The sequence below is a fragment of the Rhodococcus ruitaii genome (genome assembly GCF_055230935.1).
In genome coordinates this window covers 1-57,671 of record NZ_JBUYWC010000006.1, presented here as the reverse complement: position 1 = coordinate 57,671, position 57,671 = coordinate 1, and the positions used below count along the sequence as shown (strand labels likewise).

54 protein-coding genes (1 of these 54 running past the window's edge) are annotated in these 57,671 nt (G+C 67.0%); 37 read left to right on the top strand and 17 right to left on the bottom strand.

The window, feature by feature from the left end; all coding sequences use genetic code 11:
* The 13 genes from ribH to ACZI8W_RS08810 form a co-directional block, all read left to right on the top strand.
* Positions 1 to 10, top strand: partial view of a 6,7-dimethyl-8-ribityllumazine synthase gene (gene ribH / locus ACZI8W_RS08870; protein ID WP_463368129.1) — the final stretch only. The gene continues 473 nt to the left of window position 1, outside the view; only the last 10 of its 483 coding nucleotides appear in the window; its start codon lies beyond the left edge, outside the window; it ends in the stop codon at positions 8 to 10.
* Positions 7 to 480, top strand: coding sequence for a PH domain-containing protein (locus ACZI8W_RS08865; protein WP_463368128.1), 474 nt, complete (start codon positions 7 to 9; stop codon positions 478 to 480). The genes ribH and ACZI8W_RS08865 overlap by 4 nt, the downstream gene beginning before the upstream one ends.
* Before the next feature lie 10 nt (positions 481 to 490).
* Complete coding sequence (gene uvrC / locus ACZI8W_RS08860) at positions 491 to 2,650, top strand: excinuclease ABC subunit UvrC (RefSeq protein WP_463368127.1); 2,160 nt, start codon at positions 491 to 493, stop codon at positions 2,648 to 2,650.
* Complete coding sequence (gene rapZ, locus ACZI8W_RS08855) at positions 2,647 to 3,570, top strand: RNase adapter RapZ (RefSeq protein ID WP_463368126.1); 924 nt, start codon at positions 2,647 to 2,649, stop codon at positions 3,568 to 3,570. The genes uvrC and rapZ overlap by 4 nt, the downstream gene beginning before the upstream one ends.
* Positions 3,567 to 4,592 carry a gluconeogenesis factor YvcK family protein gene (locus ACZI8W_RS08850; protein WP_463368125.1) on the top strand — a complete coding sequence of 342 codons (1,026 nt, stop codon included), beginning with the start codon at positions 3,567 to 3,569 and terminating at the stop codon, positions 4,590 to 4,592. The genes rapZ and ACZI8W_RS08850 overlap by 4 nt, the downstream gene beginning before the upstream one ends.
* On the top strand, positions 4,589 to 5,566 hold the full coding sequence (gene whiA / locus ACZI8W_RS08845) for a DNA-binding protein WhiA (protein ID WP_463368278.1): 978 nt from the start codon (positions 4,589 to 4,591) through the stop codon (positions 5,564 to 5,566). Before ACZI8W_RS08850 ends, whiA begins: the two co-directional genes overlap by 4 nt.
* A 122-nt stretch (positions 5,567 to 5,688) precedes the next feature.
* Positions 5,689 to 6,705, top strand: a complete 1,017-nt coding sequence (gene gap / locus ACZI8W_RS08840) for a type I glyceraldehyde-3-phosphate dehydrogenase (RefSeq protein ID WP_463368124.1) — start codon at positions 5,689 to 5,691, stop codon at positions 6,703 to 6,705.
* A 29-nt stretch (positions 6,706 to 6,734) separates the two neighbouring features.
* Positions 6,735 to 7,946, top strand: a complete 1,212-nt coding sequence (locus tag ACZI8W_RS08835; protein WP_463368123.1) for a phosphoglycerate kinase — start codon at positions 6,735 to 6,737, stop codon at positions 7,944 to 7,946.
* Positions 7,947 to 7,948: 2 nt separating this feature from the next.
* Complete coding sequence (gene tpiA, locus ACZI8W_RS08830) at positions 7,949 to 8,734, top strand: triose-phosphate isomerase (RefSeq protein ID WP_463368122.1); 786 nt, start codon at positions 7,949 to 7,951, stop codon at positions 8,732 to 8,734.
* A 148-nt stretch (positions 8,735 to 8,882) separates the two neighbouring features.
* Positions 8,883 to 9,116, top strand: a complete 234-nt coding sequence (gene secG, locus ACZI8W_RS08825) for a preprotein translocase subunit SecG (RefSeq protein WP_463368121.1) — start codon at positions 8,883 to 8,885, stop codon at positions 9,114 to 9,116.
* Positions 9,117 to 9,162: 46 nt separating this feature from the next.
* On the top strand, positions 9,163 to 11,919 hold the full coding sequence (gene ppc, locus ACZI8W_RS08820; RefSeq protein WP_463368120.1) for a phosphoenolpyruvate carboxylase: 2,757 nt from the start codon (positions 9,163 to 9,165) through the stop codon (positions 11,917 to 11,919).
* 106 nt (positions 11,920 to 12,025) lie between these two features.
* Complete coding sequence (locus tag ACZI8W_RS08815) at positions 12,026 to 12,370, top strand: YciI family protein (protein ID WP_463368119.1); 345 nt, start codon at positions 12,026 to 12,028, stop codon at positions 12,368 to 12,370.
* A 4-nt stretch (positions 12,371 to 12,374) separates the two neighbouring features.
* Entirely contained in the window at positions 12,375 to 13,634 is a 1,260-nt protein-coding gene (locus ACZI8W_RS08810) for an RNA polymerase sigma factor (RefSeq protein ID WP_463368118.1), read from the top strand.
* Between the two features lie 52 nt (positions 13,635 to 13,686).
* Here the strand turns inward: ACZI8W_RS08810 and ACZI8W_RS08805 are convergent, their stop codons facing one another.
* The 6 genes from ACZI8W_RS08805 to tkt form a co-directional block, all read right to left on the bottom strand.
* A complete protein-coding gene (locus ACZI8W_RS08805; protein WP_463368117.1) occupies positions 13,687 to 14,175 on the bottom strand; it encodes an SRPBCC domain-containing protein in 489 nt (162 codons plus the stop codon).
* A gap of 408 nt (positions 14,176 to 14,583) precedes the next feature.
* The gene (pgl, locus tag ACZI8W_RS08800) at positions 14,584 to 15,339 is read right to left on the bottom strand and encodes a 6-phosphogluconolactonase (RefSeq protein WP_463368116.1); all 756 of its coding nucleotides are present in this window, start codon (positions 15,337 to 15,339) and stop codon (positions 14,584 to 14,586) included.
* The gene (gene opcA, locus ACZI8W_RS08795) at positions 15,332 to 16,240 is read right to left on the bottom strand and encodes a glucose-6-phosphate dehydrogenase assembly protein OpcA (RefSeq protein WP_463368115.1); all 909 of its coding nucleotides are present in this window, start codon (positions 16,238 to 16,240) and stop codon (positions 15,332 to 15,334) included. Before opcA ends, pgl begins: the two co-directional genes overlap by 8 nt.
* A complete protein-coding gene (gene zwf, locus ACZI8W_RS08790) occupies positions 16,237 to 17,778 on the bottom strand; it encodes a glucose-6-phosphate dehydrogenase (RefSeq protein ID WP_463368114.1) in 1,542 nt (513 codons plus the stop codon). Before zwf ends, opcA begins: the two co-directional genes overlap by 4 nt.
* Before the next feature lie 2 nt (positions 17,779 to 17,780).
* Positions 17,781 to 18,926 carry a transaldolase gene (gene tal / locus ACZI8W_RS08785; protein WP_463368113.1) on the bottom strand — a complete coding sequence of 382 codons (1,146 nt, stop codon included), beginning with the start codon at positions 18,924 to 18,926 and terminating at the stop codon, positions 17,781 to 17,783.
* A gap of 5 nt (positions 18,927 to 18,931) precedes the next feature.
* Positions 18,932 to 21,034, bottom strand: a complete 2,103-nt coding sequence (gene tkt / locus ACZI8W_RS08780) for a transketolase (protein WP_463368112.1) — start codon at positions 21,032 to 21,034, stop codon at positions 18,932 to 18,934.
* A 212-nt stretch (positions 21,035 to 21,246) separates the two neighbouring features.
* On the opposite strand from tkt, the gene ACZI8W_RS08775 reads away from it, so the two are divergent.
* Positions 21,247 to 22,224, top strand: coding sequence for a heme o synthase (locus ACZI8W_RS08775; protein ID WP_463368111.1), 978 nt, complete (start codon positions 21,247 to 21,249; stop codon positions 22,222 to 22,224).
* A 10-nt stretch (positions 22,225 to 22,234) separates the two neighbouring features.
* On the opposite strand, the gene ACZI8W_RS08770 is transcribed toward ACZI8W_RS08775, so the two are convergent.
* On the bottom strand, positions 22,235 to 23,200 hold the full coding sequence (locus ACZI8W_RS08770) for a quinone oxidoreductase family protein (RefSeq protein ID WP_463368110.1): 966 nt from the start codon (positions 23,198 to 23,200) through the stop codon (positions 22,235 to 22,237).
* A gap of 22 nt (positions 23,201 to 23,222) precedes the next feature.
* On the opposite strand from ACZI8W_RS08770, the gene ACZI8W_RS08765 reads away from it, so the two are divergent.
* Positions 23,223 to 23,564 carry a hypothetical protein gene (locus ACZI8W_RS08765; protein ID WP_463368109.1) on the top strand — a complete coding sequence of 114 codons (342 nt, stop codon included), beginning with the start codon at positions 23,223 to 23,225 and terminating at the stop codon, positions 23,562 to 23,564.
* A 72-nt stretch (positions 23,565 to 23,636) separates the two neighbouring features.
* Here the strand turns inward: ACZI8W_RS08765 and ACZI8W_RS08760 are convergent, their stop codons facing one another.
* The 4 genes from ACZI8W_RS08760 to mptB are packed head-to-tail and all read right to left on the bottom strand — an operon-like array spanning position 23,637 to position 28,079.
* On the bottom strand, positions 23,637 to 24,602 hold the full coding sequence (locus ACZI8W_RS08760; protein ID WP_463368108.1) for a COX15/CtaA family protein: 966 nt from the start codon (positions 24,600 to 24,602) through the stop codon (positions 23,637 to 23,639).
* 59 nt (positions 24,603 to 24,661) lie between these two features.
* The gene (locus tag ACZI8W_RS08755; RefSeq protein ID WP_463368107.1) at positions 24,662 to 25,462 is read right to left on the bottom strand and encodes an ABC transporter permease; all 801 of its coding nucleotides are present in this window, start codon (positions 25,460 to 25,462) and stop codon (positions 24,662 to 24,664) included.
* Positions 25,459 to 26,403 (bottom strand): ABC transporter ATP-binding protein, encoded by a 945-nt coding sequence (locus tag ACZI8W_RS08750; protein ID WP_463368106.1) that lies wholly within the window; start codon positions 26,401 to 26,403, stop codon positions 25,459 to 25,461. Before ACZI8W_RS08750 ends, ACZI8W_RS08755 begins: the two co-directional genes overlap by 4 nt.
* Entirely contained in the window at positions 26,400 to 28,079 is a 1,680-nt protein-coding gene (gene mptB, locus ACZI8W_RS08745) for a polyprenol phosphomannose-dependent alpha 1,6 mannosyltransferase MptB (RefSeq protein WP_463368277.1), read from the bottom strand. Before mptB ends, ACZI8W_RS08750 begins: the two co-directional genes overlap by 4 nt.
* Before the next feature lie 178 nt (positions 28,080 to 28,257).
* On the opposite strand from mptB, the gene ACZI8W_RS08740 reads away from it, so the two are divergent.
* The 8 genes from ACZI8W_RS08740 to ACZI8W_RS08705 all read left to right on the top strand — a co-directional run bounded on the left by ACZI8W_RS08740 (position 28,258) and on the right by ACZI8W_RS08705 (position 35,287).
* Complete coding sequence (locus ACZI8W_RS08740) at positions 28,258 to 29,031, top strand: helix-turn-helix transcriptional regulator (RefSeq protein ID WP_463368105.1); 774 nt, start codon at positions 28,258 to 28,260, stop codon at positions 29,029 to 29,031.
* A gap of 91 nt (positions 29,032 to 29,122) precedes the next feature.
* Positions 29,123 to 30,571 carry a Fe-S cluster assembly protein SufB gene (gene sufB, locus ACZI8W_RS08735; RefSeq protein WP_463368104.1) on the top strand — a complete coding sequence of 483 codons (1,449 nt, stop codon included), beginning with the start codon at positions 29,123 to 29,125 and terminating at the stop codon, positions 30,569 to 30,571.
* Entirely contained in the window at positions 30,572 to 31,774 is a 1,203-nt protein-coding gene (gene sufD, locus ACZI8W_RS08730) for a Fe-S cluster assembly protein SufD (protein ID WP_463368103.1), read from the top strand.
* 50 nt (positions 31,775 to 31,824) lie between these two features.
* Positions 31,825 to 32,625: a Fe-S cluster assembly ATPase SufC gene (sufC, locus tag ACZI8W_RS08725; protein WP_463368102.1), complete on the top strand. Its 801-nt coding sequence runs from the start codon at positions 31,825 to 31,827 to the stop codon at positions 32,623 to 32,625.
* Between the two features lie 4 nt (positions 32,626 to 32,629).
* Complete coding sequence (locus ACZI8W_RS08720; protein WP_463368101.1) at positions 32,630 to 33,886, top strand: cysteine desulfurase; 1,257 nt, start codon at positions 32,630 to 32,632, stop codon at positions 33,884 to 33,886.
* Positions 33,886 to 34,365 (top strand): Fe-S cluster assembly sulfur transfer protein SufU, encoded by a 480-nt coding sequence (sufU, locus tag ACZI8W_RS08715; RefSeq protein ID WP_463368100.1) that lies wholly within the window; start codon positions 33,886 to 33,888, stop codon positions 34,363 to 34,365. Before ACZI8W_RS08720 ends, sufU begins: the two co-directional genes overlap by 1 nt.
* A complete protein-coding gene (locus ACZI8W_RS08710) occupies positions 34,362 to 34,772 on the top strand; it encodes a metal-sulfur cluster assembly factor (protein WP_463368099.1) in 411 nt (136 codons plus the stop codon). The genes sufU and ACZI8W_RS08710 overlap by 4 nt, the downstream gene beginning before the upstream one ends.
* On the top strand, positions 34,769 to 35,287 hold the full coding sequence (locus ACZI8W_RS08705) for a MarR family winged helix-turn-helix transcriptional regulator (protein ID WP_463368098.1): 519 nt from the start codon (positions 34,769 to 34,771) through the stop codon (positions 35,285 to 35,287). Before ACZI8W_RS08710 ends, ACZI8W_RS08705 begins: the two co-directional genes overlap by 4 nt.
* A 25-nt stretch (positions 35,288 to 35,312) precedes the next feature.
* Here ACZI8W_RS08705 and ku read toward each other — a convergent pair whose 3' ends face one another.
* On the bottom strand, positions 35,313 to 36,257 hold the full coding sequence (gene ku, locus ACZI8W_RS08700) for a non-homologous end joining protein Ku (protein WP_463368097.1): 945 nt from the start codon (positions 36,255 to 36,257) through the stop codon (positions 35,313 to 35,315).
* A gap of 40 nt (positions 36,258 to 36,297) precedes the next feature.
* Positions 36,298 to 37,431, bottom strand: coding sequence for a lycopene cyclase family protein (locus tag ACZI8W_RS08695; protein WP_463368096.1), 1,134 nt, complete (start codon positions 37,429 to 37,431; stop codon positions 36,298 to 36,300).
* 164 nt (positions 37,432 to 37,595) lie between these two features.
* Between ACZI8W_RS08695 and ACZI8W_RS08690 the strand changes: the two genes are divergently transcribed.
* Together ACZI8W_RS08690 and ACZI8W_RS08685 are read left to right on the top strand one after the other, a co-directional pair.
* Positions 37,596 to 39,227, top strand: coding sequence for an ABC-F family ATP-binding cassette domain-containing protein (locus tag ACZI8W_RS08690; protein ID WP_463368095.1), 1,632 nt, complete (start codon positions 37,596 to 37,598; stop codon positions 39,225 to 39,227).
* Between the two features lie 139 nt (positions 39,228 to 39,366).
* Positions 39,367 to 39,621 (top strand): helix-turn-helix domain-containing protein, encoded by a 255-nt coding sequence (locus ACZI8W_RS08685; protein ID WP_463368094.1) that lies wholly within the window; start codon positions 39,367 to 39,369, stop codon positions 39,619 to 39,621.
* A 32-nt stretch (positions 39,622 to 39,653) separates the two neighbouring features.
* On the opposite strand, the gene ACZI8W_RS08680 is transcribed toward ACZI8W_RS08685, so the two are convergent.
* Positions 39,654 to 40,220, bottom strand: a complete 567-nt coding sequence (locus tag ACZI8W_RS08680; protein WP_463368093.1) for a TetR/AcrR family transcriptional regulator — start codon at positions 40,218 to 40,220, stop codon at positions 39,654 to 39,656.
* A 132-nt stretch (positions 40,221 to 40,352) separates the two neighbouring features.
* Entirely contained in the window at positions 40,353 to 43,154 is a 2,802-nt protein-coding gene (acnA, locus tag ACZI8W_RS08675; protein ID WP_463368092.1) for an aconitate hydratase AcnA, read from the bottom strand.
* Positions 43,155 to 43,487: 333 nt separating this feature from the next.
* Here acnA and ACZI8W_RS08670 point away from each other — a divergent pair, with 333 nt between their 5' ends.
* The 8 genes from ACZI8W_RS08670 (at position 43,488) to ACZI8W_RS08635 (ending at position 52,226) form a co-directional block, all read left to right on the top strand.
* Entirely contained in the window at positions 43,488 to 44,063 is a 576-nt protein-coding gene (locus ACZI8W_RS08670; RefSeq protein WP_463368091.1) for an Rv1476 family membrane protein, read from the top strand.
* A gap of 443 nt (positions 44,064 to 44,506) precedes the next feature.
* The gene (locus ACZI8W_RS08665; RefSeq protein WP_463368090.1) at positions 44,507 to 46,114 is read left to right on the top strand and encodes an NlpC/P60 family protein; all 1,608 of its coding nucleotides are present in this window, start codon (positions 44,507 to 44,509) and stop codon (positions 46,112 to 46,114) included.
* A gap of 250 nt (positions 46,115 to 46,364) precedes the next feature.
* On the top strand, positions 46,365 to 47,540 hold the full coding sequence (locus tag ACZI8W_RS08660) for an AAA family ATPase (protein ID WP_463368276.1): 1,176 nt from the start codon (positions 46,365 to 46,367) through the stop codon (positions 47,538 to 47,540).
* Positions 47,537 to 48,487: a DUF58 domain-containing protein gene (locus tag ACZI8W_RS08655; protein ID WP_463368089.1), complete on the top strand. Its 951-nt coding sequence runs from the start codon at positions 47,537 to 47,539 to the stop codon at positions 48,485 to 48,487. Before ACZI8W_RS08660 ends, ACZI8W_RS08655 begins: the two co-directional genes overlap by 4 nt.
* A complete protein-coding gene (locus ACZI8W_RS08650) occupies positions 48,484 to 49,464 on the top strand; it encodes a VWA domain-containing protein (protein ID WP_463368088.1) in 981 nt (326 codons plus the stop codon). The genes ACZI8W_RS08655 and ACZI8W_RS08650 overlap by 4 nt, the downstream gene beginning before the upstream one ends.
* 64 nt (positions 49,465 to 49,528) lie before the next feature.
* On the top strand, positions 49,529 to 50,275 hold the full coding sequence (gene fabG1 / locus ACZI8W_RS08645; RefSeq protein ID WP_463368087.1) for a 3-oxoacyl-ACP reductase FabG1: 747 nt from the start codon (positions 49,529 to 49,531) through the stop codon (positions 50,273 to 50,275).
* A 51-nt stretch (positions 50,276 to 50,326) separates the two neighbouring features.
* A complete protein-coding gene (inhA, locus tag ACZI8W_RS08640; RefSeq protein ID WP_463368086.1) occupies positions 50,327 to 51,133 on the top strand; it encodes an NADH-dependent enoyl-ACP reductase InhA in 807 nt (268 codons plus the stop codon).
* A 34-nt stretch (positions 51,134 to 51,167) separates the two neighbouring features.
* On the top strand, positions 51,168 to 52,226 hold the full coding sequence (locus tag ACZI8W_RS08635) for a ferrochelatase (RefSeq protein WP_463368085.1): 1,059 nt from the start codon (positions 51,168 to 51,170) through the stop codon (positions 52,224 to 52,226).
* On the opposite strand, the gene ACZI8W_RS08630 is transcribed toward ACZI8W_RS08635, so the two are convergent.
* On the bottom strand, positions 52,215 to 52,910 hold the full coding sequence (locus ACZI8W_RS08630; protein ID WP_463368084.1) for a winged helix-turn-helix transcriptional regulator: 696 nt from the start codon (positions 52,908 to 52,910) through the stop codon (positions 52,215 to 52,217). The genes ACZI8W_RS08635 and ACZI8W_RS08630 overlap by 12 nt on opposite strands.
* 305 nt (positions 52,911 to 53,215) lie before the next feature.
* On the opposite strand from ACZI8W_RS08630, the gene ACZI8W_RS08625 reads away from it, so the two are divergent.
* On the top strand, positions 53,216 to 54,046 hold the full coding sequence (locus ACZI8W_RS08625; RefSeq protein ID WP_463368083.1) for a class I SAM-dependent methyltransferase: 831 nt from the start codon (positions 53,216 to 53,218) through the stop codon (positions 54,044 to 54,046).
* Between the two features lie 43 nt (positions 54,047 to 54,089).
* Here the strand turns inward: ACZI8W_RS08625 and ACZI8W_RS08620 are convergent, their stop codons facing one another.
* Positions 54,090 to 54,902 carry a hypothetical protein gene (locus ACZI8W_RS08620; RefSeq protein ID WP_463368082.1) on the bottom strand — a complete coding sequence of 271 codons (813 nt, stop codon included), beginning with the start codon at positions 54,900 to 54,902 and terminating at the stop codon, positions 54,090 to 54,092.
* Between the two features lie 115 nt (positions 54,903 to 55,017).
* On the opposite strand from ACZI8W_RS08620, the gene ACZI8W_RS08615 reads away from it, so the two are divergent.
* From ACZI8W_RS08615 to ACZI8W_RS08605, 3 genes are all read left to right on the top strand, one after another.
* Positions 55,018 to 55,836: a DUF3097 domain-containing protein gene (locus tag ACZI8W_RS08615; protein WP_463368275.1), complete on the top strand. Its 819-nt coding sequence runs from the start codon at positions 55,018 to 55,020 to the stop codon at positions 55,834 to 55,836.
* Between the two features lie 69 nt (positions 55,837 to 55,905).
* On the top strand, positions 55,906 to 56,337 hold the full coding sequence (locus ACZI8W_RS08610) for an NfeD family protein (RefSeq protein WP_463368081.1): 432 nt from the start codon (positions 55,906 to 55,908) through the stop codon (positions 56,335 to 56,337).
* Entirely contained in the window at positions 56,338 to 57,594 is a 1,257-nt protein-coding gene (locus tag ACZI8W_RS08605) for an SPFH domain-containing protein (RefSeq protein WP_463368080.1), read from the top strand. It abuts the gene before it with no gap.
* Positions 57,595 to 57,671: the final 77 nt, after the last annotated feature.

Here is a 57,671-nt window from a genome sequence, read left to right as displayed (position 1 = left end):
AACGCCGTGACTGCAGCAACCGAGACCGTGTGGGAACTCGACGTCCGCGCTCGCAAGATGACCGTGGCGGCGCAGGTTGTTGCCGGACTCCTGGTGGTCGCGCACATCGGCGCTGCCCTCGTCCTGCGGTCGGGCGGCGACACCGGTGTGCACCTGCGCGTCGCCGACCAGATCGCGATGGTCATGATCGGGTTCGTGGTCGCGGCGGGGGTCCTGCTCTTCGCCCGACCGCGACTGCGCGCCGGTGCGAGCGGGGTGGCACTTCGGAACATGTTCCAGGAGAAGCACTTCGAGTGGAGTCAGGTGCGCGGCATCTCGTTCCCGCATGACGCGCCCTGGGCGCACCTCGAGCTTCCCGACGACGAGTATCTGGCCGTGGTCGCGGTGCAGGCCCGCGACGGTGCGCATGCTGTCGACGCCCTGGAACGCTTCCGCGAGATCGAAGCACGCTACGGCCGGGGTGTCGGAACAGCCGACTAGTCTGGACGGCGTGCCCGACCCCTCGACATACCGCCCCGCCCCCGGCACCATCCCCACGGAGCCGGGGGTGTACAAATTCCGCGACCCGCACGGCCGGGTCGTCTACGTCGGCAAAGCCAAGAGCTTGCGTTCACGACTGAACTCGTATTTCGCCGACGTCTCTTCTCTGCACCCACGTACTCGGCAGATGGTCACCACTGCCGGCAGCGTCGAGTGGACGGTGGTCCGCACCGAAGTCGAGGCGCTGCAACTCGAGTACAACTGGATCAAGGAATTCGATCCGCGCTTCAATGTGCGCTATCGCGACGACAAGACGTATCCGATGCTCGCCGTCAGCGTGGGGGAGAGGTTCCCGCGCCTGTTCGTCTACCGCGGTCCCCGGCGCAAGGGCGTGCGCTACTTCGGCCCCTACTCCCACGCGTGGGCCATCCGGGAAACCCTCGACCTACTGCTGCGGGTGTTCCCGGCCCGAACCTGCTCGGCCGGTGTCTTCAAACGACACGAGCAGATCGGACGGCCGTGCCTGCTCGGTTACATCGACAAGTGCTCGGCCCCCTGCATCGGTCGCGTCGACGTCGACGACCACCGCCGGATCGTCGACGATTTCTGCGACTTCCTCGCCGGTCGCACCGACCGACTCGTCCGCGATGTCGAGGCACGCATGCACGCCGCATCCGAGGAACTCGACTTCGAGCTCGCGGCTCGCTTGCGCGACGATCTCGGCGCGCTTCGCAAGGCACTCGAGAAACAAGCGGTGGTACTCGGCGACGGCACGGACGCTGATCTCGTCGCGTTCGCGGGGGACGAGCTCGAGGTCGCTGTCCAGGTATTCCACGTGCGCGGCGGCCGCGTCCGCGGTCAACGAGGCTGGGTCGTCGAGAAGTCCGGCGACGTCATCGACCGTCCCGCCGACCGCGACACACGACCGGCCGAATCCGACGACGCCGACCGCGACGAAGAGCTGTCGCTGCTCGTCGAACAATTCCTCACCCAGTTCTACGGGGAGGAAGTCGCACTCACCACCGCTTCGGACGGCGACCGCGCCGCAAGCGTGGTGCCGCGCGAGGTACTCGTGCCGGTGCTACCCCCGGATCCGGACGAAATGAGCAGGTGGCTGTCGGGACTCCGCGGCGGACCGGTAAGACTGCGCGTGCCGCAGCGCGGCGACAAGAAGGCGCTGGCCGAAACGGTGCTGCGCAACGCCGGGGAGGCGTTGACCCAGCACAAGCTGCGGCGGGCGGGGGATTTCACCGCACGCTCGGCGGCGTTGCAGGGTATCCAGGAAGCTCTAGACCTGGACTCGGCGCCCCTGCGCATCGAGTGCGTCGACATCAGTCACGTGCAGGGCACGGATGTGGTCGCGTCACTGGTCGTGTTCGAAGACGGACTGCCCCGCAAATCCGACTATCGGCGCTATGCGATCAAGGAGGCTGCCGGGGACGGACGATCCGATGATGTCGGTTCGATTGCCGAGGTCACCCGTCGCCGGTTCCTGCGGCACAACCGCGACGCTGCGCACACCGCGCTCGGTGCCGATGGCTCCGACGGCGGCGATGCCGCCCCGGAAGCTGCGCTCGATCCGGCCACCGGCAGGCCGCGTCGCTTCGCGTACCCACCGAACCTGTATGTGGTGGACGGTGGTGCGCCGCAGGTGGCGGCGGCCACCGAGGTCCTCGACGACCTCGGTATCACCGATGTCGCCGTGATCGGTCTCGCCAAGCGCCTCGAGGAAGTGTGGGTGCCCGGCGAGGACGACCCGGTAATTCTGCCGAGGGCGAGCGAATCGCTGTACCTGCTGCAGCGAGTACGCGACGAGGCGCACCGGTTCGCCATCGCCTTCCACCGCAGCAAACGCTCGCAGCGGATGACGGCGTCAGCGCTCGACGGGATCCGGGGTCTGGGCAACACCCGCCGCAAGGCGCTCGTGACGCATTTCGGCTCGGTCGCGAAACTGCGCGAGGCCACCGTCGAAGAGATCACGGCGGTGCCGGGCATCGGCCGCGCAACCGCGCGGACCGTACGCGACGCACTCCGCGGCGAGGCGGCGAACGACCCGTCGGCATCTGCACCCGACCCGACTTCGGAATCCGTCCCGGATGCAGGGGACACGCCGGTGGGCGATGATGACACGGTCGGCGTGTCGGAAGTACGAGCGGAGTCGCAGCAATGACGGTTGAGGGTCGAGGCAGCAGCGAAACGAGGCGAGACGGTGCCACTCGCCGGGCCGAGGTGATCATCATCACCGGATTGTCCGGAGCCGGGATGAGTACCGCGGCCACCGCACTCGAAGACCTCGGGTGGTTCGTCGCCGACAACCTCCCGCCGCAGTTGGTCATCTCGATGATCGATCTGGCCGTGCGCGCCGATCCGCCGCTCGAACGCCTTGCCATCGTCATGGATGTGCGTAGCCGATTGTTCACCGGCGATCTCGGACAGGTCGTCAACGAACTGGCTGCACGGCCCGTCCAGACCCGCGTACTGTTCCTCGAGGCCTCCGACGCCGTGCTCGTCCGACGATTCGAGCAGGTCCGCCGCAGTCACCCGCTACAGGCCGACACCGCCGACCGCACCCTCATCGACGGGATCGCAGCCGAGCGCGAACAGCTCGCACCGGTGAAGGGTGCGGCCGATCTCGTGGTCGACACCTCCGCGCTCACCGGCCCGGAACTGCGCCGCAAGATCGAAACTGCTTTCGGAGATGCGACGTCCGACACCATCCAGGTGACCGTCGAATCGTTCGGTTTCAAGTACGGTCTGCCGATGGACTCCGACCTCGTGTGCGACGTGCGCTTTCTCCCCAACCCCCACTGGGTTCCCGAATTGCGTCCGCAGACCGGCCGCGATGCGGCGGTGCGCGACTACGTACTGGCCCATGAGAGCGCGCCGGAATTCCTCGACAGCTATCAGCGGATGCTCGAACTGACGACGGCCGGCTACCGGCGGGAGGGCAAGCGCTACATGACGATCGCCGTGGGCTGTACCGGTGGTAAGCACCGCAGCGTCGCCATGACCGAAGCCCTGGCGGGTCGGCTGACCGGTGAACCCGGACTCGACGTGCATGTCGTGCACCGTGATCTGGGGCGCGAGTGAGCACCTATCTCGGAGAGTCTCCGACGGGTCCGGCGATCACGGCGCTCGGCGGGGGGCACGGCCTGTTCGCGACGCTGCGCGCCGTACGCCGGCTCACGGATCGAGTCACCGCCGTCGTCACTGTCGCCGACGACGGCGGATCGTCGGGTCGGCTGCGCGCCGAACTCGGCGTGATTCCTCCCGGTGACCTACGTATGGCACTCGCCGCGATGTCCGCAGACGACCCCGAGGTGGGTGTCTGGACGGAGACCGTGCAGCACCGTTTCGGCGGTACCGGCGCCCTTGCCGGACACTCGGTGGGCAACCTGATCCTCGCGGGCCTCACCGAGGTGCTGGGCGACACCGTCGCCGCCCTCGACACCGTCGGCCGCCTGCTGCAGGTGCGCGGGAGGGTCCTGCCGATGTCACCGATTGCCCTCGACATCGAGGCGGACGTCTCCGGGCTCGAAGCAGATCCGCGCGCGAGCCGATGCATCCGCGGACAGGTCGCGGTCGCGACCACGCCCGGGAAGGTACGGCGTGTTCGGCTGATCCCGGCCAATCCGCCGGCCGGCCCCGATACGCTGGATGCGGTGTGTGACGCCGAACTGGTGGTGCTCGGACCGGGCTCGTGGTTTTCGAGTGTCATACCGCACGTGTTGGTTCCGGAACTGAACGATGCACTGATCCACACGAGCGCCCGCAAGGTGCTGGTTCTCAATCTGGCTGCCGAGCCGGGGGAGACCGCCGGGTTCTCCGCGGAACGGCACCTGCACGTTCTGGCCCAGCATGCGCCGGACTTCCGTGTCGACAACGTCGTCGTCGACGCTGCGTCGGTACCCGCCGGGCGCGAACGTGAGCATCTTCGTCGTGCCGCGACCGGATTCGGTGCCGCCGTCGACTTCGTCGACGTCGCCGAAACCGGAACTCATCGGCACGACCCCGTCAAGTTGGCGAGGGCGCTCGGACAATATCTGACCAGGCCGCACGGACACATCAGTTCCGTGGGCGGTGGCGGAAGGGAGATCGTCTCGTGGCAATGACAGCGGAGGTCAAGGACGAGCTGAGCAGGCTCGTCGTCACCCGCACCAGCAACCGCAAGGCCGAGGTGTCGTCGTTGTTGCGGTTCGCGGGCGGTCTGCACATCGTCGCGGGTCGGGTCGTCGTCGAAGCGGAGGCCGACCTCGGGTCGATAGCGCGGCGGCTGCGTAAGGAGATCTTCGAGCTGTACGGCTACCAGGTGGAGGTGCTCGTTCTCGGTGCCGGTGGGCTCCGCAAGAGTTCGCGCTACGTGGTGCGGGTCGGTAAGGACGGTGAGGCACTTGCTCGGCAGACCGGGCTGCTCGACAGCCGTGGCCGGCCGGTGCGGGGTCTGCCGGCGCAGGTGGTCGGCGGCAGCGTGTCGGATGCCGCCGCAGCGTGGCGCGGTGCGTTCCTGGCGCATGGTTCGCTCACCGAACCGGGACGCTCGTCGGCACTCGAGGTCAGCTGCCCAGGGCCGGAAGCCGCGCTGGCCCTGGTGGGTGCTGCCCGCCGTCTCGGGATCACCGCGAAGGCACGCGAAGTACGCGGTGCCGACCGCGTCGTGATCCGGGACGGTGAGGCCATCGGTGCGCTGTTGACCCAGATGGGCGCCCAGGATACCCGCCTGACCTGGGAAGAACGTCGTATGCGCCGCGAGGTGCGCGCGACGGCCAACCGCCTGGCCAACTTCGACGATGCGAACCTGCGCCGGTCGGCGCGAGCCGCGGTCGCGGCGGCCGCCCGGGTCGAGCGGGCACTGGCGATCCTCGGCGCCGATGTTCCGGACCATCTCGCGGCGGCCGGCTCGCTGCGGGTGCAACATCGGCAGGCCTCGCTCGAAGAACTCGGTCAGCTCGCGGATCCGCAGATGACCAAGGACGCTGTCGCCGGTCGGATCAGGCGGCTGTTGTCCATGGCCGATCGCCGCGCGAAGGAACTCGGCGTCCCCGACACCGAATCGGCGGTGACCGCGGAGTTGCTCGAAGAGGCGTAGCGCGTCACCCTGAAGTGGTGATCCGTGCCACCGAAGGGCGGATCCCACGCGGTGAACCACGCACATTAGTGTGGTGGTCACACCAGCACAATCATCTGAGATCTGGGCAAAGGAGCTTCACTGTGACTGTCCGCGTAGGCGTGAACGGCTTCGGTCGTATCGGACGTAATTTCTTTCGTGCTGTGGAGGCGCAGAAGGCGCTCGGCACCACGGACATCGAGATCGTCGCGGTCAACGACCTCACCGACAACGACACTCTCGCGACGCTCCTGAAGTACGACTCGATCCTGGGTCGCCTCGACAAGGACGTCCGTGTCGAGGGCGACTTCATCGTCGTCGGCGACCAGAAGATCAAGGCGCTCTCCATCAAGGAAGGCCCTGCTGCGCTTCCGTGGGGCGATCTCGGTGTCGACGTCGTCGTCGAGTCCACCGGGATCTTCACCAACGCAGCCAAGGCGAAGGGTCACCTCGACGCCGGCGCCAAGAAGGTCATCATCTCTGCGCCAGCCACCGACGAGGACATCACCATCGTCATGGGCGTCAACGACGACAAGTACGACGGCAGCCAGAACATCATCTCGAATGCCTCGTGCACCACCAACTGCCTCGGCCCGATTGCCAAGGTTCTCGATGACGAGTTCGGCATCGAGAGGGGCCTGATGACGACCGTGCACGCCTACACGCAGGATCAGAACCTGCAGGACGCGCCGCACAAGGACCTGCGTCGTGCCCGCGCCGCCGCCCTCAATGTCGTGCCCACCGGTACGGGTGCGGCCAAGGCCATCGGCCTGGTTCTCCCGCAGCTGCTCGGCAAGCTCGACGGGTACGCGCTGCGCGTGCCGATCCCGACCGGTTCGGTCACCGACCTCACCGCCAATCTGCGCAAGTCCGCGTCGATCGACGAGATCAACGCTGCGATGAAGGCTGCAGCTGAGGGGCCGCTCGAGGGCATCCTGAAGTACAACACCGACCCGATCGTGTCCTCGGACATCGTCACCGATCCGCATTCGTCGATCTTCGACGCGCCGCTGACCAAGGTCATCGACGATCAGGTCAAGATCGTGTCCTGGTACGACAACGAGTGGGGTTACTCCAACCGCTTGGCCGATCTCATCGGTCTCGTTGCCAAGTCGCTCTGATACCTCACATCGAACAGGACATCCGAACAGTGGCAGTTCAGACGCTGAAGGATCTGCTCGACGCAGGGGTGGAGGGTCGTGGCGTGCTGGTGCGCTCCGACCTCAATGTTCCCCTGGACGGCGAGACGATCACCGATCCCGGCCGCATCCTCGCGTCCGCGCCCACGATCAGGGCGCTCGCCGAGGCAGGCGCCAAGGTCGTCGTGACCGCGCACTTGGGCCGACCCAAGGGCGAACCCGACCCGAAGTTCTCGCTGGCGCCTGTCGCCGCGAAACTCGGCGACGTGCTCGGCCGTAACGTCCAGCTTGCCGGCGACGTCGTCGGGCAGGACGCCCTGGCCCGCTCCGAAGGCCTGACCGACGGCGACATCCTCCTGCTCGAGAACATCCGTTTCGATCCGCGCGAAACCAGCAAGGACGACGCGGAGCGGCAGGCGCTCGCCCGCGAACTCGTCGAACTTGTCGGCGACGACGGCGCGTTCGTCTCCGACGGTTTCGGTGTGGTGCACCGTGCGCAGGCGTCGGTGTACGACGTGGCGACGTTGCTACCGCACTATGCGGGCGGTCTCGTCGCCACGGAGGTCGAGGTGCTGGCCAGGCTCACCACCGACACCGAACGCCCGTACGCGGTGGTGCTCGGCGGTTCCAAGGTCTCCGACAAGCTCGCCGTGATCGAGGCCCTCGCGCCGAAGGTCGACACCCTCGTCATCGGCGGCGGAATGTGTTTCACATTCCTTGCTGCACAGGGCCTTTCGGTGGGGAATTCCTTGCTCGAGGAGTCGATGATCGACACCTGCAAGAGCCTGCTCGACCGCTACGCCGACGTTCTGCACATCCCGCAGGACGTGGTGGTGGCCGACAGCTTCTCCGCGGAAGCCGAAGCGAAGACGGTCCCGGCGTCCGAGATCCCGGACGGCTGGATGGGACTGGATATCGGACCGGAGTCGGTGCAGCGCTTCACCTCGCTGCTCACCTCCGCGAAGACGGTGTTCTGGAACGGCCCGATGGGCGTGTTCGAGTTCGCGAAGTTCGCCGCGGGCACCAAGGGTGTCGCCGAGGCCATCGTCGAAGCCACCGGCAAGGGCGCATTCAGCGTTGTCGGCGGCGGCGACTCGGCCGCGGCAGTGCGTCAGCTCGGTCTGCCCGACGACGGGTTCTCGCACATCTCCACCGGTGGTGGCGCTTCCCTCGAATACCTCGAAGGCAAGGAACTTCCCGGCATCGCAGCTCTGGAGGCGTGAGAATGGCACGGAAACCGCTGATCGCGGGCAACTGGAAGATGAACCTCAACCATTTCGAGGCCATCGCCCTGGTGCAGAAGATCGCGTTCACCCTTCCCGGCAAGTACCTCGAGAAGGTCGACGTGACGGTGATACCGCCGTTCACCGACATCCGCTCGGTGCAGACGCTGATCGAGGGCGACAAGATCGGGCTCACCTACGGTGCACAGGACGTGTCGGCCCACGAGTCCGGTGCCTACACCGGCGAGATCTCGGGTGCGATGCTCGCCAAGCTCGGCTGCACGTTCGCGGTTGTCGGGCACTCCGAGCGTCGCACACTGCACGGGGAGACGAACGAAGTCGTCAGGGACAAGGCGAAGGCCGCGCTCGCGCACGGCCTCACCCCGATCGTGTGCATCGGCGAAGGCCTCGACATCCGCGAGGCCGGCACGCACGTCGAGTACAACGTGGGGCAGCTGAAGAGTTCGCTCGCCGGTCTGTCGGCCGAGGACATCGCGAAGACGGTGATCGCGTACGAGCCCGTGTGGGCCATCGGCACGGGCAAGGTGGCCTCGGCCACCGACGCTCAGGAAGTATGTGCCGCGGTGCGTGCCACCCTCGCCGAGCTCGCCTCCCCCGAGATTGCGGCCGCTGTTCGGGTCCTCTACGGCGGTTCCGTCAACGCCAAGAACGTCGGTGAGCTCATCGCTCAGCCCGACGTCGACGGTGGTCTCGTGGGCGGTGCGTCACTCAAGGCCGACGAGTTCGCGCAACTGTCGGCGATCGCTGCCGGCGGTCCGCTGCTGTAAGGCGCCGCCGATTCGAGCCGGAACGGTTGTGGGAGTCTCGAGGCGCCCACAGCCGTTCCGGCTTCGGACGCGCAACCGATCAGTCGACACCCACGAGGTAAGCTGACGGCCGACGTCACCCACCAGCTGAAGGACACTGAACACAGACATGGCACTGTTCCTGGACATCCTGCTGATCGCCACCAGCCTCCTGTTGATCCTGCTGGTGCTGCTGCACCGCGCCAAGGGTGGCGGCCTGTCGAGCCTGTTCGGCGGCGGAGTCCAGTCGAGCCTGTCCGGCTCGACCGTCGCGGAGAAGAACCTCGACCGGGTGACCCTGTTCGTCGGCATGATCTGGGTCATCTCGATCCTCGGTATCGGGCTGCAGATCAAGTTCAGCTGACGCCGTAGCGGTCGCGGAGCGGCAATCGCCCGCGGATACTGTCCCCATGACCGACACCGCTCCGGCTTCGGCCACCGAACCGCTCCGCGACGACATTCGACTGCTCGGCGGCATGCTCGGCACCGTCGTCCGAGAACACGCGGGCGACGAGATCTTCGACCTCGTAGAAGCTGCGCGCGTCGCCAGCTTCCAGATCCGGCGTTCCGAACTGGAGCGCCCCGAACTGGCCGCGCGCCTCGCCGCGGTCCCCACCGCCGATGCCATACCGGTGGTGCGCGCATTCAGCCACTTCGCGCTCCTGGCGAACCTTGCCGAAGACCTCCACCGCGGGCGTCGACGGGCCGTCCACGTGCGCGCCGGCGACCCGGCTCCGGCCAGTTCCCTCGCCGCAACCTACACCCGACTCGACGCAGCGCATCTCGACCGCGACGCCGTCGCTGATGCACTCGCTGCCGCGCTCGTCGCACCCGTCATCACCGCGCATCCGACCGAAACCCGGCGCCGCACCGTCTTCGATGTGCAGACCGCGGTTGCCGACCTCATGCGTCGCCGCGAATACACCGTCGACCCGCGGGCTCGTACGGCACTCGAGAAAGACCTACACCGACAGATCCTGACGTTGTGGCAGACGGCGCTGATCCGGTTGTCCCGGCTGCGGATCAGTGACGAGATCGAGAACGGTCTGCGGTACTACGAGCTTGCGCTGTTCGACGTCGTCCCCGAACTCAATGCCGAGGTCCGCCGCGAACTGCGACGCCGCTGGCCCGGTGCGGCGATCCTCACCCAGCCACTCGTGCGGCCCGGATCGTGGATCGGCGGCGATCGCGACGGCAACCCCAACGTCGACGCCGACGTCGTGGTGACGGCCTGCGACCGGGCGAGTGCCACGGCGCTGCGCCACCACCTCGGTGAGCTCGCGGCGCTCGAACGCGAGCTGTCGATGTCCGGCCGGATCACCCCGGTCACCGAACAGCTTGGTGCGCTTGCAGACCGCTCCGGCGACGACGATCCCGCCCACAGCGACGAACCGTATCGTCGCGCGGTCCACGGGATCCGCGGTCGGCTCTCCACGACGGCGGCGCAGCTGCACCCGGGGATCGAACTGCCGAACACCGTCGATACCGCACGCGGCGGCTACGACACGCCGGCGCAGCTGCTCGCCGACCTCGGAGTCCTCGACGCATCACTGCGCAGCGCGGGCAGTGCCGTGATTGCCGACGACCGCCTGGCCCGGCTCCGCGGCGCTGTCGAGGTGTTCGGATTCCACCTCGCCCCGCTGGACCTCCGCCAGAACTCGGAGGTCCATGAACGCGTAGTCGCTGAATTGCTGGCCTGGGCGGGGGTGACCGACCGTTACAGCGAACTCGACGAGGACGCCCGCGTTGCCCTGCTCATCGCGGAACTGCGCGTTCGTCGCCCGTTGACCACACCGCAGGCGAATCTGAGCGAGGAGACCGCGAAGGAACTCGCCATTCTGCGTGCCGCCGCGGGCGCGGTACGACGCATCGGGCCTGCAGCAATCGAACATTACATCATCAGCATGTGCACCTCCGTGTCGGACCTGCTCGAAGTGGAGGTGCTGCTCAAGGAGGTCGGCCTGCTCGACCTCGACGCCGGGTATCCTCGATGTACGGTGCAGGTCATCCCCCTGTTCGAGACGATCGAGGACCTGCGCGGGGGCGCCGCGACCCTGACCGCAGCGCTCGCCGTCCCGGAGTTCCGCAGCCTCGTCGACGCCCACGACGGCGTGCAGGAAATCATGCTCGGATACTCGGATTCGAACAAGGACGGCGGCTATCTCGCCGCGAACTGGGCGCTGTACCGGGCCGAACTCGACCTGGTGGACGCGGCGCGCGCCACCGGAATCCGGCTCCGCCTGTTCCACGGACGCGGCGGCACCGTCGGCCGTGGCGGCGGGCCGAGCTACGATGCGATCCTCGCGCAGCCGCCGGGTGCGGTGAACGGGTCGCTACGCCTGACCGAACAGGGTGAGGTGATCTCGGCGAAGTACCGCGACCCCGTGCTGGCCCGCCGCAACCTCGAAGCGCTCGTCGCCGCCACGCTCGAATCCACGCTCCTCGACGTGGAAGGGCTCGGCGCCGACGCACCCGAGGCGTACCGGGTCTTCGATGAGCTGGCCCGCCTCGCGCACCTCGCCTACCGGGATCTCGTGCACGACACTCCGGGCTTCGTCGAGTACTTCACCACCTCGACCCCCGTCGCGGAGATCGGTGATCTGAACATCGGGAGTCGCCCGGCGTCCCGCAAACCGACGAAGGCGATCGCCGACCTGCGCGCCATTCCGTGGGTGCTCGCCTGGACCCAATCGCGCGTCATGCTGCCCGGTTGGTACGGCACGGGAAGTGCCGTCACGGAATGGATCGGCGACGACCCCGACCGGCTGTCGACGCTGCAGGAGCTCTACCGTCGGTGGCCCTTCTTCCGGTCCGTGCTGTCGAACATGGCGCAGGTCATGGCCAAGTCGGATCTCGGGTTGGCTGCCCGGTACTCGGAACTCGTGGAAGACGAAGCGCTACGCGCGCGAGTGTTCGGCCGGATCGTCGCCGAACACGAACGCACCGTCCGGGTGTACCTGCAGATCACCGGGTACGACTCGCTGGTCGCCGACAATCCTGCCCTGGAACGGTCGCTGCACAACCGATTCCCGTACCTCGAACCGCTCAACCACCTGCAGGTCGAACTGCTGCGGCGATATCGTGGCGGTGAAGACACCGATCAGGTCAGGCGCGGAATCCAACTCACCATGAACGGACTGGCCACCGCCCTGCGCAACAGCGGCTGAGATTCCCGCGAGAAAGTTTTCCGGTGGTGTGTCGATTCGAGATGGGTCCGTTCGTCGTCATCATGTACGGCAACCCGGCCGCACATTCCCACACAGGAGGACCACCATGAAGTACATGTTGATGATCTACGCAGATACCGGCTCCGACATCGAGCCCACCTGCGACTTCGAGGATTGGCAGCGATACGACAAGGAGTTGAAGGAGGCGGGAGTCTTCGTCTCCGGACATGCCCTCGACGACCTCGTCACCGCCACCTCCGTTCAGGTGGACGCCGACGGCCGCCGCAGCGTCACCGACGGGCCGTTCGCGGAGAGCCGCGAGGTGCTCGGAGGATACGACGTCATCGATGTCCCGAACCTCGACGTCGCACTCGACTGGGCAGCACGCTGCCCGGGGTCACGCGGCGGTGGCCGGGTTGTGGTGCGACCCATCGCGGAGTTCGGGGCGTAGAACCGTGACCGACCCGGACACCTCTGCCGACACCGCGCTACGGGTCGAGGCGGTGTTCCGGGAGGAACACGGTCGGCTGCTCGCGGCGCTCGTCCACCGGTTCGGTGATCTCGACCTCGCAGAGGAAGTCGCGTCCGAATCTGTTGAAGCGGCATTGAGGCACTGGCCGGTGGACGGCGTCCCGGACCGACCCGGCGCCTGGTTGCTCACCACCGCGCGGAGACGCGCTCTCGATCGCCTCCGCCGTGATCGCACCTACACCGATCGGCTGGCGATCCTCGCGGTGGAAGCCGAGAGATTCGAATCCGCGCAGGCTCCCGTCGGCGATGACCTGCCCGACGACCGGCTCGAGCTTTTCTTCGCGTGCGCGCATCCGGCCTTGTCGCCGGACGACCGCATCGCGTTGATCCTGCGGTGCCTCGCCGGACTGAGTACCGGCGAGGTTGCGCGTGCCTTCCTCGTCCCGCACAAGACCATGGCCCAGCGGATCGTGCGGGCCAAGAAGAAGATTCGTGGTGCACGCATCCCGTTCCGTGTACCGCGATGCGACGAGCTTCCCGAGCGGTTGCCGGTGGTCCTCGGCGCCGTGTACTCGATCTTCACCGAAGGATACGCAGCGAGCTCCGGAGACGCACTGCAGCGCCTCGACCTCGCGGAGGAAGCGATCCGCCTGGCCCGGATCCTGCACCGGCTGATGCCCTCGGAGCGCGAGGTGACCGGGCTTCTCGCGCTCATCCTGCTCGTGCACGCCCGTCACGAAGCACGCACCGACCCTTCGGGTGCGCTGGTGCTGCTGGACGACCAGGACCGCACACGATGGGACAGAGCGATGATCCGCGAAGGCACAGGTCTCGTCGGCGAGGCATTGACCGGGGGACACCCTGGCCCGTACGCCGTGCAGGCGGCGATCGCGGCGGTGCACGACGAATCGGAGCGAGCCGGTGATACCGACTGGCCGCAGATCGTCGCGCTCTACGACGTACTGGTCGCCCTGACGCCGTCGCCGATCGTGGCGTTGAATCGCGCGGTGGCCGTTGCGATGCGCGACGGTCCCGCAGCGGGACTCTCTCAGCTCGACGAGCTGGCCGGGGAGCCGACCCTGCGCGAGCACCACCCGTATGTCGCGGCCCGGGCCGAGCTGCTGCACCTCCTCGGACGCCACGGCGAAGCTGCCGAGTTGTACCGGCGCGCGCTGGACCTCGCCGGTACCGAGCCGGAACGTCGGTACCTCGCGATGAAGCTCAGCGAGATCACCCGGCAGTGAGATCTCAGCAGCGAACCCCGGCAGGGACTGTGCAGAAGGGGTGCCTGGAACATCACCGGTACTCGTCGGCGAGATCCGGATACTCGTCCCACCGTGGGAGCTGTGCCCCGGCCAGCGCGGCCTCGAATCGGTCGAGATAGTACTGCCAGCCGGGGCCGATCTCCCCGGCCTGAGACCGGGGCACGTGTCGATGGGCGAACTCGACTGTGGTGACCTGACCGATCGAGTGCAACGCGACGTCGAGCAACCATCCGTCGATGTCGACGACGAAACCCGTCGGTGGAGTACATTTCAGCACCCGCACATCGGTGGTGCTGGTGTCGTGCTGGTCGGTCGTCGTCAGGCGAATCCATCCGGTCATCGGATCGCCGGTGTACGTGCCGTACCAGCGCGAGAGGGATTCGGGGTCGGTCAGGGCCGTCCACACCTCACCGAGCGGGCGGACGACCACACGCTGGTACTGCAACGTGACCAAGGACGAGCCGACCGGGCAATCCTGCTCGGGGCGAATCGCTCCGGGGGTGGTCGTCGGGGTGCTCATCGCGACACTCCTCTCCCGCGTTCTGTGCCTGTGCTCTACCCATTGTCGCGCAGCACGCGGACGATCCGATGACGTAATCGCCGCGAAAGGGAACCGTTCGGACATTCGCCGCGTCGAACTTGACGAGAGGGAAATCACGCGGCGACACGCCGCGGCAACCACGTGAGGAGCCCGCCGCATGGATCCACGCACGGCGCGATGCGTACCGACCAGGTCACCACTGAGGGCGCTGCGCGCGACGAGTGGTCCGCGTTCGCTGACGCGGATACGGTGCGTGCACGTGGGCGGGGCCACGCCGCAGCAACGGCCGGGTCAGGACGATCCGGATCGGAACGGACCGGAGGAGTGACTGCGGTGGGCGCGGCGACTACCGGATGAGCGTCTGCGGAGCGCAGATCGGTAGGACGATCAGGACTTCGGAAGGTCCTCTGCCGCAGCAGGATCGACGAACCACACGGTACGTTCGGTGCCACGGGCGCCTGCCGCGGGCCAGTCCTGCGGGTCGGCGCCACCGACCGCGGCGGCGACCGCTTCGGCTTTGGTGTCGCCGGTGACGAGCAGCCACACCTGTCGCGCCCGCTGAATCGCGGGCAACGTCAACGTCACCCGCGCAGGCGGGGGCTTCGGGGAATCGTCGAGGCCGACCACGAACCGGGTATTCTCCCGCACCGCATCCGTGTGCGGGAACAACGAATTGATGTGCCCTTCACCGCCCATGCCGAGCAGATGCACATCGAAGGCGGGCACGGTGCCGTCGGGGGAGTGCTGCGCGAGCATCTCCGTATACCGCTTGGCAGACTCCTGCGGGGTGGCGCATTCGTCTTCGCCGAGCGCCGGCATCGTGTGGATGCGGGACGGATCGATCGGCACGAGATCGAGCAACGCCGCGCGGGCCTGCACCTCGTTGCGGTCGGGGTGGCCGGGGGGGAGGAATCGTTCGTCGCCGAAGAACACATTCACCGCCGACCAATCGATGCCGCCCTGAGCGCGGCGGACATGGTCGAGCATCGCGATACCGGTACCCCCGCCGGTCAAAACCACAGATGCCTGCACACGTTCGCGTTGCGCGGTGACGATCGCCTCGACGAATTCCGCGGCAGCAGCTTTCGCCACCGCATCGGCATCAGCGAGCTTCGCGATCTCCACGGTACCGAACTCAGACATATTCCACCTTCGACAGTTCGGCCAGCGCGGCCTCGTAGATTTCGTCGGGATCGAGGCGTCGCAGTTCCTCGGCGAGACACTCGGCAGAATCGCGGCGTGCCAGCGTGATCAGCGCGTCGGGCTTGTCGGTGCGCTGCAACGTCGCGACTCGACCGTCCTGCGGCCGATCGAGCACGATCGTCTGGGTTTCGGTGTGCAGTTCGACGCGCAGTTCGCCGACTGCGCGCTGCACCGGGCAATCGAGCCGGCTCGCGAGCCATCCGGCCAGCAAATCGACCGCGACCTCCCCGTGAAGGCCCGACACTTTCGCCGAGAGCACCTTCTCGTGGGGCGGTTGATCCAACGCGGAGACGAGCAGTGCACGCCAGTACGTGATCCGGGCCCAGGCAAGGTCGGTGTCGCCGGGCCGGTACCCGGTGAGCCGTCCCACGATGTCGGCCCGCGGATCGATCGCGTTGGTGGCGTCGGTGATACGCCGCACCGCGAGCTTCCCCACCGGATCCCGCGCCGGAACTGGAGGTGCCTGATTCGGCCACCATGCAACCACCGGTGTATCCGGAAGCAGGAACGGCACGACGACCGATTCCTGATGGTCGCCGAGTTCGCCGTGCAACGCGAGGATCAGCACCTCGGAGGCACCGGCCTCACCGGCGACCCGGATCTCGGCATCGAGTCGGGGTGGGCCGTCGGCGCGCCCCCGGCCGATCACGACGACGCGACACGGATGTTCGCGGGACGCATCGGTCGCCGCCGAGATCGACGCCTCGAGGCGGCGTGCGTCGCCGGCGCACACGATCAGGGTCAGCACGCGGCCCTGGGTGACAACACCACCCGTGCGCCGCAGTTCCACGATCTTCTTGCTGACATCGACGGCGGAGGTGTCGCGCAACTGGACCCTCACGGTCGCCTCCATTCGCGACCGGACCGGCGCAGCATCTCATCGGCGGCCGCCGGACCCCACGTGCCCGATTCGTATCCCTCGGGGCGACCCGACTCCGCCCAGTGCTCGAGCACCGGATCGAGGATGCGCCAGGACAATTCGACCTCCTCATTCACCGGGAACAGTGACGGTTCGCCGAGTAGTACGTCGAGCAGCAGACGTTCGTATGCCTCGGGGGACGATACCGTGAAGGCCTGACCGTAGCTGAAGTCCATGTTCACGTCACGGACCTCCATCTCGGAGCCGGGCACCTTGGAGCCGAAGCGCATCGTGACACCTTCGTCGGGTTGGACCCGGATGACGAGAGCATTCTGGCCGAGTTCCTCGGTCATCGTGGTGTCGAACGGTAGGTGCGGTGCGCGCTTGAACACCACCGCGATTTCGGTGACGCGGCGACCGAGCCGTTTGCCGGTGCGGAGGTAGAACGGCACGCCCGCCCACCGGCGGGTATCGACCTCGAGGGTGATCGCGGCGTAGGTCTCGGTCGCCGAATCGGATGCGAAGCCCTTCTCCTCGAGCAACCCCACCACGGGCTCGCCGCCCTGCCAGCCCGCGGTGTACTGGCCGCGTGCCGTGGTCGCGTCGAGAGGCTCGGCGAGGCGGGTCGCGGAGAGCACCTTGATCCTCTCGGCGCGCAACTCGGTCGGCGCGAAACTGACCGGTTCCTCCATCGCTGTGAAGGCAAGCAGCTGCAGCAGGTGGTTCTGGATGACGTCGCGGGCTGCGCCGATCCCGTCGTAGTACCCCGCACGACCGCCGAGGCCGATGTCCTCGGCCATCGTGATCTGCACGTGGTCGACATAGTGTGCGTTCCAGATCGGATCGAACAGCTGGTTCGCGAAACGCAGCGCCAGGATGTTCTGGACGGTTTCCTTCCCGAGATAGTGGTCGATGCGGAACACCGAATCTTCGGAGAACACCTCGCCGACGACGGAATTGAGTTCGCGGGCACTTTCCTGGTCGTGCCCGAAGGGCTTCTCGATCACCACGCGGCTCCACGCCCCGTTCTCCGGTTCGGCGAGCCCGGAGCGGGACAACTGCCCGCACACCACCGGGAACGCCACCGGCGGCACCGAAAGATAGAACGCGTGGTTTCCGCCGGTACCGCGTTCACGATCGAGTTTTTCGAGTGTCGCGGCCAATTCCTCGAAGGCGCTGTCGTCGTCGAAGGAGCCCTGTACGAAGCGAATTCCCTCCGAGAGGCGCTGCCACACCTCTTCGCGGAACGGAGTACGCGAATGGTCGCGCACCGCGTCGTGGACGAGTTGACCGAAGTCCTCGTCGGCCCAGTCTCGCCGGGCGAAACCGACCAGCGCGAATCCGGGCGGCAGCAGACCTCGATTGGCCAGGTCGTATACCGCGGGCATCAGCTTCCGTCGGGCCAGGTCGCCGGTGACCCCGAAGATCACCAAGGCGCATGGCCCCGCGATGCGGGGAAGTCGACGGTCTCTGGCATCCCGCAGCGGATTGACCCACGCCGCCGCGCCGGATTCGCGCACGCTCAGCCCTCCGCGCCCGGAGCGTGGGCAGCCAACTGCTCAGAGGTGGCCGTCAGCAACTCGTTCCACGACACCTCGAACTTCTCGACGCCTTCGTCCTCGAGCTTGCGGAAGACGTCGGGCAGATCGACGCCGATCTTGGTGAGCGCATCGAAGACTTGCTGGGCGGCCGAAACGGTGCCGGTGACCGTATCGCCGGTGATCTCGCCGTGGTCGGCGACGGCCTCGAGGGTCTTCTCCGGCATCGTGTTGACCGTGTTCGGCGCCACCAGTTCTGTGACGTACAGGGTGTCGGGGTAATCGGGGTTCTTCACACCCGTCGACGCCCACAGCGCGCGCTGCGGGTGGGCACCCGCGGACTCGAGCGACGGGAATCGTGCACCACCTTCGAACGCCGCGCGGTACGCCGCGTAGGCGAGACGAGCGTTGGCGACCCCGGCCTTGCCGCGAAGAGCGAGCGCGGCATCGGTGCCGATGTTCTCGAGACGAGGATCGATCTCGGTATCGACGCGGGAGACGAAAAACGACGCCACCGACCGGATCTGCGACAGGTCGTGACCGGCCGCCTTCGCCGCGGTGAGACCGTCGAGGTAGGACTCGATCACCCGTTCGTAGCGAGCGACCGAGAAGATCAGCGTCACGTTCACGCTGATGCCCTCACCGATCACACGCGCGATGGCCGGCAGGCCGGCCACCGTCGCCGGGATCTTGATGAAGAGATTCGGGCGGTCGACGATCTTCCACAGCTCGATCGCCTGCTGAACCGTCTCCTCGGTCTTGTGCGCCAGCCGGGGGTCGACCTCGATGGACACACGGCCGTCGAGTCCACCGGATGCCTCGAAGACCGGGGTGAGCACATCGCACGCCGCACGCACGTCGTCCGTGGTAGCGGCAAGGATCGTGGCGTCGACGTCGGCTCCGGACGCAGCGAGCTCCCGGATCTGCGCGTCGTACGCGTGCCCCTTCGACAACGCGGCCTGGAAAATCGATGGATTGGTGGTGACGCCGACGATGCTGCGGGTGGCGACGAGTTCGGCGAGATTACCGGACTCGATGCGCTCACGCGACAGGTCGTCGAGCCACACCGACACGCCCTGGGCGGAAAGTTGCGCCAACTTCTCGTTCTGGGTGGAAGTCTGCTGGGTCATCGGGTTCATCCCTTCACACGGGTGAGCGAGCGGCGGGCGGCGTCGACGACGGCCTCGGCGGTGATGCCGAACTCGCGGTACAGGGTCTTGTAGTCGGCGGAGGCGCCGTAGTGCTCGAGCGAGACCGGCTCGCCGGCCTCACCGAGGAGCCGGTACCACGGCATTGCGAGGCCGGCCTCGACCGAGACGCGAGCCTTGACCGTCGGGGGCAGCACCTCGTCGCGGTAGGCCGGATCTTGTTCGAGGAACCAGTCGAGGACCGGAACCGACACCACTCGCGTGGGGACGCCGTCGGCTTCGAGCGTGGTGCGGGCAGCGACGGCAAGCTCGACCTCGGAACCGGTTGCGAGCAGCACGACCTCGGGGGTGCCGTTCGACGCCTCGGCAAGCACGTACGCGCCACGGGAGACGCCCTCGGCGCCCTTCTCGCGGGTCCCCTCGAGTACCGGCACATTCTGGCGGGTCAAGGCGAGCGCGGTGGGCCCGGTGCGGTTCTCGAGCGCCGCCTTCCACGCGAACGAGGTTTCGTTGGCATCCGCCGGGCGGATCACCGCGAGGTTCGGGATGGCCCGCAGCGCGGTGAGGTGCTCCACCGGCTGGTGGGTCGGACCGTCCTCACCGAGACCGATCGAATCGTGGGTCCACACGTAGATCGCCGGAGTCTGCATCAGGGCGGCGAGACGCACCGCGGGACGCATGTAGTCGGAGAACACGAGGAAGGTCCCCCCGTACGGGCGGGTCGGGCCGTGCAGCGCGATGCCGTTGAGGATCGACCCCATGGCGTGCTCGCGGACACCGAAATGCAGGGTGCGGCCGTACGGCTGTGCCGTCCAGTCCTTCGTCGAGATGGACACCGGTCCGAACGACTCGGATCCGGAGATCGTGGTGTTGTTGCTGCCCGCGAGGTCGGCGGAGCCACCCCACAGCTCGGGCAGGAGGGGGCCGAGGGCCGCGAGTGCCTTACCCGACGCGGCGCGCGTGGCGGGCCCCTTCTCGATCGGCTCGTACGTGGGAAGCGCGTCGACCCAGCCGACGGGGAAGGCGCCCGCGTGCAGACGATCGAAGAGTTCCTTGCGACCGGGCTCGCGCGTGGCCCACGCATCGAAGTCGGCCTGCCAGGCTTCGCGTGCCTTGGTGCCGCGATCGACGACCCGGCGGGTGTGCTCGATCACCTCGGCGGCGACGTCGAAGCTCTTCTCCGGATCGAACCCGAGCGCGGACTTGACCGCGGCGACCTCGTCGGCGCCGAGCGCAGCACCGTGCGCATCGCCACTGTTCATCTTGGTCGGGGCGGGGTAACCGATGATGGTGCGCACCGAGATGAACGACGGACGATCGGTGACGGCCCTGGCGTTCTCGACAGCTTCGAGCAACGCGGAGACGTTCTCGCCACCCTCGACGGTCTGCACGTGCCAGCCGTATGCCTCGTAGCGCTTCGCGACGTCCTCGCCGAGGGCGATCGCGGTGTCGTGCTCGATGGAGATCTTGTTGTCGTCGTAGAAGACGATCAGGTTGCCGAGTTCCTGCACCCCGGCGAGCGAGGACGCCTCGGAGGTGACGCCCTCCTCGATGTCGCCGTCGGAGGCCACCACGTAGATGTAGTGGTCGAACGGGCTCGAGCCCGGTGTGGCGTCGGGGTCGAACAGGCCACGCTCGCGACGGGCTGCCATCGCCATACCCACGGCGGAGGCGAGTCCCTGGCCCAGCGGGCCGGTGGTCATCTCGACGCCGGCGGTGTGCCCGACCTCGGGGTGTCCGGGTGTGAGCGAACCCCACGTGCGCAGCGACTCGAGGTCGGCGAGTTCGAGACCGTAACCCGACAGGTACAGCTGCACGTACAGCGTCAGACTGGAATGCCCGCACGACAGCACGAAGCGGTCGCGACCGACCCACTTCGGGTCGGTCGGGTCGTGTCGCAGCACCCGCTGGAAGAGCGTGTAGGCCAGCGGAGCCAGGCTCATTGCGGTGCCCGGATGCCCGTTTCCGACCTTTTGGACGGCGTCGGCGGCGAGAACCCGCGCGGTGTCGACGGCCTTGGTGTCCAGGTCGGTCCAGTCGGCGGGGTGGACCGGCTGGGTGAGGGTGCGGATCTCGTCTGTGATCGACACGAGCTTGAAGTCTCCTGACATGGGGGTACGGGGCGTCGGCGGGCGCAAATGCCCCACGCGCACCTCCAGAGTAATGCCCGGTGGTGAGCGGGTCGATTCGGTGCGTAGATGGCCGCGGTCTACCATCGTCCGTAGTAGTGGTGCGTCCGAACGACCGGGCGACCGTGAGCGGGCGAGCGAAGGTGCGTATTCGCGTGGTGCAAGGAGACAGTGTGCGAGCAGGGCGGCGACCGGGAGGTCACGGCTTGGGCGCCCCGGAGGTTCCCGCCACGCCACGACCGGACACCGCCTGGGGCCGTATTTCCGGCACGGTTCTCGCCTATCTCGCGTTGACGAAACCGCGGGTGATCGAGCTACTGCTGGTCGCTGCGATTCCCGCGATGCTCTTCGCGGATCGTGGCCAGGTCGACATCGGTTTGATCCTGAGCACGTTGTTCGGTGGCTGGATGGGTGCGGCGAGCGCGAACGCCCTCAACTGTGTCGTCGACGCCGACATCGACAAGGTGATGAAGCGCACGGCGCTGCGTCCGCTGGCGCGTCAGGCGGTACCGACCCGCCACGCATTCGTGTTCGGCATGGTCCTCGGCATCGCATCGTTCGTGTGGCTGTGGTGGCGCGCCAATCTGCTGGCGGGTCTGCTGATCGTGGCCACGATCGCGTTCTACGTTCTCGTCTACACGATGGTGCTCAAGCGTCGCACCTGGCAGAACGTCGTGTGGGGCGGGGCCGCAGGGTGCATGCCGGTCATGGTCGGCTGGGCCGCGGTCACCGGGTCGTTGAGCTGGGAACCGATCGTATTGTTCCTGGTGATCTTCTTCTGGACCCCGCCGCACACCTGGGCGCTCGCGATGCGCTACAAGGAGGACTACAAGGCAGCCGGGGTGCCGATGCTTCCGGTGATCGCCACCGAGCAGCATGTCACCAAGCAGATCCTGTTCTACACGTGGGCGACGGTCCTCGCGACACTGGTCATCGTGCCTGCCGCCGGTGTCGTCTACGCCGTGGTCACGGTGCTGGCGGGAGTGTGGTTCTTGTTCGTCGCGCACCAGCTCTACAACAGCGTTCGCGGCGGCGCGTCCGTCAAACCACTCAAGCTGTTCCTGCAATCCAACAACTACCTCGCGGTCGTGTGCCTCGGCCTGGCAGTCGATTCGGTGCTGGATCTGGCGACCATCGGGTCGTACTTCTGAGTCAGTTCGCTCAGGGGAGCAGCACGATCGATCCGGTGGTGCGCCGCGACTCGAGGTCGCTGTGCGCCGAGGTTGCGTCGGCGAGGGGATACGTCGCGCCGATCCGGATGGTCAGCGTTCCCGCTGCGATCGCCGCGAACACGTCACCGGAGCGCCACCGCAGCTCTTCGCGGGTCAGCGTGTGGTGCGCCAACGTCGGACGGGTGACGAACAACGACCCGGCCGGATTGAGGCGCTGCAGATCGAATGGGGGCACCGGGCCGCTCGCCGCTCCGAACAACGCGAGGGTGCCGCGGATGCGCAGTGACGCCAACGACGCTTCGAAAGTCGAGGCGCCGACCCCGTCGTACACCGCGGCCACTCCGTCACCGCCGGTGAGCGACCGCACCTGATCGGCGAGATCGTCGTCGTAGCGTAGTACCTCGGCGGCACCCGCCTGGCGCGACAGGGTCTCCTTCTCGTCGGTCGAGACCGTGGTGATCACGCGGACGCCTTTGGCGATGGCGAGCTGGGTCAGGAGGAGCCCCACGCCCCCCGCCCCCGCGTGCACGAGCACGGTGTCGCCGGGCTGCGCCGGATAAGTCGATTCGATCAGATAGTGCGCCGTCATTCCTTGCAGCAGCACCGACGCGGCCTGCTCGGCGGGTACCGCGTCCGGCACGGGCACCGCTACTGCTGCCGGGACGCGGACCAGTTCGGCGTACGAACCCGGCGCCGCGCACCACGCCACCCGCTGCCCGACGGCGATGTCGGCGACATCGGAGCCGATGCCCACGACTGTGCCGGTCCCTTCCGAACCCGGGACGTGTGGCAGATCCGTGGCGTACATCCCGCTCCGGAAATAAGTGTCGATGAAGTTGACGCCGATGGCGTCGGTCCGGACGAGAAGATCGCCGGGGCCGGGTTCGGGGTCGGGGAGTTCGGTCGGGACGAGGACTTCCGGACCGCCGTACTGTGCCACTTGGATTGCGCGCATACGACCACAGTATTCTGCAGTCATGAGCGTCGAAACCCAGACCGCGCCGGCACCGGCCGACATCGTCTCGTCCCTCCGCAGCTTCGTCGCCGAGCACGGCGAGACCGCGAAGGCGGTCATCCAGCCCATTGGATACTCCGGTGTGCGGATCACCGTCGTCGCCGAAGACGGTGTGCTCGGTGATCGTGTGGTCGCCGACCTGCCGACCGCTCACGCTGTGGTCGAGGCACTGCCCGGCGTCTCCGTCTCCGGGTGGGAACGCGAGGTGACCAGCATCGCCACACCGGCCCAGGGGCACTGGAAGAAGATGGCAGGCTGGGTCGCGAAGCAGACCCGCTTCCCGAAAGCGCGCAACGAACGCTGACCGCGCCCGCCTGACGAACGTATCGGCCGCCCGAGATCATCGGGCGGCCGAAGTCTTCTCTGTGCAGGAAACTCAGACTGCGATGGGCTCGCGGTCCGGTGTATCGGTACGAATCCGCCCTGCAGCCCAGACGGCTGCGGTCGCTGCGGTGCACAAGCCCGCGCCGGCGACGTGCATGACCACGAGCACAGCCGGTACGTCAGTCCAGAACTGGATCAGACCGATCGAGGACTGCGCGACGACGAGGGCCAGTACGACCTTGAGACGCCGCTTCACAGCGTCGGTGGCGCTCACCGCGTACACCGCGAAGGTGAGACCGACGAGTAACGCCAGATAGGCGACGAGAGCCTCGGCGTGCAGGTGCACGAGCGTGGTGATATCGATGTCCAGGCGCGGTACCGGTCGATCGACGCTCTTGTCGCCTGCGTGCGGGCCCGCGCCGGTGACCATCGTGCCGACGATCAGGACCGCGGCGAGCGCGGCACCGGAGAGGGCGGTCAGCCACCGTAGGGGCTGGGGGAGTATCTGCACCACGACCCCGTCATCGGGTTCGCCGACCTTCGCGAAGAGCACGGTGGCCAGCCACACCATCACCATCGACACCAACAGGTGGATGGCGACCGTCCACCACAACAGACCGGTCAGGACGGTGATACCGCCGATGATCGCTTGAAGTACTGTGCCGGCGGGCAACAGCCACGCCCAGGCGATGACTTCGCGCCGGCGACGTGCACGCGTGACTGCGAGCACGATCGCGGCCGCGGCGATGACCACGACGAAGGTGAGCAACCGGTTCCCGAATTCCACGATCTGGTGCAGCGTGTTCACACCGCTGGACACACCGACGGGAACCAGGGAACCGGGAAAACACTGCGGCCATGTGGGGCAGCCGAGCCCGGATGCGGTGACGCGCACCACGGATCCGGTCACGGCGATGCCGCCCTGCACCACGATCGACAGGAACGCGATGATCCGCTGTGTCCGCAGGGACGGCAGAGGGAGACGGTCGACAAGACTCATATAGCCGCGATACAGCACGGCCACGATAGTACGTCTCTGTCCACTACGGCCTGTAGTTGGGGTGTTTCGGTCGAATGTCAGGTGAACCGGAACCAACGGGCAGCGGCTGCGCCACCGAGCAGGGCCCACACCGCCATCACCACGATCGACAACCAGTCGACCGCACCCGCGATCGCCGAGTCGAGCGCGAGCGTCAATGCGCCCGACGGCACCAGCCGCACCACGTGCACGAGTGCTTCGGGGATCACGTTGTCGAGGAGCACGACACTGCCGATGCCGAGCAGGACGAACCACACGATGTTCGCGACCGCCAGCACGATCTCTGCGCGCATCGTGCCGCCGAGAAGAAGCCCGACGGTCGCGAACATCACTGTGCCCAGGGCGATGACCACTGCTCCGATGAGCAGTCCCCCCGCGCTGGGACGCCAGCCCAGCGCGAGTGCGATGCCACCCAGGAGAATTGACTGCATCGCCACTACGATCGCTACCGAGGCGCTCTTACCTGCAATGATGCCCCATTTTGGGAGGGCAGTCGCGCCGATCCTTTTCAGTGCACCGTATCTGCGGTCGAATCCGACCGCGATTGCCTGACCGGTGAACGCGGTGGACATCACCGCGACCATCATCACCGCGGGCAGCACCCGATCGACGCGGGCGTCGCCGAGATCCCCGAGGGGCAGGAGGGTGAGTCCGACCAGCAGGGTGATCGGGATGAACATCGTCAGCAGAAGCTGCTCGCCGTTGCGTAGCAGTAGCGTCAGTTCCATCCGGGTCTGCGCGGCGAGCATCTTCACAGGTGTGTTGGGCTGCGGATCCGGCGTGAAGGTGCCGGGGGTGAATCGGTTGTCGACCAAGCGGTCGCGGGGCGTCACACTCAACCTCTCAGTTCCCGTCCTGTGAGTTCGAGGAACACGTCCTCGAGGCTTCTCTGGTCGACCCGGATCTCGGTGGCCAGCGCACCTTGCTCGGCGCACCATGCGGCGGCCGCGGCGACCACGGACGGATCGATATCGCCTTCGACGAGATAACGACCGGGTAGCGCTTCACGCACCCGGTAGGGGTCCGTCAGCGCAGTCCGCAACGAGTCGACGTCGAGGTCGGGTGGCGCCGACAGCCACAGTTGGCCCTCCGCGCCGGTCCGGGTGACCTCCTCGGGAGTGCCCGAGGCGACGACCTTGCCGTGATCGATGATGACGATTTCGTCGGCGAGCTCCTCTGCCTCGTTCATCAGATGGGTGGTGAGCAGTACGCTCACTCCGTCGCGGCGCAGGGCGTCGATCAGTTCCCACACCAGCAACCGGGCCTGCGCGTCCAATCCGGCAGTGGGTTCGTCGAGGAACACCAGTTCGGGGCGCCCGACGAGCGCGCACGCCAACGCAAGACGCTGCTGCTGCCCGCCGGAGAGCCGCCGGTACGGGGTGCGACGGGAATCCTCCAGGCCGAGGCGGTGCAGCAGCCAAGCGGGATCGAGCGGATCGGCGGAGTAGGCCGCGACTAGATCGAGCATCTCCCCGGCCTTGGAACCCGGGTAGGCGCCGCCGCCCTGCAGCATGACTCCGATCCGTGGCCGCAGGAGGTCGGACTGGGTGATCGGGTCGAGTCCGAGGACGCGAACGGTGCCCGCATCGGGGGTGACGAACCCTTCGCACATCTCCACGGTGGTGGTTTTGCCTGCACCGTTGGGACCGAGCAGGGCAAGCACCTGAGCGGGTTCGACCGTCAGATCGAGTCCGTCGACCGCGGGCACACCCCCGAATTTCTTGACGACGCTGTCCAGGCACACGGCCGGAGCCGCACCTGCGGCAGATTTCGAGGTCACGGGTTGCCAGCGTAGGCGTCCGCGGATTCTGTGGGGCGCGCCGGTAGGTGATCCTCATCGCGCCACGGCAGCAGAGTGCGGGTCGCGACGATCATGAGACCCGCGACGACGATTGTGGCGATGGCCGCCTGCACGATGATGAACGGTTGGTATTCGCCACCGTTGGGCATCAGAATCACGCTGACCACCGACGAGAACACGACCGTCGGGATGCGGAAGATCGGCCGGGTCGCCCACGCCGCCAGCGGAATCACCGCCCACAACAGATACCAAGGCTGGACCACCGGGAACAACAGCACGATCGCGCCCAGCGAGACACCCAGTGCGCCGACGGGATGCACTCGCCCGGTCAGGACGGCCAGCAGCATTCGCACCGTGACGAACGCCGCCACCAGCGCGGCGATGGGCCGTGTGATGGACAACACCGCGGTGGTGTGGTCGCCGAGACCGAGCAGTACTCCGGCCAGGCCGGTGCCCACGCCGAGCAGGGTCGGCACCGACATCCAGCTGCGGACCTCGGTGGCAGTGCTCAGAGTGTCGGTCCAGCCCAATCCGAGGCCGCTGCCCCAGCTGATCGCCGCGATCACGGCGACGGCAACGACGCCGAGTGCCGCCGCCGCCGTGAGTACCGAGCGCACCGATCCGCCCCATCTGCGGGCCAGCGCCATACCGACGAAGCCGAGAGCGAGCAGCGACGGCACCTTGATCATCGATGACAACGCGATCACCGACGTGCCTGCGGCAAGCCATGCGACGACCTGCCATCGCGGCGTGCGGCCGGTGTCGCTGTAGACCCCCCGCAACGCCAGTTCGACACCGGCGAGCATGAGTCCGAGCATCAAAGCCTCGTTGTGGATGCCCGCCACCAGGTGGAACAACAGAAGCGGGTTCGCCGCACCGAGCCACAGTGCGCTGACCGATGCCACGCCGCATCTCCGAGCGAGGCGTGGCAGGGCCCACACGATCAACGCCACGCCGAGCAAGGCGAACAGCCGGTGCACGAAGATCCCTGCGACGATGTTCTCGCCGGTCAGGAAGGTGACCTTTTCGCCGAGCCAGATGAAGGCGGGCCCGTACGGGGCGGGGGTGTCGCGCCAGATGTTCGGCACCGTCCGGGTCAGTACGTGATCGACGCCGAGCGCACCGGCGGGGCCGATACCGTACGGGTCCATGCCCCGTGCGGCGATCTCGCTCTGCGCGAGATAGGAATACACGTCCTTGCTGAACATCGGCGGCGCGACGATCAGGGGGAGGATCCACAACAACAGGGTGCGATCGAGCTGCGACCGGGTCAGCCGGCGCGGTTGTCCGTCGGGGTCGCTGCGGCCGATTGCGAAACGCCCGAGCAGAAGCCACGCAAGGACGACAAGGACCGTTCCCGTCATCGTCAGGGTCAGTGCGGCGCTGGGCATCCGGGCGGCGAGCCCGAGTGCGCGGACACCCTGTACGGGATTCTGCAGTACCGGTTGTGCTCCGGCGCCGAGTGCGCCGACGGCCATGAGGACGGCGCCGGTCGCGCCGAACAGCCGGATGCGGTGCAACTGGACAGTCTCGGTGCCATCGAGCCCGCGTCCTTCGGCCTCGTCGCCGTGCAGGACGGTGGCCACATCGAGTCGTGCGCCCCGGCCGTCGATGCCGAGGGCACGTCGAGCGAGCGTGAGCGCGCGAGTGCCGATTCCGGGCCCGTCGAAGGCGTGATCCGAGGCTGAATCGGGTTCGGGTGAAGTCGACGGCACTCAGGAAGCCTAACGGGCGCGGGGAACGCCCGGAATGCGCGCGGTGTGGCGTCTGTTCCCACGGTGAGGAAGGGCACCCTTGGTGGACCGACGTCCTGAATTCCGTCACACTGGTGTTGTGAAAAGCCCGTCAGAGTTCGTGGAGCATGCAGAACGTGCAGGTCAAACGCCTGCCGGTGGTTCTGCGCGTCTCGCGGCCGGACGTGAACACCAGGAAGGTCAAACGCGCGCCGCGGTCGTGCAGTTGCTGGTCGAGAACGGACCGATCACCGCCACCGCCATCGGAGAGCGGCTCGGTCTGAGCGCAGCAGGCGTGCGCAGGCACCTCGATGCCCTCATCGACTCGGGTGAGGCTCAGTCCGTCGTGCCGCCGCGCGCGAAGACCCGAGGCCGCGGCCGGCCCGCACGACGTTTCCAGCTCACCTCCGTCGGTCGTGCCCGGCTCGGGCACTCGTACGACGATCTCGCCGGCGCGGCCATGCGACACCTGCGGGAACTCGGCGGCGCCGCCGCGATCGAGGATTTCGCGCGCCGCCGGGTCCAATCCATCGTGGGCGGGATCGAACCCGCCGAATCGGACGACCAGATCGACACGGTCGCCGACGAGATCGCCGAGGCGTTCAGCGCGGCGGGATTCGCGGCGTCGACTCGCAGGGTGGGTACCGGTGTGCAGATCTGCCAGCACCACTGCCCGGTCTCCCACGTCGCCGAGGAGTTCCCCGAACTGTGCGAAGCCGAACAAGACGCATTCGTGCAGCTGCTCGGTAGTCACGTGCAACGTCTCGCGACGATCGCCAACGGCGACGCGTTCTGCACGACCCACGTGCCGGTCCTCCCGGCCAAAGAGACCTCGGCGTCGGTCCTGCCGGCCAAGGAGCCGCCGAGCCCGTGATCCGCCGAGAACAGCCGAACACCAGACAACCCGAAGTTCGTCCGTCGGTACAGCCCGCGCCGACAACCACCCCACTCCGGAAGGAGCCCGCATGACCGTCACATCGGACCAGACGTCCAGCGCCGGCACACCGCTGACGCAGGAAGAGGCCATCGAGTCTCTCGGCCACTACGAGTACGGCTGGTCGGACTCCGACGCCGCCGGCGCGGTGGCGCAGCGAGGCCTGTCCGAGGACGTCGTGCGCGACATCTCCTCGAAGAAGAACGAGCCCGAGTGGATGCTCGATATCCGCCTCAAGGCATTGCGCACCTTCGACAAGAAGCCGATGCCGGTGTGGGGCTCGAATCTCGACGGGATCGACTTCGACAACATCAAGTACTTCGTGCGTTCCACGGAGAAACAGGCCGCGAGCTGGGACGACCTGCCCGACGACATCAAGAGCACCTACGACAAGCTGGGTATCCCGGAAGCGGAGAAGCAGCGCCTCGTGTCAGGTGTCGCCGCCCAGTACGAATCCGAGGTGGTCTACCACCAGATCCGAGAGGACCTCGAGTCGCAGGGTGTGATCTTCCTCGACACCGACTCAGGTTTGCGCGAGCACCCCGAACTGTTCCAGGAGTATTTCGGCACGGTGATCCCGGCCGGCGACAACAAGTTCTCCGCGCTCAACACCGCGGTGTGGTCGGGTGGCTCGTTCATCTACGTCCCGCCCGGTGTGCACGTCGACATCCCGCTGCAGGCCTACTTCCGGATCAACACCGAGAACATGGGCCAGTTCGAGCGCACGCTGATCATCGTCGACGAGGACGCCTCCGTCCATTACGTCGAAGGCTGCACGGCGCCGATCTACAAGTCGGACTCGCTGCACTCCGCGGTCGTCGAGATCATCGTCAAGAAGGGCGGCCACTGCCGTTACACGACGATTCAGAACTGGTCGAACAATGTCTACAACCTGGTGACCAAGCGCACCAAGGTCGAGGCAGGCGGCTCGATGGAGTGGATCGACGGCAACATCGGTTCGAAGGTGACGATGAAGTACCCCGCGGTGTGGATGATGGGTGAACACGCCCGCGGTGAGGTGCTCTCGGTCGCGTTCGCCGGTGAGGGCCAGCACCAGGACACCGGCGCGAAGATGCTGCACCTGGCGCCGCACACGTCCTCGACGATCGTGTCGAAGTCCGTCGCGCGCGCGGGCGGGCGCTCCTCCTACCGCGGGCTCGTGCAGGTCAACAAGGGCGCCTACGGCTCGAAGTCGACCGTCAAGTGCGACGCACTGCTCGTCGACCAGATCAGCCGCTCCGACACCTACCCGTACGTCGACATCCGCGAGGACGACGTGACGATGGGCCACGAGGCCACCGTCTCCAAGGTGAGCGACGATCAGTTGTTCTACCTGATGAGCCGCGGCCTGAACGAGGACGAGGCGATGGCGATGATCGTGCGCGGTTTCGTCGAGCCCATCGCCAAGGAACTGCCGATGGAGTACGCACTCGAGCTCAACCGGCTCATCGAACTGCAGATGGAAGGGGCAGTCGGCTAAATGACTGCGGAAGCGAAGAACATTCCCACCGCCGCACCGGTCGCGGACCCGCAGGCTGTGCCTGCCACCAACAAGGGAGAAGTGTTCACGTCGTTCGACGTGAATGCTTTCGAGATCCCCGGAGGCCGCGACGAGGCGTGGCGGTTCACCCCCCTGCGCCGACTGCGGGGACTACACGATGGCACTGCCGTCGCCGATGGTTCCGCGACCATCGAGGTCAGCGAAGTCGACGGTGTCGGTGTCGGTGTCGAGACCGTCGGCCGCGACGACACCCGACTGGGTCAGGGCGGTGTGCCGTTCGACCGGGTCGCGGCGCAGGCGTACTCGTCGTTCGAGACAGCGACCGTCGTCACCGTCGGTCGCGAGGTCGAGGTCGCCGAACCCGTCACCATCACTGTGACGGGGCCGGGCGAAGACCATGTGGCCTTCGGGCACCTGCAGATCCGGCTCGACGCATTCGCGCAGGCCACTGTCGTGCTGGACCAGAAGGGCAGCGGCACCTTTGCGGAGAACGTCGAGTTCGTGCTCGGCGACAGCTCGCAGCTGAGGATCGTCGCGATCCAGGATTGGGCCGACGATGCCGTGCACGTCGCGGCACACCATGCCCGCCTCGGGCGCGACGCCGTGCTGCGGCATTTCACCGTCGGGCTCGGCGGCGACCTGGTACGCATCTCGGCTACGGCCAAATACGACGGCCCCGGAGGCGACGCCGAACTGCTCGGTCTGTACTTCGCCGACGACGGACAGCATCTCGAACAGCGGCTGCTCGTCGATCACTCGCAGCCGCACTGCAAGTCGAATGTGGTGTACAAGGGTGCGCTCCAGGGCGACCCCGATTCGGGTAGGCCGGATGCGCGCACGGTGTGGATCGGCGACGTCCTCATCCGCGCCGAGGCCGAGGGCACCGACACCTTCGAACTCAACCGCAACCTGGTACTCACCGATGGGGCGCGCGCCGACTCGGTGCCGAACCTCGAAATCGAGACCGGCGAGATCGTCGGGGCCGGACATGCGTCCGCGACCGGCCGTTTCGACGACGAACAGCTGTTCTACCTGCGTGCCCGCGGTATTCCGGAGGATCAGGCTCGACGTCTCGTCGTGCGCGGCTTCTTCCATGAACTGCTCGAGAAGATCACCGTGCCCGAGGTCCGCGCGCGTCTCGAAGCCGCGGTCGAGGCCGAACTCGCTGCGGTCGGCGTCTGATCCACCCCCGCCGTCACTCCCATTGACTTTCGAAGGAATTCAGTAGACCGATGTCCAACCCTCAGAACGTCCTCGAGATCAACGACCTGCACGCGCGTGTCGCGCAGACCGACGCGAACGCGGAGCCGATCGACATCCTCAAGGGCGTGAACCTCACCGTCCGCTCCGGCGAGACCCACGCGATCATGGGTCCGAACGGCTCCGGCAAATCCACGCTGTCCTACGCGATCGCCGGACATCCCAAGTACGAGGTCACCTCCGGCTCGATCACCCTCAACGGTGAGAACGTCCTCGAGATGAGCGTCGACGAGCGTGCCCGCGCCGGACTGTTCCTCGCCATGCAGTACCCCGTCGAGGTGCCGGGCGTGTCGATGTCGAACTTCCTGCGCACCGCCGCCACTGCCACCCGTGGCGAAGCTCCCAAGTTGCGCCACTGGGTCAAAGAGGTCAAGGAGGCGATGAACGAACTCGACATCGATCCCGCCTTCGGCGAGCGCAGCGTCAACGAGGGCTTCTCCGGCGGCGAGAAGAAGCGCCACGAGATCCTGCAGCTCGGGCTGCTCAAGCCGCAGATCGCGATCCTCGACGAGACCGATTCCGGTCTCGACGTCGATGCGCTTCGAGTGGTGTCCGACGGCGTCAACAGCTACCGGGAGCGTGAGCACGGCGGTGTCCTGCTGATCACCCACTACACACGCATCCTGCGCTACATCAAGCCCGAACATGTGCACGTGTTCGTCGGCGGGCGGATCGTGGAATCCGGCGGCCCCGAGCTCGCCGACGAACTCGAAGCGAACGGCTACGAGCGTTTCACCGCCGCTGCAGCGACGGTTGACACCCAGGGAGCGTGACCGTATGACGGTGCCGGTGCGGACGTTCGACGTCACTCGGATACGGGAGGACTTCCCGATTCTCGCGCGCACGGTGCGCGACGACAAGCCGCTGGTCTACCTCGACTCGGGGGCGACCTCGCAGCGTCCCGTGCAGGTGCTCGACGCCGAACGCGACTTCCTCACCACATGCAACGCCGCGGTACACCGCGGTGCGCACGCGTTGTCGGAAGAAGCGACCGACGCATACGAAGGCGCACGCGCCGTCATCGCCTCGTTCGTGGGGGTCGACCCCGACGAGGTGGTGTTCACCAAGAATGCCACCGAGTCGCTCAACCTCGTCACCTACGCCTTCGCCGACGCCCGTTTCGCGCACCGCCTCGGTCCGGGCGACGAGATCGTCATCACCGAACTCGAGCACCACGCCAACCTGGTGCCGTGGCAGGAACTCGCGCAGCGTACCGGCGCGAGGCTGCGCTGGTACGGGGTGACCGACGACGGCCGTATCGACCTCGATTCGCTGGAACTCACCGACGCCGTGAAGGTGGTCGCGTTCACCCACCAGTCCAATGTCACCGGTGCGGTCGCGCCGGTCGAGGAGATCGTCCGCCGGGCCAAGGCGGTCGGGGCGCTGGTGGTGCTCGACGCATGCCAGTCCGTTCCGCACATGGCGGTGGACTTCCGTGCGCTCGGCGTCGACCTCGCCGCGTTCTCCGGGCACAAGATGCTCGGCCCGTCCGGTGTCGGTGTCCTGTACGGGCGCCGCGAACTCCTCGCCGAGATACCGCCGTTCATCACGGGCGGTTCGATGATCGAGACCGTGACGATGGACGCGACGTCGTTTGCGGCACCGCCGCAACGATTCGAAGCCGGCTCTCCGATGTCGTCGCAGGCCGTCGGTCTCGGTGCCGCCGTGCGATATCTGCAGGACATCGGCATGGACGCCGTCGCCGAACACGAACACGAACTGACCGCCGCCGCCTTGACCGAACTCGGCGGCATCGACGGACTGCGGATCATCGGCCCGACCACTGCGGAACATCGCGGCGGTGCGGTGTCGTTCGTCGTCGACGGTATCCATGCTCACGATCTCGGGCAGATCCTCGACGACGACGGAGTCGAAATCCGTGTCGGGCATCACTGCGCGTGGCCGCTGCACCGGCGCTTCGGGGTCGCCGCTACCGCCCGCGCGTCGTTCGCGGTGTACAACACCTTCGACGAGGTGGCTGCGCTCGGCGCCGCGATCCGTCGCGCACAGGACTTCTTCGGGGTGCGTGGCTGATGCGGATGGAGCAGATGTATCAGGAAGTGATCCTGGATCACTACAAGCACCCCCATCACCGGGGACTGCGTGATCCCTACGGCGCAGAAGTCCACCACGTCAACCCGACCTGCGGCGACGAGGTGACTCTGCGGGTGCATCTCGACGACGGTGTCGTCGCCGACGTGTCCTACGACGGTCAGGGCTGTTCGATCAGCCAGGCTGCCACCTCGGTCCTCACCGACCAGGTGATCGGCATGCCCGTCGAGGAAGCCCTGGCCACCGTTGCGAGTTTCGCGGAAATGGTGGGCAGTCGCGGCACCGTCGAAGGCGACGAGGATGTACTCGGCGACGGCATCGCTTTCGCCGGTGTCGCGAAGTACCCGGCACGAGTCAAGTGCGCGTTGCTGGGCTGGATGGCGTTCAAAGATGCGGTCGTGCAGATCGCAGAGACCGCAAGCGACGACGAAACCGTTTCGAGCAGAGGACAGTACCGATGACCGAACCCTCCCCTGACACCGCTGTAGGCGACACCGAACAGGCCACCGACGAGGCGGCTTCGGCCCTGGTGGCCGACACGGCACCACCGATGGACCCTGTGCGTCTCGATGAACTCGAGGAAGCGATGCGCGATGTGGTCGATCCCGAACTCGGCATCAACGTCGTCGATCTCGGACTCGTCTACGGAATCTCCGAGGCGGCCGAGGCCGTCACCATCGACATGACGCTGACCTCGGCCGCATGCCCGCTCACCGATGTGATCGAAGATCAGGCCCGCGGCGCCCTGGTGCGCAGCGGACTGTGCGACGATCTGCGCATCAACTGGGTGTGGATGCCGCCATGGGGCCCCGACAAGATCACCGACGACGGGCGCGAGCAGTTGCGTGCGCTCGGCTTCACGGTGTGACAGGTACAGGCAGCTCCGAATCGGCGGATCCGCCGGCGGCCTCAGGGGCGGCGGCAACCGCCGATCCGGTCTCTGAGGCCGATCCGATTCCAGGCATCGAACAGGGGTTGGTGATCCTGTGGCGCCGGGTCCGTCGATTGATCCGCGACCGTGCGCTGGCGGTGCATCCCCGGCTCGATCCGGTGTGCTACCCGATGCTGATGATTCTGCGCCGCGCGGACGCCGTGGCGATGGCCGATCTGCATGCGGAACTCGGTATCGAGAAGTCCACTCTCACTCGCCGGATCGACAGCACGGTGCGACTCGGTCTGGTCGAGCGGACACCCGACCCGAACGACGCACGTGCTCGCCTGCTGGCGCTGACCCCGTGGTGCCGGGAGCGGCTCGGCGAACTCGAATCGGTGCAGACCGAGCAGTGGCGTGTGCGGTTGTCGGGCTGGGAAAGCGCAGACATCCGTCGACTCAACGAACTTCTCGGTCGTCTCGGCGACTCGATCGAGGTTCACGACGGCTGACGCCCGCCGAACAGACATGTTCGGTCTAGGCGTGTTTGCGCGCTGCACTCTTCTTCGTGGCGCTCTTGGGCGCTCGAGTTTTCTTCGGCGCCGCTTTCTCGGCTGCCGCCTTCTTGGTCGCAGTCTTCTTCGCCGGCGTCTTCCGCCCGCTCGACTCCGTCGTGGCCTGCTTGTCGGCGGCCTGCTTCCCACCCGCGGCCGTAACGCTGCGTTGCAGCGCAGCCACGAGGTCGAGAACCTCGGCGTCCTCACCTTCGGTCGACGTCTCGGCGACCTGGAAGACCTTCTCGCCCCCACGTTGGATCGCGTCGTCGAGCAGCGCGCGTAGCTCCATCTGATAGTCGTCGGTGAACTCGGCGGGGTCGAAGTCGTCGGACATCGATTCGACGAGGGTCTCGGCCATCGCGAGTTCTTTGTCGCTCGGTGCCGCTACATCATCGAGCGTCCCGAACTCGGCGGCCCGAACTTCGTCCGGCCACAACAGAGCCTGCAGGACGAGGATCCCGTCGGTGGTCCGCAAGGCCGCGAGCCGGGTACGTTGACGCAACGTGAAATGTACGAGCGCGGTGCGTTCACTGCGCTCGAGCGTCGCCGCGAGCAGTGCGTACGCTTTCGGGGACGCGGAGTCGGGCTCGAGATAGTAGGTCTTCTCGAACAGGATCGGATCGATCTGCTCGATGGGGACGAACTGCAGGACGGGGATCTCGTGTTTCTCGGCGGCGGGCAGCTTCTCGAAATCATCGTCGGTGAGCACGACGCGCACGCCCTCATCGGATTCGTAGGCCTTGTCGATGTCCTGGAACGGGATGATCTCACCGCATTCGCTGCACACTCGCTGGTACTTGATCCGCCCGCCGTCGGCGGCGTGGACCTGGTGGAACCGGATGTCGTGGCTTTCTGTGGCCGAGTACACCTTGACGGGTACGTTCACGAGTCCGAACGCGATGGCACCCTTCCAGATCGATCGCATGGTTCCATCATGATCGACCCGGTCCGCCCGCGCCGGGGCTTCACCGGATCCCCCGCAGGATCGACCGCCGCACACCGGAGGGAGCGGCGCAGAACACCCGGCGCATCGCATCGAGGGTTCCCACCACGTCGGTTCGTTCCGACAAGTAGGAGCGTTGCCGATCGAGGGGCAGGTCGAAGAACGCGGCAAAGAATTCGGGGACCTCCGCGGGGCGCAGGCCGAGAAGCACCCGCAACCCGACTGCCCGCAGCGCCGCGACAGTGCGCGCAGACCTCGGCCACAGCAGCCGGGAGGGATCCGACCCCGATCGGATTGCCGCCGCCAGTGAATCCGCGGCAGCGAGCGCGGTGGCGACTGCGTACCCCGTCGCCGGGTGCATCAGACCGCCACACGCACCGACGCCGAGCGCACCATTGTCGAGCACACCATGGCGTCGCCGGAGCCCTCCTTCGACCGAGAACCGAACCCGCTCCACGGGGGCGGTCGCAGCAATCTCGACGCCGCGCGCGGACAATCGTGTGGTGAGTCTTCGCTGCAGCTCGGCAAGGGGGAGCGCGGGCCGCCCCACCAGGCATGTCTCTTCGAGAAGAACACGGTCATCGTCCAACGGCACCGCGTACAGGAATGACGGACTATCGGTCGCAGAGGTGCCGTTGTCCCGTCGCCAATCCATGAACCACGCCGAACGATCCTCGAGGGCCGATGCCGCGGTGTACGGGTCGGTCACCACCCCGAACGCGGTCTGCTGCGCGGAGTCGGATGGGACCGCGACACCGCGGGCATCGACGACGTGTGCGGCGCGCAAGCACTGACCGTCGTGGAGGACCACCTCACCGGGACCGACCGCGCAGACGCGGGCCTGGGTGACCGTCACCGACTCGAGCGACAGCGACTGTTGCAGAGCAGCAGTGTCGAACACGACATAGGGACGGTCGAGGACCTGGAGGCGGGTGGTCCACGCGCCCGGGCACTCGACGCGGGCCGCGACGGCATTCTCCGGTAGCCACACGGGCAATTCGTCGGCCCACGCACCGTAGGTGGCGGTCCATGCCCGCTGTGGTGCCGGGTCGACCGCTCGCACTGTCAGACCGGCCTGCGCGCACCGTGCCGCCAGTGCGCGCCCGGACGGTCCCAGGCCCGCGACCAGGACATCCGCGGTCTGCGCGGCGGTCAAGGGGGCCTCGCGGTGATCACAGTCGCCACACTAATCCGCTCCCGTCGACGTAGTGCATCTCACCTCGTGAAACGGTACGTGGCGCAGTAAAATAAATGGTTCATGTGCCACGTATCCGGCATCATGGCTTACACCTGATTCCCCTTTATCGAGGAGCTTTACTCGTGATCACCGCCACCGACCTGGAAGTCCGCGCCGGCGCGCGGACGCTGCTTTCCTCTCCGGGATCAGCGCTGCGTATCCAGGCAGGTGATCGGATCGGCCTGGTCGGGAGAAACGGCGCCGGGAAGACCACGACCCTGAGGATTCTCGCGGGGGAGGGCGAGCCGTACGCGGGCACCGTGATCCGCTCGGGCGACCTCGGGTATCTCCCGCAGGACCCGAAGGAAGGCAACCTCGACGTCCTCGCCAAAGACAGGGTGCTCTCCGCGCGGGGGCTCGACGAGATTCTCCGCAGCATGGAAAAACAGCAGGCGTTGATGGCCGAGGCGGCCGACGACAAGGTTCGCGACCGTGCCGTGCGCAAATATGGTTCGCTCGAGGAACGGTTCTCGACACTCGGCGGGTATGTCGCCGAGTCCGAGGCCGCCCGGATCTGCCACAGCCTCGGTCTTCCCGACCGCGTCCTCGGCCAGGCATTGCACACCCTCTCCGGTGGCCAGCGTCGCCGCGTCGAACTGGCGCGGATCCTGTTCGCTGCATCCGACGGCTCCGGCGGCAAGTCCGACACCACGCTGCTGCTCGACGAGCCCACCAACCACCTCGACGCAGACTCGATCACCTGGCTGCGTGGTTTTCTGCAGAACCACGAGGGTGGACTCGTGGTCATCAGCCACGACGTGGACCTTCTCGCCGACGTGGTCAACAAAGTCTGGTTCCTCGACGCCGTGCGGGGCGAGGCCGACCTTTACAACATGGGGTGGAAGAAGTACCTCGACGCCCGCGCGACAGACGAGGCTCGCCGCCGCCGCGAACGCGCCAACGCGGAGAAAAAGGCCTCGGCCCTGCAGAAACAGGCCGCGAAGCTCGGCGCCAAGGCGACGAAGGCTACTGCGGCGCAGAACATGGCGAAGCGCGCTGAGAAACTGCTGGACGACCTCGACGACGTCCGGGTGGCCGACCGGGTTGCCAAAATCCGGTTCCCCACGCCCGCGGCCTGCGGCAAGACACCCCTCATGGCGAAGGAATTGACCAAGGTGTATGGATCGCTCGAGATCTTCACGGGTGTCGATCTGGCCATCGACCGTGGCAGCCGTGTCGTGATCCTCGGACTCAACGGTGCAGGAAAGACGACGCTGCTGCGCCTGCTGGCGGGTGTCGAGATCCCTGATCTCGGCGAACTCGATCCCGGTCACGGCCTCAAGGTGGGCTATTTCGCGCAGGAGCACGACACGATCGACGACGCGGCGACGGTGTGGGAGAACATCCGGCACGCGGCGCCCGACGCCGGTGAACAGGACTTGCGCGGTCTCCTCGGTGCATTCATGTTCACCGGTCCGCAGCTCGATCAGCCGGCCGGAACCTTGTCCGGTGGTGAGAAAACCCGTCTGGCGCTCGCCGGTCTGGTGTCGTCCGCGGCGAATGTGCTGCTGCTCGACGAACCGACCAACAACCTCGATCCGATTTCCCGTGAGCAGGTACTCGATGCGTTGCGGAGCTACGAAGGCGCCGTGGTTCTGGTCACGCACGATCCGGGCGCTGCCGAGGCGCTGAATCCGGAGCGTGTCATCATGTTGCCGGACGGCACTGAGGACCACTGGTCTCAGGACTACCTCGAGCTGATTCAGCTGGCGTGACAACCGAGGCCGGGAGCAATGCTCCCGGCCCTCGATTTTCCTGTTCTCGATCCGGTCGGCGTTGCGCGATCCGCTCCGGGCGCTGCCTGCGTGAACTAGCCTGGTTCTGGGACCTTCGGCGAGGCGACGGGAGGATTCGATGGCACGAAATCCTGACACTGGGCAGCCTTCGTATGCGAAGGGAGCCAGAGTGACCGGGGCATCCAGAGACCGGCTACAAGCCGAGCTCAAGCGCCGCTACGAGGCGGGCGCGAGCATTCGGACACTGGCGCAGGAAACCGGGCGATCGTACGGTTTCGTGCACAACGTGCTGGTGGAATCGCAAGTGCGTCTGCGCGGACGCGGCGGACCGAATCGTCGACGCGCGGCATCGGCGAGCAACAGCAGCAGCTGAAGAACCTCGTCACGCCCCGGGCGCAGAGCTGGTCAGTCGCGGCGGCGGACCGACTCCTCGACGAGGTCGAGGACCCGGCCGAGTTCGGCTTCCGCATGACCCGACGCAAGCCGCGAGATGAGCCCGTCGAGCACCAGATCGAGATACGCGACGAGGACCTCGGTGGGCACGTCGTCGCGGAGCTTTCCGGCGTCACGCTGACGTTGGAGGCGACCGACGGTGGCCTCGGTCAGTTCGGCGGAATGCTGGGTCCAGGCCTTCGCGAACTCGGGATCGGTGCGGAGTCTGCGCGTGATCTCCAGTCGGGTTCCGAGCCAGTTGAACTGCTCGGGGCGGGAGAGCATGTCGCGCATGACCTGGACGAGTCCCTCGGTGCTGGCGACATCCGCCATGCGCTTGGCATCCTCTTGTGCGAGGGCGAGGAACAATCCGTCCTTGTCTTTGAAATGGTGGAAGATTGCGCCGCGAGAGAGGCCGGTAGCGATTTCGAGGCGTCGTACGGTTGCTCCGTCGTAGCCGAAGTCGGCGAAGCAGCGCCGCGCACCATCGAGGATCTGGCTGCGCCGCGCTGCGAGGTGATCCTCACTGACCTTGGGCACTACCCACATCCTTCCGGAATAGGACCATGGCGGGGGAACAGGACGGTCGGTGGTGGCGCGGCGGGCCCGAGACGAGAGATGTCCCGGGCCCGCCGCTTTGCACCGGAGTGACCGTGACGGTCACGAATCCGATCAGTTGCGGATCATGTTCCGCAGCACGTACTGCAGGATGCCGCCGTTGCGGTAGTAGTCGGCTTCGCCGGGCGTGTCGATGCGGACCACAGCATCGAACTCGACCTTGTCGCCGTTCTCCTTGGTGGCGGTGACCTTCACGGTCTTCGGGGTGACGCCGTTGTTGAGCTCGGCGATACCCGCGATGTCGAAGACCTCGGTGCCGGTGAGGCCGAGCGACCCGGCCGACTCGCCCTTCGGGAACTGCAGCGGTACAACTCCCATACCGATGAGGTTCGAGCGGTGGATGCGCTCGAAGGACTCGACGATCACGGCCTTGACGCCGAGCAGGCTGGTGCCCTTGGCGGCCCAGTCTCGGGACGAACCGGAGCCGTACTCCTTACCGCCCAGCACGACCAGCGGGATGCCGGCAGCCTGGTAGTTCTGCGATGCGTCGTAGATGAACGCCTGCGGTGCGCCTTCCTGCGTGAAGTCGCGGGTGTAGCCACCGGAGACGTCGTCGAGCAGCTGGTTCTTGAGGCGGATGTTCGCGAACGTGCCGCGGATCATCACCTCGTGGTTACCGCGCCGCGAACCGAGTGAGTTGTAGTCCTTGCGTTCGACACCGTGCGAATCGAGGTACTGGGCCGCGGGGGTGCCGGGCTTGATCGGCCCCGCAGGGCTGATGTGGTCGGTGGTGACCGAGTCGCCGAGCAGCGCGAGGACGCGAGCGCCCTCGATATCGGTGACGGGAGCCGGATCCATCGTCATGCCGTCGAAGTACGGAGCCTTGCGGACGTACGTCGAGTTCTCGTCCCACGCGAAGGTGTCTCCCTCCGGGGTCTCCAGGTTCTGCCAGCGGTGATCGCCCTTGAACACGTCCGCGTAGGAGTTGCGGAACATGTCCTGGTTGATCGCCGACTTGATGGTGTCGTCGATCTCCTGGGCAGACGGCCAGATGTCCTTCAGGAACACGTCGTTGCCGTCGGTGTCCTGGCCGAGGGCGTCGACCTCGAAGTCGAAGTCCATGGTGCCGGCGAGCGCGTACGCGATCACCAGCGGCGGCGACGCCAGGTAGTTCATCTTCACGTCGGGGGAGATGCGCCCCTCGAAGTTGCGGTTACCGGAGAGCACCGCGGTCACCGACAGATCTTCGTCGTTGACGGCCTTCGAGATCTCTTCCGGCAGCGGACCGGTGTTGCCGATGCAGGTGGTGCAGCCGTAACCGCCGAGGTAGAACCCGAGCTTCTCGAGATACGGCCACAATCCGGCCTTCTCGTAGTAGTCGGACACCACCTGTGAACCCGGCGCCATATTGGTCTTGACCCACGGCTTGGTCGACAGCCCCTTCTCGACGGCGTTACGGGCGAGCAGGGCCGCGCCGAGCATCACCGACGGGTTCGAGGTGTTGGTGCAGGAGGTGATGCCTGCAACCGCGACCGCACCGTGATCGAGGACGAACTCGCCGCGGTCGGACTTGATCTTCACCGGCTTGCTCGGCCGGCCGGCCGAGCCGTTGGCGGCCGACGGAAGCGGGACGACGTCGTCGTTGGCGGTGGAGGATTCCACCGGATCGGAGGCCGGGAAGGACTCTTCGACGGCCTCGTCCAACGCCGAATGCTGGGCGGCCGCGCCGTTGGTGACATAGGTGGTGATGTCACGGCGGAACGCTGCCTTCGACTCGCTGAGCAGGATGCGGTCCTGAGGGCGCTTCGGGCCGGCGATCGACGGCACGACGGTGCCGAGATCGAGCTCGAGGTACTCCGAGTAGGACGGCTCGCGGTCGGCGTCGTGCCACATGCCCTGTTCCTTGGCGTACGCCTCGATGAGCGCGAGCTGCTCGTCGCTGCGGCCGGTCAGGCGCAGGTAATTGATGGTCTCACCGTCGATCGGGAAGATCGCCGCGGTGGAACCGAACTCGGGGCTCATGTTGCCCAGGGTCGCGCGGTTGGCGAGGGGCACCTCGGCGACGCCGGCGCCGTAGAACTCGACGAACTTGCCGACCACACCGTGCTGGCGAAGCATGTCGGTGACGGTGAGCACGACGTCGGTGGCGGTCACGCCGGGCTTGATCTCGCCGGTGAGCTTGAAGCCGACCACACGCGGGATGAGCATGGAGACGGGCTGGCCGAGCATCGCGGCCTCGGCCTCGATGCCGCCGACGCCCCAGCCGAGCACACCGAGGCCGTTGACCATGGTGGTGTGCGAGTCGGTGCCGACGCAGGTGTCGGGGTAGGCCTGGCCACCCCGCACCATGACGGTGGGGGCCAGGTACTCGATGTTGACCTGATGGACGATGCCCATGCCCGGGGGAACCACACGGAAGTCGTCGAACGCGCCCTGACCCCAGCGGAGGAACTGGTAACGCTCACCGTTGCGCTCGTACTCGAGATCGACGTTGCGCTCGAGGGCGTCTTCGCGACCGAAGAAGTCGAGGATGACCGAGTGGTCGATGACCATGTCGGCGGGGGAGAGGGGGTTGACCTTGTTCGGGTCGCCTCCGAGCGCGGTGACGGCCTCACGCATCGTCGCGAGGTCGACGACACACGGCACACCGGTGAAGTCCTGCATGATCACGCGGGCGGGCGTGAACTGAATCTCGACGCTCGGCTCGGCCGACGGATCCCAGCCCGCGATCGCGCGGATATGGTCGGCGGTGATGTTCGCGCCGTCTTCGGTTCGAAGCAGGTTCTCGGCGAGGACCTTGAGGGAATAGGGGAGTTTCTCGGTGCCGGGGACCGACGACAGGCGGAAGATCTCGTACGAGTTCTCTCCGACCTGCAGCGTCCCCTTGGCGCCGAACGAATCAATACTGGTGCTCACATCAGCTCCACTCGTCGTCACGGCTCGCCGTCGACGGGGCTGTGTCGACGGCTCAAGCGAGGCTCACGACCATGTCCGGGGTTGGCCGGTGGCGCGGCATCTCACCACGATCCTAACAGTACGCTTGTCCTACATTAGTGGGGCGGGTTCGGGACGATCGTGACGCTCGGTCTCTACGTGGGACTCGATTCCCGAACGGATCCGGTCCATCGCGTACTGTGCGGAGGTGCCGTACGAGTGCGGCATTCCTGCGACACCGACGGCGTTCCCGCCGCGTACGGCCGTTGTGGCGAGTGCGGTTCGTCCGCTTCTGACCAGCACCACCGGAGAGAGATGTCTGCGCCACTGCTTCGTATACCCGGGCCCGCGGCCACGGACCTCCCTCCCGGAGTCACCCTCGAGACGATCCTCGCCGATCTCGCCGACGATCAAGTGTCGATTCCCGAAGATGTCGAGGCATCGGAACTCGATCCGTCCGAACTCGTCGAGCAGGTGCAGCGTGCGCAGGATCACGGCATCGACCTCAGTGTCGTCGTGGTCGAGGACAACCCGTACATGGATTCACAACTACGAGACCTCGCCACCGCGGTCGGGTCGGAAGACGGCGGCACCGTGCTGGTGCTCAGCCCGAGTTGGGTCGGCACGTTCAGCGACACGGTCGACCGTGTGACACTCGAGGCGGCGCAAGACCGGACCTACACGGGAGACCCGGTGGTATCGACGACCAATTTCGTCGACTCGCTGCTCGAACCGTCGCCACCGTGGACGTTGATGACGATCGTGCTGATTCTGGTGGTGGCGGCCGCTGGCGGACTGACATATCTCGCCAAGCTGCGGCGTGTGGACATCGAACCGGTCGCGGGTTCCGCGGATGCGGAGGTCACCCCCGGAGGTAGTGGCTCCCCCTGATCTCCCCGGAGCACCGCCGTCGTTCGATCGCGACCGATTCTCCCGCTGCTCCGACGCGCAGGTTCCGCCCGTGACCGGGCCGCGGCCCGTGCTGCTGTGAATGACCAGGGCTTTCCCGACGAATATCTGTGACTGTCGTGCGGGGGGCGCTCAATGTGTCGTACGGTTCACGTGGCGCTCTTGGGGAAGAAGTGTCACAACCCGAGTCGCGGGACGCTGACCCGCGATCGGTTCGAGATCATCAGCGATCGGCCGCGCGTGCGCGGCCGATCGGTGACGTGCGCTCTTCTCCAGGCGTCGGGGTCGACCGGTGCGATCGGTCGGCACGACCGAGGGAGAGCACAGTGCGACGGTTCGGCATCCACGGGGGGATTCCGCGGCAGTCTTCGTCATCCGACAGAGAGGCGGCGCGCAGGGATGCGCCGCCGGGCCGGAGTGGGAATGTGCCGTCCCCGCCCCGGCGGCGGCACGGTCCACGGTTACTTGCGGGGCTCGGGCTGATCACCACCGTGCTCGTCGGGCTCGGGTCCACCGCGGGGGCGGTGCCACCGCCACCGCCGAATCCGAGCGAGTCGGAACTCGACGCTGCCGGCGCTGCGGTGAGTTCGGGCGTCGACCGGATCGGCTCGCTGATCGTGGAGATCGCCGGCGCAGACCAGCGCCTGGCCGAACTCGACGGGCAAGTGGCGATCAAGCGTGAAGACGTCAACCGTGCGCTCGTGGATCTGCAGTCGGCTCGTGATGCCGCAGACGTGGCCGCCCAGGAGGTCGCACTCTCGGAACTGGCGCTGCAGGATGCGGGAGCCCGGATCCGGCACGCACAGGACGATTTCGACGACTTCGCACGCAGCAGCTACACGCAGGGCGTCAACGGCGCATCTCTCGCGTCCTTCTTGTCGACGGACGGACCCGACGATCTTCTCGATCGAGCCCAGGTGATGCGGTTGTTGTCCTCGGGCAGAACCGCAGTCCTCGATGCGCTCGAACGTGCCCGCGCCACCGAAGCCAACAGCAACTCCCGGGCCCGCGCCGCGAAGCTCGACGCCGACGCAGCGGCGGACGCCGCCGAACAGCGCCGCTCCGAAGCGGAAGCCGCGATCGCGACGGCCCGCGAGGCACTCGAGGCGCAGGCGAGCGAAAAACAACGTATCGAGCAGGAACGCGCACAGGCTCAGACCGCACTCGACCAGGCCCGGACGAATGTCGCAGGGCTCGAAGGGCAGCGTGCCGAATACGTGGCGTGGGACGACCGCCGCCGCGCCGAGGACGCCGCGGCCACCGCTGCTGCCGCGGCCGCGCAGGTTGCTGCGCAGGCCGCATCCGAAGCGGCGGTACGGGTGGCCGCAGATGCCGCCGCGCGAGCGCGCGCTGCCGAGTTGTCGAACGGCCAGCGTCCCCACACACAGCTCGACATTCCCGCACCGACAGTGACCGCCCCGAACGAGACGGAAGTAACCGAACCGGGCACACCCGAAACCGATGCCTCCGAATCCGATGCCCCCGAATCCGCCACCGCCGAATCCGAGGGCACGAACCCCGACCCCGCCGACGAGACCGGTCCGTCGACCCCGCGTGAGTCCAGCCCCCGCTCGTCTCCGCGCACGACCCAACGTCCGACGCTGACCGGCGCTGCTGCCGTCGAAACGGTCATCGACCGCGGGCTGTCGCAGATCGGCGTGCCGTACGCATGGGGTGGTGGTGACGAGAACGGCCCCACCCTGGGAATTCGTGACGGCGGTGTCGCCGACAGCTACGGCGACTACAACAAGGTCGGATTCGACTGCTCCGGACTGATGATCTATGCCTTCGCGGGAATCGGCGTCTCACTCCCGCACTACACCGGGTACCAATACACCGCCGGTACCCAGGTTCCCGCATCGGACATGAAACGCGGGGACATGATCTTCTACGGACCGAACGCCAGCCAGCACGTCGGCCTGTATCTCGGCGACGGCACCATGCTCGAGGCGCCGCAGTCGGGTGCGCACGTGAAGATCTCGCCGGTACGCTGGGACGGCATGACACCGTATGTGGTGCGCATGGTGTCGTGACGGCAACGCGGCGCAGGTCGCGCGGGGGTGACGACACGCAAGACCGGTACCTGCAATAGTGGTGCCGGCAGGTGTTTCCAGCGGAGCAACAGGCGAAAGCGGTGGATTGTTGGTGACCTCACGCGAGGGTGGGACGTCGGGGACTGCAGGATCGTCGGGGACTGCAGGGTCGAACGACAAGAGCGAATCGACCGTCCAGAAGAGCGGCGGCCGTAACGACGCTGTGAATGCCCCGGCGGCGAACGCGCCGGTGGCGAACAAGCCGGTGGCGAACAACACGGCAGTGAACACGACGAAGCCGCAGCAGCCAGCCCCGCCGCGCAACGACGGCCCGAAACTCGACGGACGCAACCGAGACGGCCAGGGCGCACCGAAGGCAGTCGATCCTGCGCAGGACGTCCGGCTTCTCGAGCGAGCCATCTACGAGGTGAAACGGGTCATCGTCGGGCAGGATCTACTTGTCGAACGGATGCTCGTCGGCGTCCTCGCGAGGGGGCACGTGCTTCTCGAGGGTGTGCCCGGCGTGGCCAAGACCCTCGCGGTGGAAACGTTCGCCAGGGTCGTCGGCGGCTCGTTCTCCCGCGTGCAGTTCACCCCCGACCTCGTCCCGACAGATCTGGTCGGCACCCGGATCTACCGGCAGGGTCGCGAAGAGTTCGACACCGAACTCGGACCCGTCGTCGCGAACTTCGTCCTCGCCGACGAGATCAACCGTGCCCCGGCAAAAGTGCAGTCGGCGCTGCTCGAGGTGATGGCCGAACGACACGTGACCATCGGTGGCAAGACCTTCCCGATGCCCGACCCGTTCCTCGTCATGGCCACCCAGAATCCGATCGAGAACGAGGGCGTCTATCCCCTCCCCGAAGCACAGCGTGACCGCTTTCTGTTCAAGGTCCTCGTCGACTACCCGACGGTCGAGGAAGAGCGGGAGATCGTCTACCGCATGGGTGTTGCTGCACCGGAACCCAAGCAGATCCTCGGCAATGACGAACTGATCCGGCTGCAGAAGGTCGCGAGTCGTGTGTTCGTGCACCACGCGCTCGTCGACTACGTGGTGCGGGTGATCTTCGCGACGCGATCCCCGGCCGAACTAGGTCTCGACGACGTGCAGGGCTGGATCGCCTACGGCGCGTCCCCCCGCGCGACACTCGGCATCATCTCTGCTGCCCGGGCGCTGGCGCTGGTTCGCGGTCGTGACTACGTCGTTCCGCAGGACATCATCGATGTGATCCCCGATGTGCTGCGCCACCGCCTGGTGCTGTCGTACGACGCGCTCGCCGACGACGTCTCCCCGGATCACATCATCGGGCGGATCCTGCACACGGTCGGCCTGCCGCAGGTTGCGCCGCTCGCGTCTGCGCCTCCCCAGCCGGCACGTACCGGTGCACCGTCCGCCGGACCCGAGGCGGGTGCGGCGCCCCGGTGAGTGAACGCGCCCCCGCGTCGCCGCCGACGTTCCGTGCCGGCCAACTGCGTGACCCCGAGCTCACCGCTGCGCTGCGCACGCTGGAACTGACGGTCCGGCGCCGCCTCGACGGTGTCCTGCACGGCGATCACCTCGGTCTGATCCCCGGACCCGGCTCGGAGCCGGGCGACGCTCGTGAATACCAGCCCGGCGACGACGTCCGGCAGATGGACTGGTCGGTCACCGCCCGCACCACCCATCCGCACGTCCGGCAGACCGTCGCCGACCGCGAACTCGAAACCTGGCTGGCGCTCGACCTGTCGGCCAGCCTCGATTTCGGTACCGGAACCTGCGAGAAGCGCGACCTCGCCATCGCGTCCGTCGCAGCGATCGCCTACCTCACCGGCGGCGGTGGAAACCGCATCGGCGCGGTGGTATCCAACGGCCGCGACATGGCACGGATGCCCGCCCGCGGCGGGCGTCTGCACGCGCAGTCGATGCTGCGGACGATTGCCACCACGGCGCACCCACCCGATGGCACCCGCGGTGATCTGCGTGGCGTCATCGACTCCCTTCGTCGCCCACAACGACGTCGCGGACTGATCGTCGTGATCAGCGATTTCCTCGGGCCCATCGACTGGGAGAGACCGCTGCGGGCACTGTCCGCCCGGCACGACGTACTCGCCGTCGAGGTCCTCGACCCGCGAGATCTCGAGCTGCCCGACCTCGGTGACGTCGTCCTACACGACCCCGAAACCGGCCGCACCCGCGAATTCACCACCACTCCGCAATTGCGGGCCGACTTCGCGCAGGCCGCCTCCGATCATCGCGCCGCGGTGGGACAGGCACTGCGGCGGTGCGGCGCACCTCGGTTGAGCCTGCGGACCGACCGCGACTGGATCGGCGATGTGGTCCGCTTCGTCGCGTCCCGCCGACACAGCATCGGCGCAGGGCAGGGGGGACGATGAGTTTCTCCGGTTTCGCCTCCCCGTGGTGGCTGTTGTTCCTGGTCGTTGTTGCGGCACTTGTCGTCGGATATGTCTTCGTGCAGCGCCGCCGGCTCACTCACACCTTGCGGTTCACCAATTTCGAACTGCTCGAGAAGGTTGCACCCGATCGGCCAGGACGCTCGCGGCACGTCCCTGTCGCGCTGCTCCTCGTGGGACTCACGCTGCTGACGATCGCGTTGGCCGGACCCACCTCCGAACAGCGGATTCCCCGCAACCGCGCGACTGTCGTCCTCGCGATCGACGTGTCGCTGTCGATGGAAGCGACCGATGTCGCACCGTCCCGGTTGGCGGCGGCCCAGCAAGCGGCCAAGTCGTTCGCCGACGACCTCACCCCGGGCATCAACCTCGGGCTCGTCGCATTCTCAGGGACGGCGTCGGTCCTCGTCTCACCCACCACCAACAGGGAGGCGACCAAGACCGCGATCGACCATCTCCAACTGAGCGAGCGCACCGCGACCGGCGAGGCGATCTTCACCTCGATGCAATCCATCGAGACCCTCGCCGCGGTCCTCGGCGGCGGCGATCAGGCACCACCGGCTCGCATCGTGTTGCTCTCCGACGGCAAGCAAACCGTGCCCGAAAGCCCCGATGATCCACGCGGCGGATTCACCGCCGCCAGGCAGGCCTTCGAGAAGGGAATCCCGGTGTCGACGATTTCTTTCGGGACGCAGTACGGCAGCGTGACGATCGAGGGCGACCGGATTCCGGTTCCCGTCGACGACCCGTCGCTCGAGGAGATCGCCGAACTGTCCGGAGGAAGTTTCTTCACCGCAACCAGCCTCGAAGAACTCGAAGGCGCCTACGACACGCTCGAAGAGCAGATCGGGTTCGAAACCACCCGCGGCGACGCCAGCCGCCCGTGGCTCATGCTCGGTGTCTTCGCCATCGCCGGGGGGCTGGTCGCCGCCATGGTGCTCCGTCAGCGCCTGCCCTGACCCGAGTTGTGGCAGCCGCGGTGTCTTTTCCGTACTCGATCCACCACCAGATAGGTTTGCTTGCATGACTGACGCAACCAGCGCCACACCGTCGCGGCACGTGAACACCCCCCGTTCGGTACTCGTCACCGGAGGAAACCGCGGGATCGGCCTCGCCGTGGCCCGCCGCCTTCAGGCCGACGGGCACAAGGTCGCCGTCACCCATCGCGGATCCGGAGTCCCGGAAGACCTGTTCGGAGTTGTCTGCGACGTCACCGACAGCGACTCCGTCGATCGCGCCTTCGCCGAGGTGGAAGAACATCAGGGACCGATCGAGGTGCTGGTCGCCAATGCGGGCATCACCGACGACACCTTGCTGATGCGTATGACCGAAGACCAGTTCACCAACGTGCTCGACGCAAACCTCACCGGCGCGTTCCGGTGTGCCAAACGTGCCAACCGCGCGATGCTGAGGGCGCGCTGGGGCCGAATGATCTTCCTCGGATCGGTCGTCGGTATGGCTGGTCAGGCAGGCCAGATCAACTACGCATCCTCGAAGGCCGGCGTCATCGGCCTGGCGCGTTCGGTGACCCGCGAGCTCGGCTCCCGGTCGATCACCGCCAACGTCGTCGCACCCGGCTTCGTCGAGACCGACATGACGGCCGAACTGTCCGATGACATGCGCGACATGGCGAAGAAGATCATCCCGCTGCAGCGACTCGGCAGACCCGAGGACATCGCTGCCGTGGTGAGCTTCCTCGCCTCCGACGACTCCGCGTACGTCTCCGGCGCGGTGATCCCCGTCGACGGCGGTATGGGGATGGGCCACTAGCCACCCGCCAACCGGACCACATCCGTAACTCACTGGAGGAGCGACACACTCATGGGCGGACTGCTCGAGGGCAAGACCATTCTCGTCACCGGCATCATCACCGATGCCTCGATCGCGTTCCACACCGCGAAGGTCGCGCAGGAACAGGGCGCGAAGGTGATCATCACCGGATTCGACCGGCTCCGGCTGATCGACCGCATCGCGCAGCGCCTGCCGCAGCCGGTGCCGCCCGCCGTCGAACTCGACGTGCAGAATCCCGAGCACCTCGCGGGACTGGCCGAGACCATCCGGGAACTCGCCCCGGAGGGCATCGACGGCGTCGTGCATTCGATCGCGTTCGCACCTCGTTCGGGTCTGGGGTCGCCGTTCATGGACGCTCCGTGGAGCGACATCTCCGTTGCTCTCGAAGTCTCCGCGTACTCGTACTCGGCGCTGGCCAAGGCGCTGTTGCCCGTGCTCAACGACAACGCGTCGATCGTCGGTATGGACTTCGACCCGGCCCGTGCGATGCCGTTCTACAATTGGATGGGCGTCTCGAAAGCCACCCTCGAGGCGGTCAACCGGTACGTCGCCCGTGAGGTCGGCAGCCGTGGTATCCGCTCCAATCTGGTCGCCGCCGGTCCCGTCAAGACTCTCGCCGCGAAGGCCATCGCCGGCGACGCCACCGGGCCGGGCGCGGAAATGAACAAACTCAACGACGGATGGTCGGCCGCGTCGCCGATCGGGTGGGACGTCGACGACCCGACTCCGGTCGCCAAGACCGTGTGCACCGTGCTGTCCGACTGGCTCCCCGGCACCACCGGATCCATTGTCTACGTCGACGGTGGCTTCCATTCGCAGGTCGGTTTCGGCGCCTGACGCAACGTCCGAACAGGTAGGAACAAGCACCACCATGGAGAACACCCCCGAGGCGTATGACGCGCTGATGGTCCTGTCGTTCGGGGGGCCCGAAGGCCCCGACGATGTACGTCCGTTCCTCGAGAACGTCACCCGCGGTCGCGGGATCCCACCGGAACGACTCGACGACGTGGCCCAGCACTACCTGCACTTCGGGGGTGTCTCCCCGATCAATGCGCTCAACCGCGCGATCATCGACGCTGTGCGTGCCGAATTCGATGCGCACAGAATCGATCTGCCGATCTATTTCGGCAACCGTAACTGGCACCCGATGGTCGAGGATACCGTCGCAGAGATGGCCCGCGACGGTATCCGCAACGCACTGGTGTTCGCGACCTCGGCGTGGGGCGGATACTCCGGGTGCCGCCAGTATCACGAGGACATCGCGCGCGCCTGCGAGGCCGTCGGGGCCGGCGCCCCCGCACTGACGAAATTGCGCCAGTTCTACGATCATCCGCTCGCTGTCGATGCGGCGGCCGACGCGATCGCCGCCGCCCGCACTGAACTACCCGACGAGGTCCGCGACGACGCCCGCGTCGTCTTCACCGCGCACTCGGTGCCCGTGCGCGCCGATGCGGCCGACGGCTCCACCGATCTCGGCGGCCATCTCTACAGCCGGCAGATCACCGAGGCGTGCGCCCTCGTCGCCGCAGCCGCCGGTGTCGACGACTACGACCAGGTGTGGCAGTCGCGCTCCGGCCCGTCGCAGGTACCGTGGCTCGAACCCGACATCGTCGACCACCTCGACGCACTGTCCGGTCACGGTGTCGAGGCCGTCATCGTCGTCCCGATCGGGTTCGTCTCCGATCACCTCGAAGTGCTGTGGGACCTCGACACCGAAGCCCGCGACCGTGCAGCAGAACTCGGCGTCGTGTTCGCTCGCGCCGCCACGATCGGCACTGATCAGCGGTTCGCGGAACTGGTGCGCGGGCTCGTCCAGGAGATGACCGACGGTCTCGCGGCGCAACGGCTCGGGACGCTCCCGACACTCGGAGTCGACCCCGACGGTCACGCCGTCGAATGTTGCTCTTGCCGTCCTGACTCACCCGCCTGAGACGACCGGTTCGGCGACAGGCGGCGAGCCGAAGGAGCGCGGAACGAACCACGTCGGCAAGCTCCGCCGGATCTCCACGGGCCCGTCGATCACCACGGCGCCCGACCGCAGAGCCTTCGGCCACTCCAGCTCGCCGCGCCAGATCTCGGTCAAGGCGCGCAGATCCGCGCTGACGCGGACCGTGACTTCGAAGCCGGGGTCATCGTCGCAGACGTCGACGTCGTCGGGTGCGATCACGATCCACCAGCGGCGTGAACCGCGCGCCGTGCTCGGGAACGTGAACTGTATGACCGTGCGGGTCTCGGGCGTCACCGTGTGATCGACGTGGCGGTGCATGTCCCACATCAGAAGCTTCGGATCCAGATCATGATCGCCGAGCCGGCCGGTCCACCGGGAACCCCAGGCACCGAGCGCCTCGACGACAGGTTCGAGTCCGCGTCCCGCGGGAGTCAGGACGTACCGCACGTCCGATCCGTTCTCGGTGCGCTCCACGATGCCCGCGACAGTGAGCTGGTGCAGCCGTTTCGACAGCAGCGTCGGAGATATCCGTGGAAGACCGCGCCGCAGCTCGTTGAAATGCTCGCTCCCGAGTACGAGTTCACGCACGATCAGCAACGTCCAGCGCTCGTCGAACAGCTCCATCGCCTTTGCCACGGGACAGAATTGGCGGTACGACGGCCCCATGAACGAATGCTATGCCCGTTGCCATCTGGTGAGCAATCATAAGCAAGCCCTGTCTGCTTCTTCATCGGGCAGCCGCACCTTCCGGTGAAGCAGTCCCGGTCTCACCCAGCAACTGCTGGTGCCGGGTTGACGCTTCCTTGCCTGACATCACCGGGCTGTCAGGTCGAGCGTCGGCCACGTCGAACCAGATTCGGCGTCGAGTGAGCAGTACAGATCGTGTACTGGAGACGCGGGCAGGCTGCTTCGTACTGTCGAACCACACGCACTCGGAGATGAGTTGCGTACATCCAGTCAGGAGCATCGAGATGACCGACTCCACCACTCTCACCACCGACCACGCGCTCAAGGCGAAACACCGTGCGATGTGGGCACTCGGCGACTACCCGGCCGTCGCGGACACCGTCATACCCACCCTCGGCGCACGGCTCGTCGCCGCCACCGGAGTGCAGACCGGCGACCGGGTTCTCGACATCGCCGCAGGCTCGGGCAACGCGTCGATTCCGGCAGCGCTGGCGGGCGGCGATGTGACCGCCAGTGACCTGACACCGGAACTGTTCGAGGTCGGTCGTCGCCATGCGGCGGCGGCCGGTGCACGGCTCGACTGGACCCAGGCCGACGCGGAAGCCCTGCCCTTCGACACCGGCGCCTTCGACACGGTGCTCTCGTGCGTTGGCATCATGTTCGCGCCGCACCATCAGGCGGCGGCCGACGAACTCGTACGCGTGACGCGCCCGGGCGGCCGGATCGGGCTGCTCGCCTGGACCCCGACCGGCTTCATCGGAGAAATGTTCGCGACGATGAAGCCGTACGCCCCGCCGCCCCCTCCCGGAGCCCAGCCGCCACCCCTGTGGGGAGACGAGACTCACGTGCATGCGCTGCTCGGCGATCGGGTGCGCGACATCGACACCCGGACGGAGACGATGCGCGTCGACGCCTTCGATACCGCAGCCGAGTTCCGTGAGTTCTTCAAGCAGAACTACGGACCCACCGTGGCTGTATACGCCTCGCTGGCAGACACCCCGGATCGCGCGGCGGCACTCGACCGCGCCCTCGACAGCCTCGCAGGCCGCTACGATCTCGGTCGGGGAGCTATGGACTGGGAGTACCTGTTGCTCACTGCCCGGCGCTCGGGATAGCGAAGCTACGCGCGGATGTGTCACCGGCACACGGGGTAGGCGGTTACCGGTGGCGATCCAGCGCGCTGAGTGTTGCCGCGACCGCGCCGAGGCGAGCGAGCCGCACCGCCGACCACAACGGCCGCAACGCGTCTTCGCGGGCGCCGGCGGCCGACGCCGAACCTGCCTGTGGACCGCCTCCGGTCGCCGCGACCGACAGGATCGCCGCGACCTGGTCGGCGGATTCGAGAATCCGTACCGCCCGCGACGGCAGAACGTCCGGGTACCGGTGCCGAGCGCACTCGGCGATGTGCTCGGCGATCTCGGCTCGAGGATCGGTCCGGCGCCCGTCGGTGTCCACGGTCTGGATGCCCGCCAAGGTTGCCGCGGCATCGCGTACCGCTTCCTTCATGGTGAACTCGGCTTCGCCGAGGCCGGGAGGTGCAGGTGGCTCGGGCAGTATCGGGAGCGCGAACACCGTCCAACGCAACACATCCGGACCCTCCACGGTCGGAACGAGCCCGAGACCCGGTGTGCCGGGCGCGCCCACCAGCACCCCCTCCCCGGCGGCGAGCGCCGCTGCCGCGAACTCGGTGCCTGTGGGTAGTCCATGCACATCGCCGGCCGCCGGGAGCACCAACCGGATACCTGCACCACCGGTGGGGTCGGCACGGCGGATCACGGGGAGCAATCCCGCCGTCCCCTCCACCGGGCGGGTGTCGGGCAATCCCGCCGCCGACGCGGCCTCAGCGGTGTGGGCAGCAACCAGATGCATCGGTGCCCACTCGAGGAGAGCGTCGAGCACATCGTCGGCGGCCGCGTGGCCGGCCAACCACGAACCCGCCCACACGGCCACGGTCAGACTGGGAGAACTCACCAGACGAGCATAGGACGGTGTGCCGACGGGGTCCGTGCCACGTCGTGGCGCTCGGCGTGGCGCCCCGTGCCGCCGACGGGCTGTCCTAACGTGGTCGGGCGTGAGCCCACGAGACATGTACGGTGCCGACATCTATGCCGGGCACGGCCGAAGAAAGAAGAAACCCGTCCCGGAACTGGAAGCCGAAAAAGACCTGGTGGTCGAGGATGCCGCGTCCGGATGGTGCGGTGCGGTGATCGGCTTCGAACGCACCTACGACGGTGACTTCGTCCGGCTCGAGGACGCGAAAGGACGAACGCGTCTGTTCGCGATGCGCCCGGCGGCGTTCCTCGTCGACGGTGCTCCGGTGACGTTGACGCGTCCGAAGCCGCGCGCCGCAGCGGCACCGACCCGATCGGCGTCCGGGTCGGTGCGGGTCGAGGGTCTCCGCGCCCGGGTCGCGCGTGGTAGCCGCATCTGGGTGGAGGGGGTGCACGATGCGGCGCTCGTCGAGCGCGTCTGGGGGCATGACCTGCGTGTCGAAGGTGTGGTCGTCGAGCAACTCGAGGGCCTCGACAATCTCGGAGCGCGGCTCGCCGAATTCCGGCCTGGCCCCGGCCGGCGGGTCGGGGTGCTCGCCGACCACCTGGTTGCCGGGTCGAAGGAGGAACGGCTCACCCAGAATCTGGGGCCGTACGTGATGGTGACCGGCCACCCTTTCATCGACGTCTGGGAAGCGGTCCGCCCCGCGGTGCTGGGGATCGATGCGTGGCCGAGGATTCCCCGTGGTCAAGACTGGAAGACCGGGGTGTGCCGAGAGTTGGGTTGGGGCTCACCGCAAGATGGATGGCGCCGGGTCTACGGTGCGGTGTCGGGGTTCCGGGATCTCGAATCGCCGCTGCTCGGTGCGGTGGAGAGGCTGGTGGATTTCGTGACCGAACCCGAAGGTGCCTGACCGTCCGGCATCGGGATTCCGGCGAGCGCGCGTCTGCGCGCGGTGTCCGAATTGTGTCAGGATGGACCTGTGACGGCATTGATTTGGCTCATCGCCGGAGTCGCACTGGCGGCCGGCGAGGCACTGACCGGCGATTTCGTTCTGCTGATGTTGGGCGGCGCGGCGCTGGCGACTGCGGGAGTGTCGGCCGTCACCGATCTGCCCGTGTGGTTCGACGCATTGGTGTTCGCTCTTGCCTCGTTGGTGTTGCTGCTGGGGGTACGTCCGCCGCTGCGGCGTCGCTATGCACAGCCCCCGGCGTTGACCACGGGTATCGATGCGCTCCCGGGTAAGCATGCCTTGGTACTCGAATCGGTCGATGCGCACGCGGGTCGAATAAAGATAGATGGCGACGTCTGGACGGCGCGGCCACTGGACGAGACCGAATCGTACGAAGCCGGAACAACCGTGACCGTGATGGAAATCGACGGCGCAACCGCCGTCGTGTGGAGGGGCCCGTAGATGGAAGCATTGATAGTGCTCGCCGTACTGGTGGCACTTGTGGTGATCGTGGTGGTCAGGTCGGTGGCGCTGGTGCCACAGGCCGAGGCTGCCGTGATCGAACGACTCGGCCGGTACTACCGGACGGCGTCGGGGCAACTGACGTTTCTGGTGCCGTTCGTGGATCGCATCCGCGACAAGGTGGATCTGCGCGAACGTGTCGTGTCGTTCCCGCCGCAACCGGTGATCACTCAGGACAACCTGACGTTGAGCATCGACACGGTGGTGTACTTCCAGGTCACCAATCCGCAAGCGGCAGTCTACGAGATCAGCAACTATATCGCCGCTGTCGAACAACTGACCGTGACGACCCTGCGTAACGTAGTCGGCGGTATGACGCTCGAAGAGACCCTGACGTCACGTGATTCGATCAACGGGCAGCTTCGCGGGGTCCTGGACGAGGCCACCGGCCGGTGGGGACTGCGGGTGGCTCGAGTCGAACTCAAGAGCATCGATCCGCCGCCGTCGATCCAGGAGTCGATGGAAAAGCAGATGAAGGCGGATCGGGAGAAGCGCGCGATGATCCTCACCGCCGAGGGGCACCGCGAAGCTGCGATCAAGACCGCCGAGGGCGACAAGCAGTCCCGGATCCTCTCTGCCGAAGGATCGAAGCAGGCGGCGATCCTCGAGGCGGAAGCGGAGCGGCAGTCGCGGATTCTGCGCGCACAGGGTGACCGTGCGGCGAGTTACCTCGAGGCGCAGGGTGAGGCGAAGGCGATCGAGAAGGTGTTTGCAGCGATCAAGTCGGGCAAGCCGACTCCGGAATTGCTTGCCTACCAGTACCTTCAGACGTTGCCGCAGATGGCGCAGGGCGACGCGAACAAGGTGTGGCTGCTACCCAGCGATTTCGGGGATGCCCTCAAGGGCTTCGCGAAGAACCTCGGTGCACCCGGCGACGACGGTGTGTTCCGGTTCGAGCCGAGCCCGGTCGAAGAAGATCTGCAGCGACCGGAGGACGACTCCGAGGAAGTCGAGGACTGGTTCACCACCAAGAGCGACCCCGCGGTAGCGCAGGCCGTCGCCGAAGCCGAGGCCGTGGCCCGCAAGCCGGTCGATCCCGATGTGCCCGCGCCGCGACATCAGGCAGGTAAGACCGCCGGAACACCACCTCAGGCGCTGCCGCAATCGCAGCAGCCCCCGCAGGCGGGGTGGATGCCCACCGGGGAACCGGAACCGGTGGCGGATCCCCAGCGGCAGTATCCGCCCCAGCAGCAGTAACGTCTCCGGTTCACAGTGTCGGGGGGGGGGGCCCCCCGCAGGACGGCGCGCCGCCCGGGCCCCCCCCCGCCCCCCGG

Bases quoted from the DNA above. Each gene is read 5' to 3' on its own strand.
- fabG1 (WP_463368087.1), top strand. From the start codon at position 49,529: ATGACTGACGCAACCAGCGCCACACCGTCGCGGCACGTGAACACCCCC.
- ACZI8W_RS08770 (WP_463368110.1), bottom strand. From the start codon at position 23,200: ATGCGCGCAATCCAAGTGGCACAGTACGGCGGTCCGGAAGTCCTCGTC.
- sufC (WP_463368102.1), top strand. From the start codon at position 31,825: ATGTCCAACCCTCAGAACGTCCTCGAGATCAACGACCTGCACGCGCGT.
- rapZ (WP_463368126.1), top strand. From the start codon at position 2,647: ATGACGGTTGAGGGTCGAGGCAGCAGCGAAACGAGGCGAGACGGTGCC.
- ACZI8W_RS08710 (WP_463368099.1), top strand. From the start codon at position 34,362: ATGACCGAACCCTCCCCTGACACCGCTGTAGGCGACACCGAACAGGCC.
- pgl (WP_463368116.1), bottom strand. From the start codon at position 15,339: ATGTCTGAGTTCGGTACCGTGGAGATCGCGAAGCTCGCTGATGCCGAT.
- ACZI8W_RS08630 (WP_463368084.1), bottom strand. From the start codon at position 52,910: ATGGGGCCGTCGTACCGCCAATTCTGTCCCGTGGCAAAGGCGATGGAG.
- ACZI8W_RS08635 (WP_463368085.1), top strand. From the start codon at position 51,168: ATGGAGAACACCCCCGAGGCGTATGACGCGCTGATGGTCCTGTCGTTC.
- ACZI8W_RS08605 (WP_463368080.1), top strand. From the start codon at position 56,338: ATGGAAGCATTGATAGTGCTCGCCGTACTGGTGGCACTTGTGGTGATC.
- tpiA (WP_463368122.1), top strand. From the start codon at position 7,949: ATGGCACGGAAACCGCTGATCGCGGGCAACTGGAAGATGAACCTCAAC.
- ACZI8W_RS08685 (WP_463368094.1), top strand. From the start codon at position 39,367: ATGGCACGAAATCCTGACACTGGGCAGCCTTCGTATGCGAAGGGAGCC.
- ACZI8W_RS08625 (WP_463368083.1), top strand. From the start codon at position 53,216: ATGACCGACTCCACCACTCTCACCACCGACCACGCGCTCAAGGCGAAA.
- ACZI8W_RS08805 (WP_463368117.1), bottom strand. From the start codon at position 14,175: ATGAGCACCCCGACGACCACCCCCGGAGCGATTCGCCCCGAGCAGGAT.
- inhA (WP_463368086.1), top strand. From the start codon at position 50,327: ATGGGCGGACTGCTCGAGGGCAAGACCATTCTCGTCACCGGCATCATC.
- ku (WP_463368097.1), bottom strand. From the start codon at position 36,257: ATGCGATCGATCTGGAAGGGTGCCATCGCGTTCGGACTCGTGAACGTA.
- secG (WP_463368121.1), top strand. From the start codon at position 8,883: ATGGCACTGTTCCTGGACATCCTGCTGATCGCCACCAGCCTCCTGTTG.
- sufU (WP_463368100.1), top strand. From the start codon at position 33,886: ATGCGGATGGAGCAGATGTATCAGGAAGTGATCCTGGATCACTACAAG.
- ACZI8W_RS08815 (WP_463368119.1), top strand. From the start codon at position 12,026: ATGAAGTACATGTTGATGATCTACGCAGATACCGGCTCCGACATCGAG.
- ACZI8W_RS08670 (WP_463368091.1), top strand. From the start codon at position 43,488: ATGTCTGCGCCACTGCTTCGTATACCCGGGCCCGCGGCCACGGACCTC.
- ACZI8W_RS08765 (WP_463368109.1), top strand. From the start codon at position 23,223: ATGAGCGTCGAAACCCAGACCGCGCCGGCACCGGCCGACATCGTCTCG.
- whiA (WP_463368278.1), top strand. From the start codon at position 4,589: ATGACAGCGGAGGTCAAGGACGAGCTGAGCAGGCTCGTCGTCACCCGC.
- ppc (WP_463368120.1), top strand. From the start codon at position 9,163: ATGACCGACACCGCTCCGGCTTCGGCCACCGAACCGCTCCGCGACGAC.
- sufD (WP_463368103.1), top strand. From the start codon at position 30,572: ATGACTGCGGAAGCGAAGAACATTCCCACCGCCGCACCGGTCGCGGAC.
- tal (WP_463368113.1), bottom strand. From the start codon at position 18,926: ATGACCCAGCAGACTTCCACCCAGAACGAGAAGTTGGCGCAACTTTCC.
- ACZI8W_RS08720 (WP_463368101.1), top strand. From the start codon at position 32,630: ATGACGGTGCCGGTGCGGACGTTCGACGTCACTCGGATACGGGAGGAC.
- ACZI8W_RS08615 (WP_463368275.1), top strand. From the start codon at position 55,018: ATGTACGGTGCCGACATCTATGCCGGGCACGGCCGAAGAAAGAAGAAA.
- sufB (WP_463368104.1), top strand. From the start codon at position 29,123: ATGACCGTCACATCGGACCAGACGTCCAGCGCCGGCACACCGCTGACG.
- ACZI8W_RS08650 (WP_463368088.1), top strand. From the start codon at position 48,484: ATGAGTTTCTCCGGTTTCGCCTCCCCGTGGTGGCTGTTGTTCCTGGTC.